At 59.6% G+C, this 41,537-nt stretch carries 43 protein-coding genes and 1 tRNA gene; 27 read left to right on the top strand and 17 right to left on the bottom strand.

All coding sequences use genetic code 11. The features are described from left to right. The coding region (locus tag AC2FLX_RS16255) for a diaminopimelate decarboxylase family protein (protein WP_496875474.1) at window positions 1-628 on the top strand (628 nt) is incomplete at its 5' end. Window positions 629-664: 36 nt separating this feature from the next. Continuing rightward, the gene (locus AC2FLX_RS16250) at window positions 665-3,199 is read left to right on the top strand and encodes a TIGR02302 family protein (protein WP_496809704.1); all 2,535 of its coding nucleotides are present in this window, start codon (window positions 665-667) and stop codon (window positions 3,197-3,199) included. Window positions 3,200-3,216: 17 nt separating this feature from the next. Here the strand turns inward: AC2FLX_RS16250 and AC2FLX_RS16245 are convergent, their stop codons facing one another. Beyond that, window positions 3,217-3,987: a zinc-ribbon domain-containing protein gene (locus AC2FLX_RS16245; RefSeq protein WP_496809705.1), complete on the bottom strand. Its 771-nt coding sequence runs from the start codon at window positions 3,985-3,987 to the stop codon at window positions 3,217-3,219. 183 nt (window positions 3,988-4,170) lie between these two features. Here AC2FLX_RS16245 and AC2FLX_RS16240 point away from each other — a divergent pair, with 183 nt between their 5' ends. From AC2FLX_RS16240 to AC2FLX_RS16220, 5 genes are all read left to right on the top strand, one after another. Further along, window positions 4,171-4,848: a cell division ATP-binding protein FtsE gene (locus AC2FLX_RS16240; RefSeq protein ID WP_480748717.1), complete on the top strand. Its 678-nt coding sequence runs from the start codon at window positions 4,171-4,173 to the stop codon at window positions 4,846-4,848. Then, on the top strand, window positions 4,845-5,744 hold the full coding sequence (locus AC2FLX_RS16235) for a cell division protein FtsX (protein ID WP_480748718.1): 900 nt from the start codon (window positions 4,845-4,847) through the stop codon (window positions 5,742-5,744). The genes AC2FLX_RS16240 and AC2FLX_RS16235 overlap by 4 nt, the downstream gene beginning before the upstream one ends. Continuing rightward, window positions 5,744-6,484, top strand: coding sequence for a lysophospholipid acyltransferase family protein (locus AC2FLX_RS16230; RefSeq protein WP_496744516.1), 741 nt, complete (start codon window positions 5,744-5,746; stop codon window positions 6,482-6,484). Before AC2FLX_RS16235 ends, AC2FLX_RS16230 begins: the two co-directional genes overlap by 1 nt. Continuing rightward, window positions 6,471-7,076 carry a pyridoxamine 5'-phosphate oxidase family protein gene (locus tag AC2FLX_RS16225; protein ID WP_480748720.1) on the top strand — a complete coding sequence of 202 codons (606 nt, stop codon included), beginning with the start codon at window positions 6,471-6,473 and terminating at the stop codon, window positions 7,074-7,076. The genes AC2FLX_RS16230 and AC2FLX_RS16225 overlap by 14 nt, the downstream gene beginning before the upstream one ends. 91 nt (window positions 7,077-7,167) lie before the next feature. After that, entirely contained in the window at window positions 7,168-8,208 is a 1,041-nt protein-coding gene (locus tag AC2FLX_RS16220; protein ID WP_480748721.1) for a sterol desaturase family protein, read from the top strand. Between the two features lie 56 nt (window positions 8,209-8,264). On the opposite strand, the gene lpdA is transcribed toward AC2FLX_RS16220, so the two are convergent. The 9 genes from lpdA to sucC all read right to left on the bottom strand — a co-directional run bounded on the left by lpdA (window position 8,265) and on the right by sucC (window position 18,332). After that, on the bottom strand, window positions 8,265-9,653 hold the full coding sequence (gene lpdA / locus AC2FLX_RS16215) for a dihydrolipoyl dehydrogenase (protein ID WP_496744513.1): 1,389 nt from the start codon (window positions 9,651-9,653) through the stop codon (window positions 8,265-8,267). A 72-nt stretch (window positions 9,654-9,725) separates the two neighbouring features. Further along, window positions 9,726-9,995: a hypothetical protein gene (locus AC2FLX_RS16210; protein WP_480748723.1), complete on the bottom strand. Its 270-nt coding sequence runs from the start codon at window positions 9,993-9,995 to the stop codon at window positions 9,726-9,728. 2 nt (window positions 9,996-9,997) lie between these two features. Further along, a complete protein-coding gene (odhB, locus tag AC2FLX_RS16205; RefSeq protein ID WP_496744511.1) occupies window positions 9,998-11,515 on the bottom strand; it encodes a 2-oxoglutarate dehydrogenase complex dihydrolipoyllysine-residue succinyltransferase in 1,518 nt (505 codons plus the stop codon). Window positions 11,516-11,518: 3 nt separating this feature from the next. After that, window positions 11,519-14,476, bottom strand: coding sequence for a 2-oxoglutarate dehydrogenase E1 component (locus AC2FLX_RS16200; protein ID WP_496809706.1), 2,958 nt, complete (start codon window positions 14,474-14,476; stop codon window positions 11,519-11,521). Continuing rightward, entirely contained in the window at window positions 14,473-15,012 is a 540-nt protein-coding gene (locus tag AC2FLX_RS16195; RefSeq protein WP_496744510.1) for a DUF805 domain-containing protein, read from the bottom strand. Before AC2FLX_RS16195 ends, AC2FLX_RS16200 begins: the two co-directional genes overlap by 4 nt. Then, a complete protein-coding gene (locus tag AC2FLX_RS16190; protein ID WP_496744508.1) occupies window positions 15,009-15,605 on the bottom strand; it encodes a DUF805 domain-containing protein in 597 nt (198 codons plus the stop codon). Before AC2FLX_RS16190 ends, AC2FLX_RS16195 begins: the two co-directional genes overlap by 4 nt. 103 nt (window positions 15,606-15,708) lie before the next feature. After that, entirely contained in the window at window positions 15,709-16,590 is an 882-nt protein-coding gene (gene sucD / locus AC2FLX_RS16185) for a succinate--CoA ligase subunit alpha (protein WP_496744506.1), read from the bottom strand. Between the two features lie 36 nt (window positions 16,591-16,626). Continuing rightward, the gene (locus tag AC2FLX_RS16180; RefSeq protein WP_496809707.1) at window positions 16,627-17,136 is read right to left on the bottom strand and encodes a hypothetical protein; all 510 of its coding nucleotides are present in this window, start codon (window positions 17,134-17,136) and stop codon (window positions 16,627-16,629) included. A gap of 2 nt (window positions 17,137-17,138) precedes the next feature. After that, entirely contained in the window at window positions 17,139-18,332 is a 1,194-nt protein-coding gene (gene sucC / locus AC2FLX_RS16175) for an ADP-forming succinate--CoA ligase subunit beta (protein WP_480748729.1), read from the bottom strand. 102 nt (window positions 18,333-18,434) lie between these two features. Here sucC and AC2FLX_RS16170 point away from each other — a divergent pair, with 102 nt between their 5' ends. Continuing rightward, a complete protein-coding gene (locus AC2FLX_RS16170) occupies window positions 18,435-19,235 on the top strand; it encodes a sulfotransferase family 2 domain-containing protein (protein WP_496875475.1) in 801 nt (266 codons plus the stop codon). Window positions 19,236-19,345: 110 nt separating this feature from the next. On the opposite strand, the gene mdh is transcribed toward AC2FLX_RS16170, so the two are convergent. Beyond that, window positions 19,346-20,308 carry a malate dehydrogenase gene (gene mdh / locus AC2FLX_RS16165; protein WP_496809708.1) on the bottom strand — a complete coding sequence of 321 codons (963 nt, stop codon included), beginning with the start codon at window positions 20,306-20,308 and terminating at the stop codon, window positions 19,346-19,348. A 160-nt stretch (window positions 20,309-20,468) separates the two neighbouring features. Between mdh and AC2FLX_RS16160 the strand changes: the two genes are divergently transcribed. Next, window positions 20,469-21,224, top strand: coding sequence for a sulfite exporter TauE/SafE family protein (locus tag AC2FLX_RS16160; protein WP_496809709.1), 756 nt, complete (start codon window positions 20,469-20,471; stop codon window positions 21,222-21,224). Here the strand turns inward: AC2FLX_RS16160 and AC2FLX_RS16155 are convergent. Continuing rightward, window positions 21,221-21,529: a hypothetical protein gene (locus tag AC2FLX_RS16155; RefSeq protein WP_496809710.1), complete on the bottom strand. Its 309-nt coding sequence runs from the start codon at window positions 21,527-21,529 to the stop codon at window positions 21,221-21,223. The genes AC2FLX_RS16160 and AC2FLX_RS16155 overlap by 4 nt on opposite strands. Before the next feature lie 177 nt (window positions 21,530-21,706). Between AC2FLX_RS16155 and AC2FLX_RS16150 the strand changes: the two genes are divergently transcribed. The 13 genes from AC2FLX_RS16150 to AC2FLX_RS16090 all read left to right on the top strand — a co-directional run bounded on the left by AC2FLX_RS16150 (window position 21,707) and on the right by AC2FLX_RS16090 (window position 32,298). Further along, window positions 21,707-22,564: an HpcH/HpaI aldolase/citrate lyase family protein gene (locus AC2FLX_RS16150; protein ID WP_480748733.1), complete on the top strand. Its 858-nt coding sequence runs from the start codon at window positions 21,707-21,709 to the stop codon at window positions 22,562-22,564. 7 nt (window positions 22,565-22,571) lie between these two features. Beyond that, window positions 22,572-23,126 carry an NnrU family protein gene (locus AC2FLX_RS16145; protein ID WP_496809711.1) on the top strand — a complete coding sequence of 185 codons (555 nt, stop codon included), beginning with the start codon at window positions 22,572-22,574 and terminating at the stop codon, window positions 23,124-23,126. A 9-nt stretch (window positions 23,127-23,135) separates the two neighbouring features. Beyond that, window positions 23,136-23,342: a DUF1737 domain-containing protein gene (locus AC2FLX_RS16140; protein ID WP_480748735.1), complete on the top strand. Its 207-nt coding sequence runs from the start codon at window positions 23,136-23,138 to the stop codon at window positions 23,340-23,342. After that, window positions 23,342-24,370 (top strand): MaoC family dehydratase, encoded by a 1,029-nt coding sequence (locus tag AC2FLX_RS16135; protein WP_496809712.1) that lies wholly within the window; start codon window positions 23,342-23,344, stop codon window positions 24,368-24,370. The genes AC2FLX_RS16140 and AC2FLX_RS16135 overlap by 1 nt, the downstream gene beginning before the upstream one ends. Window positions 24,371-24,429: 59 nt before the next feature. Next, window positions 24,430-25,089: a DUF1194 domain-containing protein gene (locus AC2FLX_RS16130; protein ID WP_496809713.1), complete on the top strand. Its 660-nt coding sequence runs from the start codon at window positions 24,430-24,432 to the stop codon at window positions 25,087-25,089. Between the two features lie 214 nt (window positions 25,090-25,303). Next, window positions 25,304-25,690 carry a succinate dehydrogenase, cytochrome b556 subunit gene (gene sdhC / locus AC2FLX_RS16125; protein ID WP_480748738.1) on the top strand — a complete coding sequence of 129 codons (387 nt, stop codon included), beginning with the start codon at window positions 25,304-25,306 and terminating at the stop codon, window positions 25,688-25,690. 12 nt (window positions 25,691-25,702) lie between these two features. Beyond that, a complete protein-coding gene (gene sdhD / locus AC2FLX_RS16120) occupies window positions 25,703-26,074 on the top strand; it encodes a succinate dehydrogenase, hydrophobic membrane anchor protein (RefSeq protein WP_480748739.1) in 372 nt (123 codons plus the stop codon). A 19-nt stretch (window positions 26,075-26,093) separates the two neighbouring features. Continuing rightward, the gene (gene sdhA, locus AC2FLX_RS16115) at window positions 26,094-27,899 is read left to right on the top strand and encodes a succinate dehydrogenase flavoprotein subunit (RefSeq protein ID WP_480748740.1); all 1,806 of its coding nucleotides are present in this window, start codon (window positions 26,094-26,096) and stop codon (window positions 27,897-27,899) included. An 11-nt stretch (window positions 27,900-27,910) separates the two neighbouring features. Next, the gene (locus AC2FLX_RS16110) at window positions 27,911-28,690 is read left to right on the top strand and encodes a succinate dehydrogenase iron-sulfur subunit (protein ID WP_496809714.1); all 780 of its coding nucleotides are present in this window, start codon (window positions 27,911-27,913) and stop codon (window positions 28,688-28,690) included. A gap of 19 nt (window positions 28,691-28,709) precedes the next feature. Next, window positions 28,710-29,423: a ZIP family metal transporter gene (locus AC2FLX_RS16105; protein WP_480748742.1), complete on the top strand. Its 714-nt coding sequence runs from the start codon at window positions 28,710-28,712 to the stop codon at window positions 29,421-29,423. Between the two features lie 116 nt (window positions 29,424-29,539). After that, window positions 29,540-29,686 carry a hypothetical protein gene (locus AC2FLX_RS16100; protein WP_480748743.1) on the top strand — a complete coding sequence of 49 codons (147 nt, stop codon included), beginning with the start codon at window positions 29,540-29,542 and terminating at the stop codon, window positions 29,684-29,686. A gap of 512 nt (window positions 29,687-30,198) precedes the next feature. After that, a complete protein-coding gene (locus tag AC2FLX_RS16095) occupies window positions 30,199-31,368 on the top strand; it encodes a type III PLP-dependent enzyme (protein ID WP_496809715.1) in 1,170 nt (389 codons plus the stop codon). Window positions 31,369-31,452: 84 nt separating this feature from the next. After that, window positions 31,453-32,298, top strand: a complete 846-nt coding sequence (locus tag AC2FLX_RS16090) for an urea carboxylase-associated family protein (RefSeq protein ID WP_480748745.1) — start codon at window positions 31,453-31,455, stop codon at window positions 32,296-32,298. Between the two features lie 6 nt (window positions 32,299-32,304). Here AC2FLX_RS16090 and rnpA read toward each other — a convergent pair whose 3' ends face one another. Continuing rightward, entirely contained in the window at window positions 32,305-32,733 is a 429-nt protein-coding gene (rnpA, locus tag AC2FLX_RS16085) for a ribonuclease P protein component (RefSeq protein ID WP_480748746.1), read from the bottom strand. A gap of 28 nt (window positions 32,734-32,761) precedes the next feature. Further along, window positions 32,762-32,896: a 50S ribosomal protein L34 gene (gene rpmH, locus AC2FLX_RS16080; RefSeq protein ID WP_005980833.1), complete on the bottom strand. Its 135-nt coding sequence runs from the start codon at window positions 32,894-32,896 to the stop codon at window positions 32,762-32,764. A gap of 293 nt (window positions 32,897-33,189) precedes the next feature. On the opposite strand from rpmH, the gene AC2FLX_RS16075 reads away from it, so the two are divergent. From AC2FLX_RS16075 to AC2FLX_RS16055, 5 genes are all read left to right on the top strand, one after another. Beyond that, the gene (locus tag AC2FLX_RS16075; protein ID WP_496809716.1) at window positions 33,190-33,921 is read left to right on the top strand and encodes a TVP38/TMEM64 family protein; all 732 of its coding nucleotides are present in this window, start codon (window positions 33,190-33,192) and stop codon (window positions 33,919-33,921) included. 3 nt (window positions 33,922-33,924) lie between these two features. Next, a complete protein-coding gene (locus AC2FLX_RS16070; protein ID WP_496744487.1) occupies window positions 33,925-35,343 on the top strand; it encodes a dihydrolipoyl dehydrogenase family protein in 1,419 nt (472 codons plus the stop codon). 15 nt (window positions 35,344-35,358) lie between these two features. Further along, window positions 35,359-36,744 (top strand): sensor histidine kinase, encoded by a 1,386-nt coding sequence (locus AC2FLX_RS16065; RefSeq protein ID WP_480748749.1) that lies wholly within the window; start codon window positions 35,359-35,361, stop codon window positions 36,742-36,744. 63 nt (window positions 36,745-36,807) lie between these two features. Beyond that, window positions 36,808-36,884, top strand: a tRNA-Arg gene (locus AC2FLX_RS16060). A 367-nt stretch (window positions 36,885-37,251) separates the two neighbouring features. Beyond that, the gene (locus AC2FLX_RS16055; protein WP_496809717.1) at window positions 37,252-38,274 is read left to right on the top strand and encodes an IS110 family RNA-guided transposase; all 1,023 of its coding nucleotides are present in this window, start codon (window positions 37,252-37,254) and stop codon (window positions 38,272-38,274) included. A gap of 523 nt (window positions 38,275-38,797) precedes the next feature. On the opposite strand, the gene AC2FLX_RS16050 is transcribed toward AC2FLX_RS16055, so the two are convergent. From AC2FLX_RS16050 to AC2FLX_RS16040, 3 genes are all read right to left on the bottom strand, one after another. Next, window positions 38,798-40,231: an autotransporter outer membrane beta-barrel domain-containing protein gene (locus AC2FLX_RS16050; RefSeq protein WP_496809718.1), complete on the bottom strand. Its 1,434-nt coding sequence runs from the start codon at window positions 40,229-40,231 to the stop codon at window positions 38,798-38,800. A 24-nt stretch (window positions 40,232-40,255) separates the two neighbouring features. Beyond that, window positions 40,256-41,101, bottom strand: a complete 846-nt coding sequence (ypfJ, locus tag AC2FLX_RS16045; RefSeq protein WP_496744474.1) for a KPN_02809 family neutral zinc metallopeptidase — start codon at window positions 41,099-41,101, stop codon at window positions 40,256-40,258. A gap of 188 nt (window positions 41,102-41,289) precedes the next feature. After that, the coding region (locus AC2FLX_RS16040; RefSeq protein WP_496875473.1) for a hypothetical protein at window positions 41,290-41,537 on the bottom strand (248 nt) is incomplete at its 5' end.

Genomic DNA, 41,537 nt, shown 5'->3' with positions numbered 1-41,537 from the left:
CTATCAGAAAGTGGCAGAGCTGACCGAGCGCCTGCGCGGCGAGGGGCATGATATCCGGCGGCTGGACCTGGGCGGCGGGCTTGGCATTCCCTATACCCGTTCGAACGCGGCACCGCCGCTGCCGTTGGAATACGGCGCGCTGATCAAGGAAAAACTGGGCCATCTGGGTTGTGAGATCGAGATCGAGCCCGGTCGCCTGATCGCGGGCAATGCCGGGTTGATGGTCAGCAAGGTCATCTATGTGAAGTCCGGAGAGGGGCGCGATTTCCTGATCATCGACGGCGCAATGAACGATTTGATCCGCCCCGCGATGTACGAGGCGCATCACGATATCGATCCGGTGTCGGAGCCTGAGCCGGGTTTGGAAAAACAGCGATATGACATCGTCGGGCCAGTCTGCGAAACCGGCGATACATTTGCCAAGCAACGCGATCTTCCGCCGCTGTCTCCGGGCGACCTGATCGCGTTTCGCAGCGCCGGGGCTTATGGGGCGGTGATGGCGAGCGAGTACAACACGCGCCCATTGATCCCGGAGGTTATGGTCAATGGGGATCAATTCGCGGTTATTCGTGCGCGTCCGACCTTTGACGAAATCATAAACCGCGATACCATACCCGAGTGGCTTTGACGCGATGACCGCGCGGGCCCTGGCAGGAGGCCCGTCGTGAACGCCAGAACTCCATTACCGGTTCCCAGACTGACCCTGTGGCTGACGCGCGGGGGCATGGTGGCCGAACAGGTGTTGCGGTCGTTCTGGCCGGCGATTTCCATCGTGATGGCCGCGCTTGCGTTTCTGATGCTGGGTATTCATGACCTCGTATCGACCGAGACGGTGTGGGTCGCGGCTGCGATTGCCGGTCTGGGCTTGTTGGTTGCGCTGGTACTGGGGATCAGGCGGTTTTGCTGGCCGCGATACGTCGATGTCCTAAGCCGGTTGGACGAAACGCTTCCGGGCCGCCCGATTCAGGCGCTTTTGGATGATCAGGCGATCGGGACGCTTGATCGGGCTTCGGTCGTGTTGTGGCGTGCCCATCAGGAGAGGATGGCAGCACGCGCGTCGCGGGCGGCGCCGGTCAGGCCTGATCTGAATCTGGCCGCGCGCGACCCCTATGCCCTAAGATACTCGGCGCTGGTGGCTCTGGTGGTTGCGGTGCTGTTCGGGTCGCTTTGGCGTGCCGGCTCGATCGCCGAAATGACGCCGGGCGCGGCGACGGCGGCGCAAGGGCCGACCTGGGAAGGCTGGATCGAGCCGCCGCGCTATACCGGGCGGCCGACGCTCTATCTGGCTGATCTGCCGAAGGAAGCAGTCGAAGTGCCCGAAGGAAGCCGCGTGACATTGCGGTTTTACGGGCAGGTCGGAGTGCTGTCTTTGACCGAGACGGTGTCGGAGACGGGGACGCAGGATGCAAGCGAACCCGAACAGGAGTTTCTTTCGAACCGATCCGGTGTTTTGAAGGTTGAGGGGCCGGGTGGCCGGGAATGGGTCATCGACGTGGTGCCGGACCGGGCCCCCTGGATCAAGGTGTCGGGCGCTGCCGAGTCGGAAGCCGGCGGGCAGATGATCCTGCCTTTTGCCGCCAAGGATGATTTTGGCGTCACTGGCGGTGAGGCCGTGATCGAGCTTGATCTGGCCGCGGTCGACCGCCGATACGGATTGAGCGCCGATCCCGAACCACGGGACAGGATAACGGTGCAGTTGCCCTTGCCGATAGCCGGGGATCGCAGCGATTTCGAAGAAGACCTGATCGAAGACTTCTCGCAACATCCTTGGGCCCATCTGCCGGTGAAGATCACACTTTCGGCGCAGGATGCATCAGAACAGCAAACCACTGCCGTGCCATATTCGACCGATCTGCCCGCCCGCCGCTTTTTCGATCCGTTGGCGGCAGCGGTGATCGAACAACGGCGGGATTTGTTGTGGGCAAAGTCCAATGCCACGCGGGTGGCGCAATTATTGCGTGCGATCTCACACCGGCCCGAGGATATTTTCCGTTCCGAGACTGCCTATCTGCGTTTGCGGGTGGTTCTGCGGCGGCTCGAAACCTTTACCAAGTTCGGCTTGCAGCCCGAGCAGCAGGCCGAGATTGCACAGGCATTGTGGGATCTGGCGATCCTCATCGAGGAAGGTACGCTGAGCGATGCGCTGGAGCGGATGCGCCGCGCACAGGAGCGTTTGTCGGAAGCGATGAAAAACGGCGCGTCTGATCAGGAAATTGCGGAATTGATGCAAGAACTGCGCGAGGCCACGGATGACTATCTGCGTCAGTTGCAGCGGCAGGCGCAACAGGATGGCACTCAACCTCCACAAGGTCAAAATGGCGAAACCATGCAGATGACGCAGGATGACCTGCAACGCATGATGGATCGCATTCAGGAGTTGATGGAACAGGGCCGCATGGCCGAGGCGCAGCAGGCGTTGCAGGAATTCCAGCAGATGATGGAAAACATGCGCGTCACGCAAAGTCAGGGCCAAAACGGACAATCCGAGGGGCAGCAGGCGATGGAGGGGCTGGCAGAGACCCTGCGCAACCAACAGGGGCTGAGCGATCAGGCGTTCCGTGATTTGCAGGAGCAGTTCAACCCCGGCGCCCAGTCCGGCGAAAGCCAGAACAATCAGGGCCGGTCAGGCGGGCAGGGGCGTGGTCAAAGCCACGAAGGCCAAGGTGGTCAGGGGCAGGGTGACCAGGCCGGAGAAGGTCAGCCGGGTCAGGGTTCGCTGGCAGACCGGCAGCAGGCCTTGCGCGATGAATTGCGTCGGCAAGAGCAGAATCTGCCAGGCCTTGGGACCCCCGAAGGTGACGAGGCGCGGGATGCGCTGGGGCGCGCCGGGCGCGCGATGGAAGGGGCCGAAGAGGCGCTGCGAAACGATGAGTTGGCCGATGCGATCGACAACCAGTCCGAGGCAATCGACGCATTGCGCGAGGGCATGCGAGCCTTGGGTGAGGCATTGGCGCAGGAACAGCAGGGCCAGCCGGGCCAAGGCACCGAAGCTGGCGAGATGCAGGCCCGCAGACGGGATCCACTGGGGCGCAATCAGGGCGCGGGTGGATCGATTTCGACCGAAGACAACCTGCTGCACGGTGATGACGTCTATCGCCGCGCCCGTGAGCTGCTGGATGAGATCCGCAGACGCAGCGGGGAAACCGATCGTCCGAAAATCGAACTGGACTATCTCAAGCGGTTGCTGGAACGATTCTGAGCTCGGATTGAGGGGGCTCAGGGCTGAATGGCTGCGGCCTTGCCCTCAAGCCAGATGCGTGCCTGATCGACCATGGTCACATAAGCCTGCAACATTGGGTCGGCTTGGGGAATGGATTGTGATATCTGTCTGGCGTTGCCATAGACCATCATCATCCCCACACCCAGAATGACAATCAGGGCAAAGCCGCGTAAGAAACCCGTTGACCCACGGTTGCTGGTGCCTGTCCCAGAGGTTGTTCCGCTGGTTCTGTCGCTTTCACTGCTGCGGAGCGATGAATTGATTTCCTCGACATCAGGCAACGCGCTGCTGCGTGGCATCGGGGGTGCAGGTTTTTTCGATTCGGTTTTTGGCGGTCGGCTGCTGAAAGTTGTTTCAAGCCCAAGTTCTGTCTGAGTTTCCAGCGCCTCGGCCTCTTTGGCGCGAAGCTCTGATTCCCGAGCCGCCTCTTGCCGGAGGATGTCGGCGACGGCAGGGTCCAGGCTGCGCTCACGCTTTGGCTCGGGTTCAGTAGTGGCCGTAGCACTTCGTTCGGCTTGCGGCGCCTGGGGCTTTTCGGGAACTGGTTCTTTGGTCTCTCGCAAGGCGGTTTCTACCGGCGATGGGGCCGAGGGTTCCTGTCTCGCCGGTTCCGGTGAGCCACCGGGGATTTCAACCCTAGGATGATCCGGATGATTCTGAAACCAGATCTCGTCGCAATTCGAGCATTGCACGTCACGACCGTTGGTCGGGATAACCTCGTCCGGCACCTCATATTTGGCACTGCATTTCGGACATGTAAGACGCATACTGCCTCCAGGCCTTGCTCGTGGCGTGTGTGTGGTTTTTTGCTGAATGATAGTCATTTACAACCTGTAGGCAAAGGGCGTTTTCAGATTCATTCCGCAACTGAACCAAATCCTAACCGGTACGGGCATTGAAACCAACACCTGCCTGAGGCAAGAAGGCCAAAATATTAACGGGAGCGGGTCTTGATCGAGCTTGAAGATGTAAGCTACGGCTACGGTGGCCGCGAATTACTGCGCGAAGTTTCCGTGCAGCTATCGCCGGGCTCGTTTCATTTTCTGACCGGCCCTTCCGGTTCGGGGAAAACGACATTTCTGAAACTTTGCTATGGGGCGCTAATTCCGACCGCCGGGTCATTGAGCGTTTTCGGACAGAACATCCGCAATCTGGACCGCGATCAGATGGCGGTCTTGCGCAGGCGGGTCGGCGTGGTGCATCAGGACTGCCGGTTTCTGGATCATTTGTCGGTAAGCGAGAATGTCTCGCTTCCGTTGCTGGTGTCCGGTCGGGATCCTAAGGCAGACGAAACCAACTTGCGCGAATTGCTGCATTGGGTCGGGTTGGGGGAACACGCGGATGCCCATCCTCCGGAGCTGTCGGGAGGTGAGCGGCAGCGGGTGGCCCTGGCGCGGGCGGTAATCATGTCTCCCGACGTGGTGCTGGCTGATGAGCCAACCGGCAACGTCGATTGGGACATGTCCCAACGATTGCTGCACCTGTTGGTCGAGCTGAACCGGATGGGCAAGACCGTGGTCATCGCGACCCACGATCTGAGCCTGATCCGCGCGGCAAAGAAACAGATTCAGGCGCGCGTATTGCGGATTTCCAAACGACGACTGCAACTTGCGGGGGCGGATCTGTGAGCAAGGGAACGATCCGAAACATGCTGCGCGGCGACAAGCGCGCTGACCGCGTTGTACCGCCGACCGGCATTACCGCGAGGCTGACGGTGTTTGTCTCTGCCGCAATGGCCTTTCTGGCGGTGTTCGCGCTGGCGTTGTCGCTGGCGGCCGGGCGGCTGGCCGACCGCTGGGCTTCGGAACTGGCGAGTGCAGCCACTCTGCGCATCAACGCTCCGTCAGAGCAACGAGCAGCGCAGACCGAAATGGCGCTGAAAGTGCTGCGGCAGACGCCCGGCGTCGGCTCGGCGCGGGCATTGTCGGCCGAGGAACAAACCGCGCTGTTGTCACCCTGGTTCGGGCCTGACCTGCCGCTGGATAGCCTGCCGGTTCCACAACTGATAGAGATACTGAAGGACGAAAACGGCTATGATGCGGCCGGATTGCGCCTGAGGCTCAGCGCTGAAGTGCCCGGCGCCGTGCTGGACGATCACACACGCTGGCGGGAACCCCTGGTGGATGCGGCAAATGCGCTGCGTCGGCTTGCGCTGATTTCCGTTTTGCTGATCGGCGGGGCGACCGCAGCGATGATCACGCTGGCGGCAAATGCGGCGCTTTCGGCCAATGCTCAGGTGATCGAGGTCCTGCGTCTGATCGGGGCCCGCGACCGGTTCATCGCGGGTGCTTTCGTGCGCCGCTTCGCTGTTCGCGCCTTGATCGGATCGACTGCCGGTGTTCTTCTGGGCATTAGTGGTGTGCTGCTTTTGCCCGATGCCTCCGATGCCGGTGGGTTTCTTACGGGTCTGGGCTTTCGTGGGGTTGACTGGTTATTGCCCTTGCTGATCCCGCTTATGGGGGCGATTGTCGCCTTTGTCGCCACCTGGGCCGCGGCGCATCGCAGGTTGAAGGAGCTTTCGTAGTGGCATTTGCGTTCCAATGGCTTCGCTCTTTGATCTTTGTGATCGTGATCTATGCCTGGATGGGGATTCTGGGCATTCTCTTTTCGCCTTATGCCCTGTTCTCAAAAAGAGGGGCGTTGAGGGCCTGCAAGCTCTATGCGCGTTCGACAATCTGGATGTCGCGCTGGATGGTGGGTTTGCGCGGCGAAGTGCGTGGCATGGTGCCGACCGGTGAGGTGATGATCGCCGCCAAGCACCAGTCCTTTTTCGACATCCTGCTGATCTTCGACGCGGTTCCACATGCAAAATTCATCATGAAACGCGAGTTGCTGTGGACGCCAGTGATCGGCCTTTATGCAAAAAGGCTGGGTTGCATTCCGGTAAACCGGGGAAAGAAGGGTGCCGCAATTGCCAGGATGGTCAAGGATGTCGCCAAAGAGTTCGAAGAGCCCGGGCAGCTGATCATCTATCCGCAGGGCACCCGCGTGGCACCTGGCGTGCACAAGCCCTACAAGGTGGGTACGGCGGTGCTGTATGAGGGACTGAACAATCCTTGCGTGCCTGCGGCGACCAATGTGGGTGTGTTCTGGCCGCGCACGGGCATCCTGCGCAAACCTGGCCATGCGATCGTGGAGTTTCTCACTCCGATCCAACCCGGTGTCGAACGTGGTGATTTCATGGCTCAGCTGGAAGAGGCCATCGAAAGCCGGTCGAACGCATTGATGCGCGAAGTGGGGTTTGATCCAGATGGAGTTCATTGAGGATATTGCGGCGCTCGAGGCGCTTTACGGCACTCCCGCCGCTCCGTCGCTGCGAAAGGTGGCGCGCCAGATGACGCCGCTTTATCGCAAGTGGATCATGGCTTCGCGCCTGTGTGTGCTCAGTACGGTGGGCCTGGATGGAACCGATGGCAGTCCGCGTGGGGATGACGGCCCGGTGGCAATGGAATTGGACCCCGGTACGCTGGCGATGCCCGATTGGCGCGGCAACAACCGTTTGGATTCGTTGCGCAACATCGTAACGGACCCGCGCGTGTCGCTGATGTTTCTGGTTCCCGGTTCGAACAACGTGGTGCGCGTGAACGGCCATGCTCGCGTGACCTCGGATGAGGCGCTGCGGGCGCGGTTCGAAAAGAAGGGAATCCTGCCTGCGACAGTCATCGTTATCGAAATTAGTGAAATATATACCCAGTGCGCCCGCGCCCTGATGCGCGCGAGAACCTGGACTGGCGGCGACGAAAGCGGCGCGTTGCCGACCATGGGTGACATCCTGGCCGAAATGACAAACGGCGAGGAGGGGGGCACACCCTACGATTCCGCATGGAAAACGCGGGCAGAGCGAACACTTTGGTAGCTGCGCGTGTCGCCTTGAATTGGTCACTTGAATTTCACGCTGGTGGACAATTTGAAGATCATGGATAGACTAACAAAAACCAGAGGCGTCGATGCAGCAGTTGAAATCCTTTCTGGGGTCATTTCTGGACCATGCAGGTAACGTCGCCCTGTTTCCTTTGGATCCAGGCAACCGCATCTATTTCGTCTATCTGGCGAGTTCCGCCCTGATTGCGTTTCTGGTCTATACTTTGAAGCGGCGGACCACTTTGGAAGTCGAGGGCGAACGTAGCTTTCTAAGGTTTCTTTTTCCAAAAAAGGTCTGGAATCACCCTTCGGCCTGGCTGGATGTCCGGTACTTTTTCTTTCACCAGTTGATCGGGCATTTCCTGATGCTTGGGCTGTTCGCCGGAGCGGCGGCCATGGCGTATCACTGGACAATCGGTGATGTGAACGCACTGGACCCGACCGCCGTCCAGCCGCTTGAGGGATGGAAAGGCGTTGCGGCAACCATCGTCTATATGACGGTGTTTTTTCTGGTTGTGGATTTCATCGGCTTCTACATTCATTACCTTCAGCACAAGATTCCGGTCTTGTGGCAGTTCCACAAGGTGCATCACAGTGCCGAGGTCATGCACCCGCTGTCCAATTTTCGCGAACATCCGGTTGACAACTTTTTCTACAAGATCGCGATTGGTTTGGGCAGTGGTGCTGTTACCGGGTTCTGTTTCAACTTTTTGGGCTATACACCGAGCCTGCCAACATTGCTGGGTGTGCCGCTTTTGATGTTCCTTTTCAATATCGTGGGGTACAATCTGCGCCATTCTCATATCTGGCTGCGGTGGCCCGGAGTGTGGTCGAAAGTGTTCCCGTCACCGGCGCACCATCACGTGCACCACAGTTGTCATCCCGATCATCTCGACAAGAACTTCGCTTTCATGTTTCCGGTCTGGGATGTTCTGTTCGGCACCTATGTGATGCCCGAAGACAACAGAGATGTGAAATTCGGGGTCACCGACAAGGATCGCGGGCACGAGTTGGACACGTGTATGAAGCTTTATTTCGTGCCGTTCAAAGATGCCTGGCGTGTCATGAACCGCAAGAAACGACAAACTGCCGGTTCGGATCAGGCAGATCGGCACCCTGCCGAATAGTTGTTGTCTGGCCGGTGCAGGCGACCCGGTGCAACACGGGTCGCCAAAGGTCAGGTTCAGCTATGTATAGGCCCGTCGCCGCAGGCAAGGGCGGCCTCGCGCACGGCTTCTGAATAGGTCGGGTGCGCGTGGCAGGTCAGCGCCAGATCCTCGGCGGATGCGCCGAATTCCATCGCGACGCAGACCTCGTGGATCAATTCACCGGCCGCCGGTCCCATGATATGGGCGCCGAGGATTCGGTCGGTTTCCTTGTCGGCAAGGATTTTTACGAACCCGTCGCTGGCAAAGTTCGCCTTGGCGCGGCCATTGCCCATGAACATGAACTTGCCGACCTTATAGGCGCGACCCTGTTCCTTGAGCGTTTCTTCGGTTTCGCCGACGCTGGCGACCTCGGGGGTGGTATAGATCACGCCCGGAATGACGCCATAGTTGACGTGCCCATGCTTGCCCGCAACCTGCTCGGCGGCGGCCATGCCTTCATCCTCGGCCTTGTGCGCCAGCATCGGGCCTTCGATGGCGTCGCCAATGGCGTAGATGCCCTTGATGTTGGTCTGCCAGTCCTTGCCCACCTTGATCTGGCCGCGCGGCGTCATTTCGATGCCCAGTGTGTCGAGCCCCAGTCCCTCGGTAAAGGGTTTGCGCCCGGTCGCGACCAGCACGGTGTCGGCCTCGATGACATGCTCGCTGTCATCCTTTCGCAGCTTGTAGGTAACCTTGGCCTTGGTCTTGGTGGCTTCGGTCTTTTGTACCGCGGCGCCCATGACGAATTTCAGCCCCTGTTTCTTGAGCGTGCGCTGGAAGGTTTTCTGGATCTCGCCATCCATGCCCGGGGTGACCACGTTGAGGAATTCGATCACCGTGACCTCGGCCCCCAGACGCTGATAGACCGAGCCGAGTTCCAGCCCAATTACACCTGCGCCTATCACCACCATCTTTTTCGGGATCTTGCCCAGTTCCAGCGCGCCGGTCGAGGTCACGACGACCTTTTCATCCACCTCGACACCTGGCAGCGAAGACGGCTCGGACCCGGATGCGATGATGATGTTCCTGGCTTCGTGAACGTCGTCGCCAACCTTGACCTTGCCGGCCTCGGGAATGCTGCCCCAGCCTTTCAGCCAGTCGATCTTGTTCTTCTTGAACAGGAACTCGATGCCTTTTGTATTGCCGTCGATGACCTCTTGCTTGTAGGCCAGCATCTGTTTCCAGTCGACGGACGGGCTTTTGCCCTTCAGCCCCATCTTGGCGAAGTTGTGCTGCGCCTCGTGCAGGCTGTGACTGGCGTGCAAGAGCGCCTTGGAGGGGATGCAGCCAACGTTCAGGCACGTGCCGCCGAGGGTTTCACGTCCTTCGACCACGGCGGTTTTCAGCCCCAGCTGCGCGCAGCGGATTGCGCAGACATATCCGCCGGGTCCGGCGCCGATTACGATGACGTCATAGTTTGCCATTACATTCTCCTAATTCGACCGGGTGCTCCCGGTGTTCGCGCGGCACGCCAAGGCGGGCCGCTGCGTGAAAATTCAAACCGGTTCCAACAGCTTGACCGTGATATGCGCGATGCCGCCCCGTTCGTGGTGCATGGCCAGTTCCTCGGACTCGAAGAAAGCCCTGGCCTTGTCCAGATTGGTGACCTCGAACAAAGCGACCGCATGATCCTTTTGTTCGGGGTCGCGCCAGACATGCAGGTCACGGATGCCCGCCGATTTGCGCATCGCCTTGTCCTCGCGGAACACCTTGAGCCAGGCGTCGAAATTGGCGACATCCGCCTGCCAGAGTACGTGCGTTGCCATGATTACAGATCCATCAGCAAGCGGCGCGGGTCCTCCAGCGCCTCCTTCACCCGCACAAGGAAGGTCACCGCGCCCTTGCCGTCGACGATCCGGTGGTCATAGGACAGGGCCAGATACATCATCGGGCGGATCTTGATCTCACCATTGATCACCATTGGGCGGTCCTGGATCTTGTGCATGCCCAGAATGCCCGATTGTGGGGGATTCAGAATGGGCGAGGACATCAGCGAGCCATAGACGCCACCGTTCGAGATGGTAAAGGTGCCGCCCTGCATCTCGGCCATGCTCAGCTTGCCGTCGCGGGCGCGCTTGCCCTTTTCGGCAATTGCCTTTTCGATGGCGGCGAAGGACATGGTATCAGCGTCCCGGATCACCGGCACCACCAGACCCTGCGGCGTGCCTGCAGCCACGCCCATATGAACATAGTTCTTGTAGACGATGTCGTTGCCGTCGATTTCGGCGTTCACTTCCGGCACTTCTTTCAGGGCATGGCAACACGCCTTGGTGAAAAAGGACATGAAGCCCAAGCGTGCGCCGTGTTTCTTTTCGAACTCGTCTTTATACTGGTTCCGCAGGGCCATCACTTCGGTCATGTCCACCTCATTATAGGTGGTCAGGATCGCGGCGGTGTTCTGGGCGTCCTTCAGGCGCTTGGCGATGGTCTGGCGCAGACGGGTCATGCGCACGCGTTCTTCGCGCACCGCATCCTCGGCGGCCACAGGCGCGCGTGGGGCTGGTGCCGCCGGAGCAGGTGCGTCCGCCGCAGGCGCCGGGGCGGCGGCCGCTGCCACCGCACGGGCCACATCCTCTTTCATTATGCGTCCGTCACGGCCGGTTCCCTGAACCTGACCGGCGGTCAATCCGGCCTCGGACATGGCTTTTTCGGCCGAAGGCGCGTTGGCCACGTCCTTTGATCCGCTTGTCGCAACCGCCGGGGTGACTGCTGCTGCCGGGGCGGCGGGTGCGCGCGATGTGCCCGAGGCCGCGCTGGAGATTACCGCCAGCTTGGCCGAGGCTTCGACGGTGGAGCCTTCGGGAGCAACAATCTCTGCAAGCACACCCGAGGTAGGGGCAGGAACCTCGACCGACACCTTGTCGGTTTCCAGTTCGCACAGCATTTCATCCTGTGCGACGGTATCGCCGACCTTCTTGAACCAGGTGGAAACCGTCGCCTCGGTCACGGATTCACCCAGCGTCGGCACCATCACATCAACGCCGCCACCCGAAGCTGCAGGGGCCTCTGCGGGTTCTGCCGCCGCGGCAGGCGCCGGGGCCGCCCCTTCGCCGGACGCAAGGGTCGCCAGCAGGGCGTTCACGCCAACGGTTTCGCCTTCGGCGGCCACGATCTCTCCCAACACGCCGGCCGAGGGCGACGGTACTTCGACGGTCACCTTGTCGGTTTCCAGTTCGCACAGCATCTCGTCCACTGCCACGGCATCGCCAGGTTTCTTGAACCAGGTGGCAACGGTGGCTTCGGTCACGGATTCGCCAAGCGTGGGTACTCGAACTTCAATCGTCATCGCTTACTTTCCTTCGATGCTCAGCGCTTCGTTCACGAGCGCCTCTTGTTGGGCTTTGTGTTGGCTGGCCAGACCGGTCGCGGGCGAGGCCGAGGTTGCGCGGCCCACATAGGCCGGTCGGGGGTGTTTCGCGCCAATGCGGGTCAGGACCCATTCGATATTGGGTTCAATAAAGGTCCATGCGCCCTGGTTCTTGGGTTCTTCCTGGCACCAGACCATTTCGGCCTGCTTGAACCGCTCCAGTTCGTTGATCAGCGAATGGGCGGGGAAGGGATAGAACTGTTCGATCCGCATCAGATAAACGTCGTCGATGCCGCGCGCGTCGCGCTCTTCCAGCAGGTCGAAATAGACCTTGCCCGAACACATGACAACCCGCTTGATCTTGTCGTCGGCGACCAGTTTGGTGTCCGAGTTGCCTTTTTGCGCGTCATCCCACAGCACCCGGTGAAAGCTGGAACCGGTGGTGAAATCCTCGGCTTCGCTGATCGCCAGCTTGTGGCGCAACAGGGATTTCGGCGTCACCAGGATCAGCGGTTTGCGGAAGGTGCGGTGCAACTGGCGGCGCAGGATGTGGAAATAGTTCGCGGGCGTGGTGCAGTTGGCCACGATCCAGTTGTCCTGGCCGCACATCTGCAGATACCGCTCGAGCCGCGCGGACGAGTGTTCGGGGCCTTGACCCTCGAAGCCGTGTGGCAGCAGGCAGACCAGACCGGACATGCGCAGCCATTTGCTTTCGCCTGAGCTGATGAACTGGTCGAACATGATTTGCGCACCGTTTGCGAAATCGCCGAACTGGGCCTCCCACAGGACCAGCGCGTTGGGTTCGGCCAGCGAATAGCCATACTCGAAGCCCAGCACGGCGTATTCGCTGAGCATCGAGTCGATCACATCGTATTGCGCCTGTCCCGTCCGGATGTTGTTCAGCGGGTAATAACGTTCTTCGGTTTCCTGGTGGATGAAGCCCGAATGGCGCTGGCTGAAGGTGCCGCGCGTTGCATCCTGACCGGCCAGACGTACCGGGTAGCCCTCGGTCAGCAACGAGCCGAATGCCAGCGCCTCGCCGGTGGCCCAGTCGAACCCCTTGCCGGTCTCGAACATCTGCGCCTTGGCTTCCAGAAGACGCCCGACTGTCTTGTGTAGCGCGTAACCTTCGGGCGCACGGGTCAGCGCCGCGCCGACCTCGGCAAGAGTTTCTGGGGAAATGGCCGTTTCGCCACGGACATAGTCATCCTTGTTCTTGTCCAGATGCGACCAGCGCCCATCCAGCCAGTCGGCCTTGTTGGGTTTGTAATCTTTGCCCGATTCAAACTCGTCGTTCAGATGCGCCTGGAAGGCGGCCTTCATGTCCTCGATCTCGCCCTCGGGGATCAGGCCGTCCTTGACCAGCCGCTCTGTGTAAAGGCTGAGAGTGGTCTTATGCGTCTTGATCTTCTTGTACATGATCGGGTTGGTGAACATGGGCTCGTCGCCCTCGTTGTGACCGAACCGGCGATAGCAGAAGATGTCGATGACCACGTCCTTGTGGAATTTTTGCCGGAACTCGGTCGCCACCTTGGCCGCATGCACAACCGCCTCGGGGTCGTCGCCGTTGACGTGAAAGATCGGCGCCTCGACCATCAGCGCGATGTCGGTCGGATAGGGGCTGGAGCGCGAGAAGTGGGGCGCGGTGGTGAACCCGATCTGGTTGTTGACGATGATATGCATGGTGCCACCGGTTCGGTGCCCCTTGAGCCCGGAAAGGCCGAAGCCCTCGGCCACGACCCCCTGACCGGCAAAGGCGGCATCGCCGTGCAGCAATATGCCCATGACCTTGGTGCGATCGACATCGCCCAATTGATCCTGTTTGGCGCGGACCTTGCCCAGAACCACCGGGTTCACCGCCTCGAGGTGCGAGGGGTTGGCGGTCAGCGACAGGTGTACGGTGTTGCCGTCGAACTCGCGGTCGCTGGACGCGCCCAGATGGTATTTCACGTCGCCCGAGCCGTCGACGTCCTCGGGCTTGAAACTGCCGCCCTGGAATTCGTTGAAGATCGCGCGATAGGGCTTGCCCATCACGTTGGCCAGAATGTTCAGGCGGCCACGGTGCGGCATGCCGATGACGATGTCGCTGAGGCCAAGGGCACCACCACGCTTGATGATCTGCTCCATCGCCGGGATCAGGCTTTCGCCGCCGTCCAGACCGAACCGCTTGGTGCCCATGTATTTGACGTGCAGGAATTTTTCGAACCCTTCGGCTTCGACCATCTTGTTGAGGATGGCCTTGCGCCCTTCGCGGGTGAACGAGATTTCCTTGCCATACCCTTCGATCCGCTCTTTCAGCCATGCGGCCTGCGCCGGGTCGGATATATGCATGTACTGCATCGCGAAGGTGCCGCAATAGGTACGCTTTACGATTTCAACGATCTGCCGCATCGAGGCCATTTGCAGGCCCAGTACGTTGTCGATGAAAATCGGCCGGTCCATGTCGGCATCTGTGAACCCATAGGTCTTGGGATCAAGCTCGGGATGCGGGGTGTTGGCGCGCATGCCCAGCGGGTCCAGATCAGCCACCAGATGGCCCCGGATGCGATAGGCCCGGATCAGCATCAGCGCCCGGATCGAATCCAGCACCGCACGTTTGATCTGGTCTTCGCTGACCTCAACGCCGGTGGCGACGGCCTTGTCCTTGATCTTGTTGCCCGCCGCCTTGGCGTCGATCTCGGCCCATTCGCCCGTCAACGCGCCGGTCAGGTCGTCGGCAGGCATCGGCGGCCAGTCTGTGCGCGCCCAGGAGGGGCCTTGCGCCTCTTTCTTCACGTCCAGATCGGCGTCGCCCATCTGACGAAAGAACTCGCCCCAGGCCGCGTCCACGGCACCGGGGTCGTTGGCGTATTGGGCATAGAGCTGCTCCAGATATTCCGCATTGTGCCCCTGCATGAAACTGGAGGCGTGAAAGACGTCGTTGGGCGTATGTTCGGTCATGGGGCTACCTCATATGGGTTGGGACCGTATTGATTGGTGCCTGGCTGGCTGGGGCGGGTCAACCACCACAGGACCAGGAGTGGTGACACCACCAGAACCAGTAGTGTCGGAAGAACGATGAGCAGGGTTGCCCGCGTGAACAGGATATCCAGCGTGCCGCCGTGGAACTGGCTGGCTAGGCCGATACCAAAAACCAGAACGGCCAGCGCACCGAGGATCAGCAGGATTGGCAGCAAAGCATAAAGCCCACTGCGTCCGGTATCATGCATGCGTCGCCACACGACGGCCAGATGCGGGAAAAAGATGATCAAGCTGACCATGGTCTGCACCGGACCTGTTGAGATGGCCGTGACGGATTTGGAAGTCTCGGTTTCAGTCACTACAACCTGAGTGAAGAACTGCCAGTCGATGATCCCGGCGATCATGTTCCAGATCATGATGAACAGGAAAAAGAACCAGTATTCGGGCCGCGAGGCACGACCCGAGAAGGTGAAGAACTTGGAGAAACAGGTGCGGATGGCGTCGGAGAAGGTCATGTCACGACCTCTTCGTCGTCAATCGGGGGATCAAACCGGTTGCGATTTGGTTCCGATTGGCGCGCCAGCCAGACGATCACGCAAATCATGCTGGCAACGGCGATGAGCCAAGCAACTAGAAACAGTGCAGCACTTTGCGGCAAACGCACTGTCTCTCCTATTTCGAACTCTGCCGGAATCGAACTTTGATCAATTGCAACAGGCTGCGAAGTCAGGAAAAAAATTAAAATCGAAATAGCAAATGCGGGAATGGGAAATAGAACGTACCACCCTCCGCGACCCGTGTCGCGCATTCGGCGCCAAGCCACAGCAAGAAGCGGTATTGCAGTGACCAATTGGACCACAAGCCCTATCCATCCACCGTTGTAAGAGTGATGCGTCACGAGGCCTTGAGTCTGCTCACCACTAGAGTTCACTGAAACCTGAAAGCTCTGGGTGACTGTTGGTCCAAAAAGTACGGAGTTTGCAACTGTCGCCACAACATATAAAAGTAGCAAAAATAACACAAATTTCCAGAATTCAGGCCGAGAGGCTCTTCCCGAGAAGATAAAGTACTTTGAGAAACAAGTGCGCGTGGCTTCAACGATAGTCATTAGATTTCCTTGGACGCATCTTAACGTCAAGCAGGGCGGACGTTGACCGTCCACCCTGAAATCTGAGCGCTACTCTCAGAGTATATGCCCAGCTATTGGTCACTTACCCAATCGCTTCCAGCACAGCCTCACCCAGCTGCGCCGGGCTTTCGGCCACGACGATACCGGCCGAGCGCATGGCTTCGATCTTGTCCTCGGCACCGCCCTTGCCACCGGCGACAATCGCGCCCGCGTGGCCCATGCGGCGGCCCGGAGGGGCCGTGCGGCCTGCGATGAAACCGGCGACCGGCTTTTTGCGGCCCTTCCTGGCCTCATCTGCCAGGAACTGTGCGGCTTCCTCCTCGGCCGAGCCGCCGATTTCGCCGATCATGATGATCGAAGTGGTTTCGTCATCGGCCAGGAACCATTCCAGCACGTCGATATGTTCGGTGCCCTTGATCGGGTCGCCGCCAATGCCCACACAGGTGGATTGGCCCAGTCCTACGTCAGTTGTCTGTTTCACAGCTTCATAAGTAAGCGTACCCGAGCGGGAAACGACACCCACGCTCCCGCGTTTGTGAATGTGGCCGGGCATGATGCCGATCTTGCAGGCGTCAGGCGTGATGACACCGGGGCAGTTCGGCCCGATCAGGCGCGACTTGCTGCCTTCCAGCGCGCGCTTCACCTTCATCATGTCCAGAACCGGGATGCCTTCGGTGATGCAGACGATCACTTCCATCTCGGCATCAATCGCTTCGAGGATCGAGTCAGCCGCAAAGGGCGGCGGCACATAGATCACGCTGGCATTGGCTTCGGTCACATGCTTGGCTTCGTGGACCGAGTTGAACACGGGCAGGCCCAGATGCTCCATCCCGCCTTTGCCGGGAGTCACACCGCCGACCATCTTGGTGCCATAGGCGATGGCCTGTTCAGAGTGGAATGTGCCCTGCGAGCCGGTAAAGCCCTGACAGATCACTTTGGTATTTTCGTCGATGAGGACTGCCATTTGAGGAGTCTCCTTTATGTAATTTCCAGCTTAGCGTTATTGAGAGGACGCCAACCGTTGCGTTCTGGCCATCATCCCTTTGTTGAAAGAAACGATCGCGATTGTGCCGGTGTTCCCAAGAAACCATGACGTGTTCCCTGGAACTCTTTTTGCTCTGAACGATGGTTTGGAAATCTGCTGTGAAAGCAATGCAGCGGATGTTTGGAAGTTTCCACCGTTCGGAATTACCTGACATTGGCCCAATTCAGTTGTCTTGCCGACACCGGCTCTGAGTGAAACCTGTGCAGTCGCATAAGGGGATTGAAAGTCGTAGCCGCCGTTACGATTTTCTTTTTTACCAAAGCCAAGGGCCTCGAAAGCTTGGGGGGCAGAGTTCGGCGAAGCTGCTGTCTTTACGCAGGCTTCTATGAACGCATTTACTGCGTCTTCGTAAGAAACCACTTGCGTTTGGGAGCGTGTGCTCCCGCCACCAGAAGTGGAAAGGGAGGTGTCCGTGCAGCCCACGAGAAACGCGCTGGCTATGATTCCTAGTATAGCTCTTTGCATCGTTAACCCTTCACCGCCTTAACGATCTTCTCGGCACCGTCTTTCAGGTTGTCCGCCGCGATCACGTCCAGGCCAGAGGTGTTGATGATCTCTTTGCCTTTCTCGACATTCGTGCCTTCCAGACGCACGACCAGCGGAACCTGCAGGCCGACCTCTTTCACCGCGGCGACAACGCCCTCGGCGATGACGTCACAGCGCATGATGCCGCCGAAGATGTTGACCAGAATGCCTTTGACGTTCGGGTCCGAGGTGATGATCTTGAACGCCTCGGTCACTTTCTCTTTGGTCGCACCGCCGCCCACGTCGAGGAAGTTGGCAGGCTCGGCCCCGTACAGCTTGATGATGTCCATGGTGGCCATGGCCAGACCGGCACCATTAACCATGCAGCCGATCTCACCATCCAGCGCGATGTAGTTGAGGTCGTACTTGGAGGCTTCCAGTTCCTTGGGGTCTTCCTCGGTCGTGTCGCGCAGTTCGGCGATGTCGGGGTGGCGATAGACAGCGTTGCCGTCAAAGCCCATCTTTGCGTCGAGGCATTTCAGATCGCCCGCGTCGGTCACGATCAGCGGGTTGATTTCCAGCATCTCCATGTCTTTGTCGACGAACATCTTGTACAGCGTACCCATCAGCGCGACACACTGTTTCACCTGTTTGCCTTCGAGGCCCAGCATGAATGCGATGCGGCGTCCATGATAGGGTTGATAGCCGGTTGCCGGGTCGACCGAGAAGGACAGGATCTTTTCAGGTGTCTCGGCGGCGACCTCTTCGATGTCCATACCGCCCTCGGTCGAGCAGACAAAGGAAATGCGGCTGGTGCCACGGTCCACCAGCAGGGCCAGGTACATCTCTGTCTGAATGCCCGAGCCGTCCTCGATATAGATGCGGTTCACCTGCTTGCCGACCGGGCCGGTCTGATGCGTCACCAGAGTGCGGCCCAGCATCTTCTTGGCTTCCTCGGCAGCTTCCTCGACCGACTTGGTCAGGCGCACGCCCCCCTTTTCGCCGGCGTCGGATTCTTTGAAGTGCCCTTTGCCGCGCCCGCCTGCGTGAATCTGGGCTTTTACCACCCACATCGGGCCGTCGAGCGCACCGGCGGCGGTTTTCGCCTCTTCCGCGCGCAGAACGACACGCCCGTCGGAAACCGGCGCACCGTAACTGCGAAGAAGAGCCTTGGCTTGGTATTCGTGAATGTTCATCGAAACTGTCCCGTGTGACTGCGATTTCACCGATATAGGCGTGTTCGGCATCCGGATTTAAAGGGTTTTTTGCCGAAATGGGGGATTTTCACGAAGATTTTTATGTTTTGTGATCACAGGTTTTTTAGGTGTGATCACATACGGAAATGGTTGGCTTGGGAAACAGCGCTCTGTGCGACTCGGCTTGGCTGTCTTGCAAACGATGGTGTTGAGAGAGGTCCCGACCTGTGCAATGTCGGGGTGAGACAAACAAGGCCGGATTCCAAGGCCGGAGCTTCATACTGGTGGATCATGCCTCTTGCGCGGATATCTCAATCTATACTGTTTTTTGTGCACATTCCCAAAACGGGTGGGACCAGCATTGAGAGATATCTGGCGCTGAAAGGCCCGCTTGCCCTGCGGCATGGTCGTAGAATGGGATGGTCAGCCACGGTTGCTCAGCACATGGATTCGCATATTCACTCCAAATTGGTTCCGCGCGAGTTTTATGATCACTCCTTTGCCGTATTCCGCGACCCGGTGTCCCGGATAGTCAGCGAGTATAGATACCGTGCCGCAGGCAAGGCGAACCCGAAGCCCTTTGATGATTGGGTCAAGGCGGCTTTTGACCGGTATGGACGGGATGAATACACGTTCGACAACCATATCAAACCTCAGGCCGACTTCGTCGTGCCTGATACAAAGCTGTTCAGGTTCGAGGATGGTTTGGCGCAGGTATTTGATTGGGTTGACGAGGCAACCGGCACCGAACCGGCCGACCACGGTATCTGGGAAAACAGATCGGCGAAACTGAAGGTTGCGGTATCGGACGCGATCCGGGGGGACATCGAACGCTTCTATGCTGTTGACTACCGTATGATCGAAACGTGGGAACGCCAGCAAGAAGCTGAAAACCGACTCTAATATCACCCGGCCGGGTCGTGCGGCCTTGCAATGTCGCCGATTGCGGGTGGTGACATCAGCAAAGGATCGGCCCGATACGAGCCGATCCTGATTTTGCGGAATGCGACTCGTCAGGCCAGCGAGCCGTCGATGCCCTTGCACGCTTCGATCAAGCCCTTGACGGCGTTGACCGAATTGTCGAAGCCTTCCTGTTCGACAGCGTTGAGCTTGATGTTCACGATCTTCTCGATGCCGCCTGCGCCGATCACGGTCGGAACACCGACATACATGCCGCTCACGCCCAGTTCGCCATCGCAATAGGCGGCACAGGGCAGGACGCGTTTTTGGTCCTTGAGGTAAGCTTCGGCCATTTCGATGGCGCTGGTGGCGGGCGCATAGTAGGCCGAACCAGTCTTCAGCAGGCCGACGATCTCGGCGCCACCGTCGCGGGTGCGCTGCACGATGGCATCAAGGCGCTCTTGCGTGGTCCAGCCCATTTCAACCAGATCGGGCAGCGGAATGCCGGCGACAGTCGAATAGCGCACCGAAGGCACCATCGTGTCACCGTGGCCGCCCAGAACAAATGCGGTCACGTCTTTCATCGACACGTTGAACTCTTCCGCCAGGAAGTGGCGGAAGCGGGCCGAATCCAGCACCCCGGCCATGCCGCAGACCTTGTTGTGGGGCAGGCCCGAGAACTCGCGCAGCGCCCAGACCATAGCGTCGAGCGGGTTGGTGATGCAGATCACGAATGCCTCGGGCGCATTGGCGGCGATGCCTTCGCCAACCGATTTCATGACCTTGAGGTTGATGCCCAGCAGGTCGTCGCGGCTCATGCCCGGCTTGCGGGGCACACCGGCGGTGACGATGCAGACGTCCGCGCCTGCGATATCCTCGTAGGACTGGGTACCTTTGAGTTTGGCGTCGAATCCTTCGGCCGGGCCGGATTCAGCGATGTCCAATGCCTTGCCTTCGGGGATACCCTCGGCAATGTCAAAGAGAACGACGTCGCCGAGTTCTTTCAGTGCGACGAGGTGGGCGAGCGTGCCGCCGATCTGACCTGCGCCGATCAGCGCGATCTTGGGTCTGGCCATTTGGAATATCTCCGGTCGGGTTTGAAATCGCGGTTTTGCTAGTCGTTAAAACGGCATCGCGCAAGGGTTCTACAACGCGGCATGCGACCGCATACAGATTGCGCACGGCCTTCTGATTGCGCTAAAGGACTTGGGGAACAGGGGTTTCGGGGGCGCTGACGTGTTGGAAATCAACGTCTTGTTTTTCGTCGTTGCGATCCCGGCGGTGGTCTTTGCAGGCATTTCCAAGGGCGGTTTCGGTTCAGGCGTGGCCTTTGCATCAGCCTCGATTCTGGCGCTGATACTGGAACCGGGTCAAGCGCTTGCGCTGATGCTGCCGCTTTTGATGTTGATCGATCTGGCGACCTTGCGTCCCTATTGGAAGCGGTGGAGTCTGCCAGATGCCAGGTTGCTGATCCTCGGAGGCCTGCCCGGCGTCGCATTTGGGGCCTGCCTGTATCAGGTCACCGATGCAGATGTGCTGCGCCTGCTGATCGGCGGGATTTCGGTACTTTTCGTGATATGGCACCTTGGCCAGTCGCGGGGTTGGGCGCCATCACTTGCCAACCGGCTGCCTGCTTCGGTCGGGTTGCTGTCGGGCGTGGTTGCCGGGTTCACCAGCTTTGTCAGCCATGCCGGAGGCCCGCCTGCGGCCGTCTATCTGCTGTCACAACGGCTTTCGAAGACGCAGTTTCAGGCGACGACAGTTCTTGTTTTCTGGGCCATCAACATTGCCAAATTCGTCCCGTATGCTTTTCTTGGGATGTTCACACTCCAGACCGCAGTGGCGGATCTGCTGTTGGCCCCTTTCGCGTTGCTGGGCGCATGGCTTGGCGTCCGCGCGCATTGGATGGTGTCCGAGCGGGTGTTCTTCGGCATCGCCTATGTTTTGTTGATGGTCACGGGATGCAAATTGATCTGGGACGCCCTGACCTAGGCGTCCTGTCCGGATGCGGGCAGGTTGTCGGCCAGGGCTTCATAAGATTGACCCGATGCCACCAGACACGTCACACCGTTGGGCAACGTGACGGTGATTGTCCAGGAGCCGGTCTCGTCCGAGGCAAAAACCTCCATCACCACCCCCTGCTGGGCCAACCCGATCCCTCGACGGGTTTCACCAAAGGTTTCCGCAAGTCTTTCCAGAACCGCTTCACGCGGCGCACAGTCTTGCCCCTGTGCCTGCAACTGCTGAGCCGCCAGCGCCAGTATTCCAAAGCTCATCGCCAGTGCTATCTTGTTCATCGCATCACCCTTGCATGTTTGTAAGGAAAGGCTGCGTCAGAGAGACTGACAGAGTGATGAAATGCGCGCGCGTTGCGTTGCTACGCGGCGATAATGCTGCAATGCGGCGTTTTAGCTCTTGAACTTTCCGGAAAAAAGGGGGCAGTTTTGCGCAACTTTATTTCTTGAGGGAAAACCATGGATCAACGCCTGCGCCCCTATCGCTCAGTACTTTACATTCCGGGATCCCGGGAGCGGGCTCTGGAAAAGGCCAGAACCTTGCCTGTCGATGCCATCATCTTTGATCTCGAGGATGCGGTTGCCGCGAATGAAAAGGACAACGCCCGCGAGACTCTAAAGGCGGCTCTGGCGGCGGGCGGTTATGGCGATCGGGTGCGGATCGTGCGAATCAACGGCCTCGACACCCCTTGGGGGCGGGCCGATGCCGAAGCAGTGCGCGAGATGGCGGCGGATGTCGTTCTGTTGCCCAAGGTGAACAGCGCCGCGGATGTAGAGGCGCTCGCTGCGATCACCGGCGATCTGCCGATTTGGGCGATGATGGAAACACCGCGCGGCATGCTGAACGCGGCGGAAATCGCGGCGCATCCGCTGATGGCGGGCTTCGTCATGGGCACGAACGACCTTGCCAAGGAGCTTCAGACCCGTTTCCGCCCTGACCGCACGCCCCTGATGACCTCACTGGGCCTGTGTGTTCTGGCGGCCAAGGCCGAGGGCCTGATCATCATCGACGGCGTCTACAACGCCTTCAAGGATGTCGAGGGGCTGGCCTCCGAATGTGAACAGGGCCGGGATATGGGTTTTGATGGCAAGACCCTGATCCACCCGGCGCAGGTGGATATCGCCAACGCCGCCTTTGCTCCGTCGGATAGCGAAGTCGACCTGGCCCGTCGCCAGATTGCCGCTTTCGAAGAAGTCACAGCGCGGGGGCAGGGGGTTGCCGTGGTGGATGGCAAGATCGTCGAAAATCTTCACGTTGCAACGGCCCGCGAAATTCTGGCAAAAGCAGAGGCGATTTTGACTTTGCAAGCGGGGTAGGCCGGCAATGGGCTTCGTTCTTCTGATCTTGGGTGTGGCGCTTTGGTGGGCCGCCCATCTGTTCAAACGTATTATGCCCGAGCGACGCGCCGCGATGGGCGAGTCTGGCAAAGGGTCGGTTGCCGCAGCACTGCTGGTGTCCATCGTTTTGATTGTCATCGGCTATCGCATGACCGATTTCATCCATGTCTGGTCACCGCCGACCTTCATGGTGCATATCAACAACCTGCTGGTGTTGATCGCGATCTGGATGATGAGCCCTGCGGGCACCAAGGGCCTGATCCTGAACAAAATGCGCCATCCGATGCTGGCGGGTTTCCGGGCATGGGCCGTGGCGCATCTGCTGGTAAACGGCGATCTTGCGTCGATCATCCTGTTCGGTGGCCTGTTCCTGTGGGGTATGGTCGAGGTTGTCGCGATCAACCGGGCAGAGCCAAACTGGACCCCGTCGCAGCCGGGCACGCTGGGCAAGGACGGTATGTTCTTTGTGGCCTCGATCGTTCTGCTGGTCGTCATCGGCTATGTTCATGGGCTCGTCGGCCCGTCACCCTTCCCGACATAAGGAAATAGCATGTCGAAGCTCTATCGCCTCCTGACCGAGGAGGACACGTCAGCATTCTGTCACAAGGTTTCGGATGCATTGGCCAAGGGGTGGGAATTGCATGGGTCTCCGTCCTATGCCTTTGACCCTGCAAACAACGTCATGCGTTGCGCGCAGGCAGTAACCAAGGATGTCGAGGCCGACTATTCTCCGGCAATGAAACTGGGGCAGCAATGATGGCGAAGACCAACCCGGGCCGCTTTTTCGAGGATTATTCCGTCGGGCAAACCTTGATCCACGCGGTTCCACGCACGGTATCGGGGGGGGAGCGCGCATTGTACCACGCGCTTTACCCAGCACGCCACGCGCTTTACTCGTCGGACACATTTGCACAGTCCTGCGGTCTGCCGCAAAGCCCGATCGATGATCTGGCGGCGTTCCATGTGGTTTTTGGCAAGACAGTACCAGATGTGTCGCTGAACGCGGTCGCCAATCTGGGATATGCCGAGGGGCGTTGGCTGAAACCGGTCTGGCCAGGCGACACGCTGCGTTCTGTGTCCGAAGTGATCGGGCTCAAGCAGAACTCGAACGGCAAAACCGGGGTGGTTTGGGTGCGCACGCGCGGGCTGAACCAGCGCGACGAGGTGGTCATGGAATATGTCCGCTGGGTGATGGTGCGCAAATCGAACCTTGACGCCCCCGCACCGGATACCGTGGTACCGGAGCTTGACAAGGTCGTGCCTGCCGACCGGCTGGTGATCCCAGAAGGGCTGGATTTCTCGACCTACGATTTCGACCTGGCGGGCGAACCGCATCGCTGGGGCGACTATGAAGTCGGGGAAAAAATCGACCATGTTGATGGCGTGACCATCGAAGAAGCCGAACACATGATCGCCACCCGGTTGTGGCAGAACACCGCCAAGGTGCATTTTGACCTGACTTTCCGTCCCGAAGGCCGCCTGATTTATGGCGGTCACGTCATCTCGATGGCGCGCGCCTTGTCTTTCAACGGTCTGGCCAATGCCCAGATGATTGTGGGTCTGAACGGCGGCGCGCACGCCAATCCGTGTTTTGCCGGGGACACGGTAAAAGCCTGGACCGAAGTTCTGGACAAGGCGGACACTGGCGCGCCCGGCGTTGGTGCAATCCGTCTGCGGCTGGTGGCGACCAAGGGTGGCGAGGCGTTTGCGCTGAAAACCGTCGAGGGTAAATACCGCCCCGAGGTGCTGTTGGATCTGGACTATTGGGCGTTTATGCCAAAGTAACATCGGGAACCTGACAGTCATGTGATCCCAACGCGGATTTTCCGTGCTAGGCTGGGGGCATGAACGTTCTGCGCTGCATTGCTTTCACTGTTGTTCTGGCGCCGCCAGCGGCGGCCTGCGATCTGGCGTTGGCCTTGGCTGTGGATGTTTCTGGTTCCGTTGATTCTCGGGAATACCGCCTTCAGATGGACGGCTTGGCCGAAGGCTTGCGCGACCCGGTAGTGTCCGAGGCGCTGGTGCGGGCCGAGGCGCAACTGATGCTGATCCAGTGGACAGGCGCGTCCCGCCAGCAGGTCACGATCCCCTGGACCAGCGTTGACAGTTTCGAAGCCCTTGAGGCGTTTGCGCGGAATGTGGAAAACGATCCCCGCATCTGGCGAAATTTTTCGACCGCGATCGGTGAGGCGCTGGAAGCGACGATGGCGACCTTTGCCGAAGTTCGGGATTGCTCGCGGCTGTTGATTGATGTTTCGGGGGATGGGGTTTCCAACGAAGGGATTGAACCGACAAAAACGCATGAGGGTTTGCGCGAATTGGGCATTACGGTCAATGCAATTGCCATTGAGGAAAGCGAGCCAGACTTGACCGCTTACTTTTACGAAAACGTCATTATTGGCGAAGGTGCTTTTGTCGTCACAGCCGGGGGCTTTCGGGATTATCCCGAGCGCATCCGGAAGAAATTGCTGCGCGAAGTTACCCAACAAACCGCGTTTCGGTGACAAGACAAGATTCGTGATCACAATGGCGGTTGCTTGATATCGCTCACATTCCCGCTCCCGCGGGGGCAACGTGATCACACAGATTGTCCGCGTGATCACAAACATGCAATATCCGCAGAATTGATCGCTTTTTCTGATCTTTTTGCACCTGCAGCGCGTGACAGATTCGGAAAATCGGGTAAAAACTCTCTCAACCAACCTGAAAGGAGCCACAATGGCCGATGTCAATCGGGGCAACCGCCCGCTTTCACCGCACCTGAGCATTTACCGGCCGCAGCTGACGTCGGTGACGTCCATTCTGACGCGCATCACCGGAAACGCACTCATCGTTGCGGCGCTGCTGATCGTCTGGTGGTTCCTCGCCGCCGCGACCTCGCCCGAGTACTACGCATTCGCCAATGCCGTGATCACGTCTTTGCTGGGCGACATAGTCATGGCGCTGTCGCTTTGGGGGCTGTGGTATCACACTCTGGCCGGCGTCCGGCATCTGGTTTGGGACAATGCAATCGGCCTGGACATCCCGACCGCCTACAAGCTGGGATGGGCTGTGGTGATCGGCTCGTTCGTCCTGACCATCCTGACCCTTCTGGTCATCGCATAACGGAGGCCGATGATGCGTTATCTTACCGACCGCAAACGTGCCGTTGGCATGGGGGCCGCGAAAGCCGGAACTGCTCATTTCTGGGCCATGAAAGTCAGCTCGGTGGCTCTGCTGATCCTTGTGCCACTGTTCGTCTTTACCTTTGGCCCGATGTTGGGTCAGCCACATGATGCAGTGCTGGACTACTTCTCGCGCCCGTTCCCGGCCATCGTCGCGGCGTTGACGCTGCTCGTCGGCTTCAAGCACTTTGCTGACGGCGCGCAGGTGATGCTTGAAGATTACGTCCATGGCCTGACGCAGAAAATTCTGATCATCGGCGTGATCTGCTTGTCCTATGCCGCCGCCGCGACCGGCCTTTTTGCTATCGCGCGCATCGCCCTCTAACGACCGGAGCTGAAAGAACATGGCTGCTTACGAATACGAAACGCATGAATATGACGTGGTCGTTGTCGGCGCTGGCGGTGCCGGTCTGCGGGCGACGCTGGGCATGGCCGAACAGGGCCTGCGCACCGCCTGTGTGACCAAGGTTTTCCCGACCCGCTCGCACACGGTTGCCGCACAAGGTGGGATCGCCGCCTCGCTGTCGAACATGGGGCCGGACAACTGGCAATGGCACATGTACGACACCGTCAAAGGGTCGGACTGGTTGGGCGATACCGACGCGATGGAATACCTGGCCCGCCACGCGCCCAAGGCGGTTTATGAGCTGGAGCATTACGGCGTACCCTTCAGCCGCACCGAAGAGGGCAAGATCTATCAGCGCCCCTTTGGTGGTCACACGACCGAGTTCGGCGAGGGCCCCGCGGTGCAACGGACTTGTGCCGCCGCCGACCGGACCGGCCACGCCATCCTGCACACGCTCTATGGCCAGAGCCTCAAGAACAACGCCGAGTTCTACATCGAGTATTTCGCCATCGATCTGATCATGTCCGATGACGGGCAATGTCAGGGGGTTGTCTGCTGGAAGCTGGACGACGGCACCATGCATGTCTTCAATGCCAAGATGGTGGTGCTGGCGACCGGCGGTTATGGGCGCGCCTACTTCTCGGCTACTTCGGCGCATACCTGCACCGGTGACGGCGGCGGCATGGTGGCACGTGCTGGACTGGCCCTGCAGGATATGGAGTTCGTACAATTCCATCCGACCGGCATTTACGGTTCGGGCTGCCTGATCACCGAAGGTGCTCGGGGCGAAGGTGGATACCTGACCAACTCCGAAGGCGAGCGGTTCATGGAGCGTTACGCGCCTCAGTACAAGGACCTCGCGCCGCGTGACTATGTCAGCCGCTCGATGACCATGGAAATCCGCGAAGGCCGCGGCGTGGGCAAGGATGGCGATCACATCCACCTGAATCTTTCCCACCTGCCGCCCGAGGCTCTGGCAGAGCGTCTGCCAGGTATCTCGGAATCGGCCAAGATCTTTGCCGGAGTGGACGTGACCAAGGAACCGATCCCGGTTCTGCCGACCGTGCACTACAACATGGGCGGCATTCCGACCAACTATTGGGGCGAAGTGCTGAACCCGACCTCCGACAATCCGACCGCCGTCGTGCCTGGCCTGATGGCCGTGGGCGAGGCGGGTTGCGCTTCGGTACATGGCGCCAATCGCCTGGGTTCGAACTCGCTGATCGACCTGGTGGTCTTTGGCCGTGCCGCCGCGATTCGCGCTGGCACGGTCGTCGATGCCGAGGCGCCGAACCCGGTGTTGAACCAGACGTCGGTCGACAAGGCGTTTGATCGGTTCGACGGGCTGCGAAATGCCAGCGGAGGCGTCGCAACCGCCGATCTGCGGCTTGAGATGCAAAAGACCATGCAGGCGGACGCGGCAGTGTTCCGCACCTCGAAAACCATGGCCGAAGGCGTCGAGAAGATGACCGCCATCGCAGCCAAGTTGGACGACCTGAAAGTCACCGACCGGTCGTTGGTCTGGAACAGCGACCTGATGGAAACGCTGGAACTCACCAACCTGATGCCCAACGCGCTGGCCACCATCGTCGGTGCCGAGGCGCGCAAGGAAAGCCGCGGCGCGCATGCGCACGAGGATTTCACCACGCGCGACGACGAGAACTGGCGAGTGCATACAGTCAGCCGGGTTGAAGGCAACCAGGTCGAACTCAGCTATCGTCCCGTCATCGTTGATCCGCTGACCACCGAAGAAGAAGGCGGCATCAGCCTCAAGAAAATCGCGCCCAAGGCGCGGACGTTCTAAGGAGACAGATCATGGTTCAATTCAGCCTCCCCAAGAACTCCAGGATCACCACGGGCAAGACGTGGCCCAAGCCTCACGGCGCGACCAATGTGCGGAAATTCCAGATCTATCGCTGGAACCCGGATGACGGTCAAAACCCGCGCGTGGATACCTATTTCGTCGATATGGACGAATGCGGCCCGATGGTTCTGGACGCATTGATCAAGATCAAGAATGAGATCGATCCGACGCTGACTTTCCGCCGCTCCTGCCGCGAAGGCATTTGTGGCTCATGCGCGATGAATATCGACGGGATAAACACTTTGGCCTGCATCTACGGCATGGATGAGATCAAGGGCGACGTGAAGATCTATCCGCTGCCGCATATGCCGGTGGTCAAGGACCTGATCCCGGATCTGACGCATTTCTATGCCCAGCACGCTTCGATCATGCCGTGGCTGGAAACCAAGACCAACCGTCCGGCCAAGGAGTGGAAGCAGTCGATAGAGGACCGCAAGAAACTGGACGGGCTGTATGAATGCGTGATGTGCGCCAGCTGCTCGACCTCGTGCCCCAGCTATTGGTGGAACGGTGATCGTTATCTTGGCCCCGCCGCGCTTTTGCACGCCTATCGTTGGATCATCGACAGCCGGGATGAGGCAACGGGGGAGCGTCTGGATGAGTTGGAAGATCCATTCAAGCTTTACCGCTGCCATACGATCATGAACTGCGCAAAGACTTGTCCCAAGGGTCTGAACCCGGCCAAGGCGATTGCGGAGATCAAGAAAATGATGGTGGAACGCACCGTTTGAGATGCCTAGTGTCAGCGGTATGACGCCGCTGACATACGCATTGTTGCTTTCCCTTTTTGCTGGCCTCGCGATGCCTTTGGGCGGAGCTTTGGCGCGCTATGAACATATCAGCGATCTGCAGCTGAAAGACCGGGTTCTGCATGGCATCACGGCCTTTGGAGGTGGTGCTTTGCTATCGGCGGTTGCGCTTGTACTGGTGCCGAAAGGGTCGCAAGCTTTGCCCGTCTTTTTTGCCGTTCCGCTTCTGTTGGGCGGTGGGCTGACCTTCTATGCAGTTGACAAGCACCTTGAGCGGCAGGGGGGGACCGGTGCCTTGTTGCTGGCGATGCTGCTCGACTTCCTGCCCGAAGCGATGGCGCTGGGCGCTTTGCTGACCGTCGAGGCGGCAACGGCCAAGCTGCTGGCGGCGATGATCTTCCTTCAAAACCTGCCCGAGGGGTTTTCGGCATTTCGCGACATCTGGAAAAACAGTCATGTGTCGAGCGTGCAGATTATCGTTATTTTTCTGGGCCTTGCGGCATTGGGGCCGGTATGTGCGGCAGTTGGTTTCCACTTTCTGTCCAACGATCCGGAAACTCTGGGCGCGATCATGATCTTTGCCGCTGGCGGTATTCTGTACCTGCTGTTTCAGGACATCGCACCTGAGGCGAGAAGTAAGGGAAGCTGGTCGCCGGCCCTTGGTGGCGTGATGGGTTTCGCGCTGGGTCTTGCGGGCGATATGCTGATCCATTGAGGTCAGCCTTGCGGTCTGTGCATGTCCAGAATGCAAAGAGATGAGGTGATTTGCGCAGTTCGCGGGCCTAATGTCGAAGCGGGGAGGGATGGTTGACCTTGAGAAGGACGACACCCATGAAAGCCGTTGAAGAAAAAAGAAAATTCCCGGCAGACGAGGCCCTGAAACTGTTGGAGCAGGCATGGGCATATTACACTCCGGAAAAGGAAATCCCGCCCGTTTCGCGTGAGCCCGATCTGTTCGAATACGCAAACGCCGCGTAACCTAAGGCTTGCGTTCCGGCGAGGCCCCGGGCAGATGTCTGGGGTATGCCGGTTCTGCTATTGCTTCTTGCCCTTGGGGTATTTGCCTATTTCGTCTGGCGGGCGCGTACAACTTCGCTGACGCGTGATTGCCGATGGCGGCAGCACCGGGCCGAAGGGTGCTGGACCTGCGCGTTTTGCGGGGCGCGCGTGGCGGGTCAGGATGCGCCCAAGGCATGTTTGCGGACGCGTGACTAGGCCTCGAACTGTCCGAATTGTACCGGTTTCAAAGGGGTCATGTTCCGTTTTGTACAAATGCGTTGCCGGGGCGACAAAGAATTTGCGGGCGCGGCAAAAATTTATTTTGGACCCGATCTTTTTTCTTGCAATGAGTTCGCAAGACTCCGATATGGCGATTAAAGACGCCAACGCACGCGCCTCTGTCGTAAGGGCTGCTCCCTATGGTTACGTAGCGACGGTAACGTCTCCACCTTAGCTTCGCGGTCACCGCGCCGCGCCTGTTGGAGATGACCATGAACGCTCTCGTAACCGGGCTTTTTGCCCGTGGCGATGCGACTCTGTCGCGCGCTGAATCCTTCATTCTGACCAACCGATTTGACCGCCCGACGCTGGTGATCGACACCGATGCGGTTGCCCGTCAGTTCGCGGCGCTGGCGCAGGGTTTGGGCAGGGCCTGGATCCACTATGCCGTCAAGGCCAATCCGCATCCAGCGATCCTGGAAACGCTTGCCCGCGCAGGAAGCAATTTTGACGCGGCTTCGCGTGCCGAGATCGAAATGTGCTTTGCTGCCGGTGCAGGGCCTGAACGGATTTCGTTCGGCAATACCGTCAAGAAGACGGCCGACATCGCGTGGGCGCATGACGCGGGTATCACCCTGTTTGCTGCCGACGCCGAAGACGAACTGGACAAGATCGCCGAGCATGCGCCCGGCGCGCGGGTCTATATCCGCATGATCGTCGAGGCGACGCAGGCCGATTGGCCGCTAAGCCGCAAGTTCGGCTGTGCACCCGACAAGGCGATTGCGGTGCTGGACCATGCGCGCGCGCTTGGTCTGGATACGATTGGTTTGTCGTTCCATGTCGGGTCGCAAACCCGCCGGGCCGAAATGTGGGTGCCGGTTCTGGATCAGGTCGCCGCCGTCTGGCACGCCGCCCGCGCGGCGGGACACGACCTGAGCCTGCTCAACATCGGCGGCGGCTTTCCGGCCTATTACGGCACCGAGGTGGATGCGCCCGAGCTGTACGCCGCCGAGGTCATCAAGCTGGTGACCGAGCGTTTTGGCGAGGTTCCGCACATCATGGCGGAGCCGGGCCGGGGCATGGTGGCCGAGGCAGGTGCGATTGCCGCCGAGGTGCTGCTGGTTGCGCGCAAGTCGGACAACGATCTGCACCGATGGGTCTATCTGGATATCGGCAAGTTTTCGGGTCTGGCCGAGACCATGGACGAGGCGATCTGTTATCAGTTCCTGACCGAGCGGGATCACGAGCCCACCGGGCCTTGTGTTCTGGCCGGGCCGTCCTGCGACAGCGCCGACGTGATGTATGAAAAGAAACTGGTGCATCTGCCGCTGGGCCTGCGTGGCGGTGACCGGATCACGATCCGCAATTGCGGCGCCTATACCTCGACCTATGCGTCGGTCGGGTTCAACGGGTTTCCGCCGCTGGATGTGATTGCGATCTGAATTTTCGGACCTGGGGCCGGGGGCCGTCTTGCCTCTGGGGTCTGACTGGGGCTTTATGTGCGGAAAACCCGTGACAGGTGCCCCATGACGAATGCCCCTTCTGATGCTGTTGCCCGCCGCGCCGTGGCGCCGGTGATCTGCTATCCGCCTGAAACATTGCCCGCGCCCGATCTGGATCTTTACCGGGCGGCGCGGGCGACGGCGACCAAGACGGCCGAGGTGGTGGTGCCGCCGCGCGATGCCGCCTGTTTCGAAGTGCCTGCCGGGCATTTCTTTCGCATCACCTCGATCGAGGGGCCGCAGGTGGGGGATTTCAACCTGTGGAATCTGCACGATCTGTCCGAGCGGTTTTTTTCGGGCAAGACCCGCGCGTTGCACGGCACCCATGTCACCACCGGAGAGCGGTTGTGGTCGAGCCTGCCCCATATGCGTCCGATGGCCACCATCATCGAGGACACGCTGGATTGGTACGGAATCGACGCATTCGGCGGTTCGGTGCATGACGTGATCGGCACGCGCTGCGATCCCTATACCGGCAATCTGCTGGCCGGGACGCAGTATCACCATTGCTGTCATTCCAACCTGACTCGGGCGCTGGCCGATCATCTGGGCATACCGCTGGCCGAGGCCGAACTGCATGTTCACGACGTGCTGAACGTGTTCATGTGCACCGGGTTCACCCGCGATACCGGGCAGTATTTCATGAAGGCCTCGCCGGTGCGGCCCGGCGATTACCTGGAGTTTTTTGCCGAGATCGATGTGCTGGGCAATCTGAGCGCTTGTCCGGGTGGCGATTGTTCGTCAGAGCATTCCTCGGACACTGCCGCCTGCTATCCGATGCTGGTCGAGGTATTCGCGCCTGCAGATGGCGCGCTGGCGGGATGGCAGAGCCCCGGCCTGAACGGGTATGACCGCAGCCACGGCAGATAGGCGGGATTATCTGGGCGGGCTGTGCAGTTTACGCAGCGCGCGCCGGAGATCGCCGAGGAGTGTTTCGAAGGGCTGGGTGCCGGTCTCGTTGGCGCGGCCGATGAGGACGTAGTCCCAGCCCGGACGCCCGGTTTCGGGCAGCACCGCGCGCGCCGCTTCGCGCAGGCGTCGCTTGGCGCGGTTGCGGGCCACGGCGTTGCCCACCTTCTTGGAGCAGGTGAAGCCCACGCGAATGCCCTCGCCGCCTTCGTCGGGGCTGCGTTTGCGGGCCTGCACCATCATGGTCGAGGTGCCCTGCCTGCGGGCGCCGGCGGCTTTGAGGAAATCGGATCTGTTGCGCAGCACGGTCAGGGTGACGGGCGCGCAAACGGACGCCGCCGGGGGCGTTTCCCCGGGGTGGTCGATGCCATCCTCAGGGGCCTCCGGCGGCGTCATGTGCGTCAGAACGTCGGTCGTTGAGGGCTTATGCGCTCAGCGACTTGCGGCCACGCGCGCGGCGTGCGTTCAGAATCTTGCGGCCTGCCTTGGTGGCCATGCGTGCGCGGAAACCGTGGCGGCGTTTGCGAACCAGGTTCGAAGGCTGATAGGTGCGTTTCATCGCTCCGTCTCCAATCTTTGGCGGTCGGGGTGCGGCGCGGATTCGCCTGCCCGGGTGTTCGAAGCCTGTCCTCTACTGGCAAGTCGGGGGCAAGTCAAACCCCTTGGGCGGTGTTTTCGACCTCTTTTGCAACAAAATCAGCGGCGACCGGTGCGGGAGGTTTCAAAAACAGCGAACAAGGCCCGAAACACTCACATTTGCCGCCATAAAGTTCAAGGCGGCGTGAGGCCCCTGTTGCTTTTCACTTTCGCAGCGCATGTTGGGGGCGAATGAAAAAAGGCAAAAACAATCAGATGAGTGATGCAACCCAGATGCCCCGGCGCGGGCTGGTGCGGCATGTGCCGCTATTGGTGATTCTCGCCGTGGCCGTCATCGGCTTTTTCGCGCTGGGCGATTTCCTGACCTTCGAGACGTTGCGCGACAACCGCGAGGCGCTGCTGGCGTGGCGCGATGCGAATTACTGGGCCTTGGTGGCGTCGTTCATGGCGGCCTATGTCCTGATCGTGGCATTTTCGCTGCCGGGGGCGGCGGTGGCGTCGATGACCGGCGGGTTCCTGTTCGGGCTGTTTGCCGGGACGGTTTACAATGTCGTTGCGGCGACGACTGGCGCCTCGGCCATCTTTCTGGCGGCCCGGTGGGGGCTGGGGCAGGCGCTGACCGCGCGGCTGGAGGCATCCGAAGGCACCGTCAGAAAGCTCAAGGACGGGTTGCGGGAAAACGAGATCCCGGTGCTGTTCCTGTTGCGGCTGGTTCCGGTGGTGCCGTTTTTCGTGGCCAACCTGGTGCCGGCGCTGGTGGGCGTGAAGTTCCGCAATTTCCTGTTGACCACGGCGCTGGGCATCATCCCCGGCGGGATCGTCTATACCTGGATCGGCGTCGGGCTGGGGGGTGTCTTTGACCGGGGCGGCACGCCGGATATCTCGCTGTTGTGGGAGCCGTTCGTGATCGGGCCGATTCTGGGACTGTGCGCGCTGGCGGCGCTGCCCATCGTGTTCAGGGCCGTCCGTGGCCGCAAAGAGGTCTGAGGCATGAACAGGATCAAGACCGACTTGCTGGTCATTGGCGCAGGGTCGGGCGGGTTGTCGGTGGCGGCAGGCGCGGCGCAGATGGGGGCCGATGTGGTGCTGCTGGAAGGGCACCGGATGGGCGGCGATTGCCTGAATTTCGGCTGCGTGCCCTCGAAGGCGCTGATTGCCAGCGGCAAGGCCGCCCATGCGCAGTCGCATGCCTTGACCTTTGGGGTCGCGGATGTGGCGCCACAGGTGGACTATGCCGCAGCCAAGGATCACGTCCGCGACGTCATTGCGCAAATCGAACCGATGGACAGCCAGGAGCGGTTCGAGGGATTCGGTGTTCGGGTGATCCGGGAATACGGGAAGTTCATCTCTCGGACCGAGGTGCAGGCGGGCAGCCATGTGATCGCGGCCCGGCGGGTGGTGATCGCGACGGGGTCGTCGCCGCTGGTGCCGCCGATACCGGGACTGGACGCTGTTCCTTACGATACCAACGAGACCATATTCGAGTTGCGCGAGAAACCCGACCATCTGTTGATCATCGGCGGCGGTCCCATCGGCATGGAAATGGCGCAGGCGCATGTCCGGCTGGGTTGCAAGGTGACGGTGATCGAGGGGCTGAGGGCGCTGGGCAAGGATGATCCCGAGGCCGCCGCCGTGGTGCTGGAGGCGCTGCGGGGCGAGGGGGTCGAAATTGTCGAACAGGCCATCGTCGCACAGGTCCGGGGCGCGGCGGGCGCGGTCGAGGTCGTCACGCAGGAGGGGGAGATCCATCGCGGCACCCACCTGTTGCTGGCGGTGGGGCGCAAGGCGAATATCGCGCAGCTGAATCTGGAGGCCGCCGGGATCGAAACAGAGGGGGCGGGGATCAAAGTGGACGCCGGGTTGCGCACGACGAACCGCCGGGTCTATGCCATTGGCGATGTGGCGGGCGGGCTGCAATTCACTCATGTGGCCGGTTATCATGCGGGGGTGATCATCCGCTCGGCCCTGTTCGGCCTGCCGTCCAAGGCGAAGACGGCCCATATTCCCTGGGTGACGTATACTGAGCCGGAATTGGCGCAGATCGGGCCGACAGAGACGCAAGGCAAGGATATTCATGGCGAAAAGCTTGAGGTTGTCCGCTTTGATTATCGCCACAATGACCGGGCGGTGGCGGAGCGAAAAACGACGGGTTTCATCAAGGTGATGGTTGTCGGCGGTCGTCCTGTAGGGGCTACAATCGTCGGACACCAGGCCGGTGAATTGATTAACTTGTGGTCACTGGCGCTGGCTAATAACCTGAAAATGAGCCAGGTTGCCGCGATGGTTTCGCCCTATCCGACAATCGGAGAGCTTAACAAACGGGTGGCGGGGGCTTATTTCTCGCCAAGGCTGTTTGAGAATCAAACGGTTAAACGGTTGGTCGGGCTGGTCCAGCGCTGGGTGCCCTGACCGGAAAAGGAGCGTATGCTGAACTCGCTGTCCGGCCGGTTTCTGATCCTGACCACGGTCTTCGTCATGTTGGCCGAAGTTCTGATCTTTGTCCCGTCGATTGCGCGCTTCCGCGAGGATTTCCTGCTTACCCGGCTGGAGCGCGCGCAAATCGCCTCGCTGGCGCTGCTGGCCGATGACATGCTGGCCGAAGAGCTTGAGGCGGAACTGCTGGTCAATGCCGGCGTTTTCAACGTGGTTCTTCGGCGCGACGAGGTGCGGCAACTGATGCTGTCATCGCCGATCCCGAGTGAGGTCACGGATACCTATGATTTGCGGGCGGCTTCGGCCTGGGTTTTGATCCGCGACGCCATGGCCCGCCTGATCCAGCCGGAAAACGAGATCATCCGTGTCATCGGCGAACCAGTGCGCGGCGCGGGATTGCTGATCGAAGTCACCATGGAGACCAAGCCGCTGCGCATGGCGATGATCGATTACGGCGTGCGCATTTTCTGGTTGTCACTGGTCATTTCGATCATCACCGCGTTTTTCCTGTTCCTGGCTGTGCGCGCCTTTATCGTGCGCCCGATCAAGGGGGTTGTCGGATACATGCAGCGCTATGCCCGCGCGCCAGAGGACGTGCGTGGCATCATCCAGCCCCACGCGGGCGTGACCGAACTGCGCGAAGCCGAAGAAGCGCTGCAGATGCTGCAGACCCAGATCACGCAGGCCCTGAAGCAGCGTGAGCGGCTGGCGCAGTTGGGCGGGGCTGTCGCCAAGGTCAGTCATGACCTGCGCAATATCCTGACCTCGGCGCAGTTGTTCACCGACCGGATCGAGGCCAGCGAAGACCCGTTGGTGCGGCGCATGGCGCCCAAGCTGGTGAACTCGATCACCCGGGCGGTGTCCCTGTGCGAGGGCACGCTGGCCTTTGGCCGGGCGGAAGAACCGGCGCCCGCCCTGACCATGGTGCGCATTCACGACGTGGCCGAGGATGTCACCGCCAGCGAGCGGCTGGCGGTCGAGGAGGGCTGTATCGAGATCGTCAACGAGATGCCCGCCGATCTGGTGATCCGCGCCGATCCCGAGCAGATGTTCCGCGTGATCATGAACCTTGTGCGCAACGCGCGTCAGGCACTGGAGGCGGCGAAAAAACCGGGCATCATCACCATCGCCGCCTGCGAGCATGAAACGGACTGGTGCATCGAGGTGCGCGACACCGGCCCCGGTCTGCCGCCCAAGGCGCGGGAAAATCTGTTCACGCCGTTTCAGGGCGGCGTGCGCAAGGGCGGCACCGGGCTGGGCCTTGCGATTTCTTCCGAAATCGTGCGGGGCCATGGCGGCGAGCTGGTGCTGAAAGAGACCGGAACGGAGGGAACGACCTTTGAAATAAGGCTTCCCAGAGGCGATCGGGTTTTTTGAAAGTTTTTTGCAGAATCGGCTTGCGCCCCCCCGATGCTGCGTCTAAACAGCCCCTCACCAAGTGGACCGATAGCTCAGCTGGATAGAGTACTTGACTACGAATCAAGGGGTCGGGGGTTCGAATCCTCCTCGGTCCGCCACTTGCACATTGTTGGACGTCACACGAACCTGACCCAACCGTCATGGTTGGACCAGAAACGGGGTGAACGTTCAACATTGGAAGGCCTCCAAGTCAAAAGTGTAATTTAAAAACGAAGGCAGACGCAGCACTGCAGATCGGTTTTTGGTCTTCGAATTAGACGCCGCTTTTTAGGCTGTCAGCTGGTACGGTACCTGAGTGCTGCGGCGCGTTTCGTCAGTGAAACATTTGCAGCGTCTGCGCAATCACGCGACATACCAATACACTCACGGCCACCAAGCTGATGGGGTGGATGGCTCCTGCTTCAACCGGCGTCGCAATGCGCCATAGTGCAGATGTCAAAATCTGCTTATGAGAGGAGCCACCCCATGCAAGTTACCACAATCGGCGTAGACTTGGCCAAGAACGTTTTCCAATTCCACGGGATCACCGCCGACGAAGAAGTCGTGTTCAATAAGCCCCTGCGGCGGGCGCAGTTTCTGTCTTTCTTTGCGAAGCTGGAGCCTTGCCTGATCGGCATGGAATCCTGCAGCAGTGCGCATCATTGGGCCCGTGAATTGACTGCTCTTGGTCACGAGATTCGGCTGATCCCACCGATGTATGTGAAGCCATACGTTAAACGTGGAAAGTCGGATGCCATTGATGCCGAGGCCATCTGCGAGGCTGTGACCCGTCCGACCATGCGCTTTGTTGCAATCAAGACAGTCGAGCAGCAATCCCTTTTGTCGCTGCATCGGGCGCGTGATCTTCTGGTGCGCCAGAGAACGCAACTCATCAACAATCTACGTGGTCTGGTTGCCGAGTTTGGCATCTTTATCCCGAGAGGTCTGGCGCGTGTCATTGGCTTTGCCGAAGACATCACGCTGGGTGAAGTTCTTGATCTAACTGACATTGCCAATGAAGTGATCCACAATCTGTGCGAGCAGCTCATGGCTCTGCATGAACGGGTCCGCTGGTACGAAGATCGTGTCAAACAAGTCGCTCGAGAGGACGCCCGTGTACGCCTTTTGCGCACGATATCTGGTGTTGGCGCTGTGACAGCCTCTGCAATCATCGCCAGTATTGGAGACGGGCATCAGTTCCGAAACGGCAGGGAATTTGCTGCCTGGCTGGGTCTGACCCCTGCAAACAAATCAAGTGGCGGTAAAGAGAAGTTGGGGCGGATCACCAAGATGGGTGACCAGTATCTGCGATCACTGCTTGTCGTCGGCATGACATCATTGGTTCGGCAAACCCGGTCACACCCGGAACGCGCCAGTAAGTGGTTGGCATCATTGCTCGAACGAAAGCCTGCGCGCGTTGCAACCGTCGCCATGGCTAACAAGACCGCTCGGATCGTCTGGGCCGTACTGGCTCACAACGAACCCTACAGCCCACGTGCTGTTGTCTGAGACGAAAGGAACAACGAGTTAGCAAGACCCGCGAAGTGATGGTGCATAAGTCAGCCGCCAAAACCAGGACACCCCGCCGAATGGCCCGGGCATCATAGCCCGCGAAGCTGTTAGGGACCTGGTTTGCGGAACCCATCAGGGCCAGCGGTCAAAGCCGCGCAAACAGGCCGGACACATGACTGCTTCTGACAAATGCACAAATCAGATCAAAAAGGACTTGCTATGCAGGAGCCATCCACACAGGCCGTTCGCTGCGGTTGCAGCTCAGAGTGTCATTGATGACTGAACCACTATGAAAAGCGGACATTATGTTGGGACACGAACGTTGGAAAATTAACGTTGTCCTCAAGTGAGTTCTCCGACGCCAGCAACTATCGTAGCACACAGAAATCCAGCTTTCTCGCTTGCTGTGAACTTGATCGCTAAGTGGCGGTCTTTTTTGATTGTTAAATGGCGCAGTTGACTGCCGATACCGCGCCAAGTCGGGTGATATCCGCATTAGCCAAGCTTGGCATCGTGCCAGTCAGTTCAGCGAATCCTTGAATGGTTTTGGATGCGCAAAGAACGGCGCGGGGTTGCCGTGCATGTCTACAACCTCAATGCCATAGAGTGTCTGCTTGCGAGGTTCAGGAATGTGAGTGGGCTTCTTGACCCACTCGAATTTCTTGAACCCGTAGTCACTGGGGCAGAAGGCATTGACCGTGAGTTCGACCTCAGGTGTCAGAGTGCTGTATTGCGCGCTGTCCAGTTCAACAATGATATCGCGCCGAATGCCAAGATATGTCCCGGAAAGGTCAAAATCTTTGCCTTCGTAGCGATAGTAGTCAAAGGCAAGGGAAGGCCGGATCAGGAAATTTCCGGCCTCATATTCGCCGGTAACCTGTAGATTGGCCCGCCAGCGCGTCCGATCAAAATCACCGGTCAGCCCCAGAAGTGAGACATCCGAAGACAATTGCCCAACGGTTGCCAGGCCGTTCAGGGTCCAGTTCTCGGCCATCCTCCAGGCAAAATAGGGTCCTAGTGCCCAGCCATTTGTGTCTTGTTCGAACAAGCCGCCATAGGCGCTGGAATCCGTATTGTCGAACTCTGCCTGAACGCCCAGAACAAGAGTAGGCGTCACAAGGCGATCGATGCTCACCGCGAAATAGCGATCGTTCACATCTAAGTTCCGAACGCCGCGGGTGTCTTCGACTTGCGTAAAAGTGAAATTTGTCCAGACGTTCCACGGGGTGGGCGGTGCAAAATCGCGCCCTTCGGTCAGGGGCGGCGTCACAAGCGGATCACATAGGGCCGGGTCCAGTTTGCCATTGGGATCTGTCGTGCACGGTCTTTGTTCCCTGGCTTCAGCAGAGCGTTCAAAACGTGTGCTGCCCGCCGTAGGCAAGACACCCACAAATCCACCTCCTGGTACACTGCCGCCGGGCCTTCCGCCAGTTCCACCACCGCCGGGATTGCCACCCCCTCCTCCGGGGTTACCGCCTCCACCGCCAGTTCCACCTGGGCTTCCGCCACCACCTGGTCCGCCACCGGGGCCACCAGGATTTCCCCCACCGCCGCCGGGCGGCCGGCCCGGAAGCGACCAGTTCCTTCTTTGGTTTCGCGTATCAACCAGGCAATCACGTCCGTTTGGAGCGGCACCGACTTCAAACAGCCGATGCACGCCGCCTGACCCGTTTGAGACAAACGGTGAAAAGGACAGATGAGGCCCGCTGCGGCTTTGGCTCCAGGTGTCGACGGTCGTGTTTCCGTGCGCCTCTTCCAGACGAAAATCGCCCCGTGCGGTTGTGGACAACCACACCGAGGATGCCTCGCCACGCGTCCGTCCGATATAGATCAGATCGCCGGACGAGCCGCATTGTTGGGCTGCGACCTCGGATCCCAGCGCGCCGGAAATGGAGAGCGCTGCAATTGATCCCAATGCAGGCGTCATGGTCGTACAGACAGCTGCTATCAGCATGGTTTCATTGGTTTTCCTTGAAATTCAGAGTTGTCTTGCGGCGAAGGTGTCGCAGCTGTTGGGGTTTCCGGATTTGTAGCCCCGGTTAAACCAGTTTTGTCTCTGTTCACTGGTGCCGTGGGTAAAGCTGTCTGGGACCACAACGCCTTGTTGAGCGCGTTGCAGTGCGTCATCCCCGATGGCAGCGGCCGTTTTGAGCGCTTCTTCGATGTCACCGGGTTCCAGCACCCCAAAGCGTTGATCCATAGCCCGCGCCCAAACTCCCGAGTAGCAGTCCGCCTGAAGTTCCACGCGAACCGAAAGGGCATTCGCGTCGGCCTGACTTGACCGTTGTTTGGCTCGGTTCACCTGGTCCAGAATCCCCAGGCTGTGTTGAACGTGATGGGCCACCTCATGGGCGATGACATAGGCTTTGGCAAAATCACCTCGCGCGCCCAGGCGTTGCTCCATCACCCTAAAGAAAGACGTATCGAGATAGACGCGCTGATCGACCGGGCAATAGAATGGACCGGTCGCGGACATCGCGCGCCCACACGCCGACTGAGTTCTGCCTGCAAACAGGACCAGTACCGGAGGCGTGTATTGAATACCCGAGTCTCTGAATATCTCGCCCCAGATCGCTTCGGTATCTGCAAGGACGACGGCCACAAACTCTTCGGTTTCATCGTCAATCTGCACCGGCGCGTTCGCTTGCGGAGGAGCAACCTGACCTCCGCCACTCAGAAACGGCGTGATATCAACACCAAAAAGCAGGCCGATCACGAGGACCACAATCAATCCGGCACCGCCCATTCCGGCACGAGACATACCACTGGACCCATGGCGCCGGTCGTCGATGTTTTTGCTTGTCCGTCGCCCTTTCCAGCGCATGTCGCCTCCGGCCCATCCGGGTGTTTCAAGACTAAAATCTGACGGTTCCCCGCTTTACGAGGTTCAAGCGGGGAACCGATCCGAACATCCAAAACCTGGCACAGTGACTACGGATTCTGTAGGACAATACCGGGCGTCACTTCTTCACCACTCACGATTCATCCAGTGCTTTGGAGCGCTCGAATTCCTTATCCGTCGACACCTGCGGTATCGCGTGCAGTCTCAGCCGGTGTGCATCGGTTGGTGCTGACGCCGATCGTCGCCTGCTGGACCTGACGCTTCGCGGCTTTTTCCGGCGTGCAATCCGGATCGACCATATCGCAGCCGGCAAGCGCGATAGTGACGACCAGCATAACCCTTCCAAGTATTTTCATCATTGTCCCTTCTCCTTCCTTCTTTTGTTCAAAATCCGGCCAGCCGTTCGGCCAGCCAAAAC

Source organism: Ruegeria sp. YKSF57 (genome assembly GCF_059612585.1).
This window is presented reverse-complemented; position numbering and strand designations above follow the sequence as displayed.

Excerpts from the sequence above, each read along its gene's own strand:
- AC2FLX_RS16210 (WP_480748723.1), bottom strand. The coding sequence starts at position 9,995 with ATGGCAACGCACGTACTCTGGCAGGCGGATGTCGCCAATTTCGACGCC.
- AC2FLX_RS16155 (WP_496809710.1), bottom strand. The coding sequence starts at position 21,529 with ATGAACAAGATAGCACTGGCGATGAGCTTTGGAATACTGGCGCTGGCG.
- mdh (WP_496809708.1), bottom strand. The coding sequence starts at position 20,308 with ATGGCCAGACCCAAGATCGCGCTGATCGGCGCAGGTCAGATCGGCGGC.
- AC2FLX_RS16050 (WP_496809718.1), bottom strand. The coding sequence starts at position 40,231 with ATGCTGATAGCAGCTGTCTGTACGACCATGACGCCTGCATTGGGATCA.
- AC2FLX_RS16245 (WP_496809705.1), bottom strand. The coding sequence starts at position 3,987 with ATGCGTCTTACATGTCCGAAATGCAGTGCCAAATATGAGGTGCCGGAC.
- AC2FLX_RS16145 (WP_496809711.1), top strand. The coding sequence starts at position 22,572 with ATGGGCTTCGTTCTTCTGATCTTGGGTGTGGCGCTTTGGTGGGCCGCC.
- sucD (WP_496744506.1), bottom strand. The coding sequence starts at position 16,590 with ATGGCAGTCCTCATCGACGAAAATACCAAAGTGATCTGTCAGGGCTTT.
- ypfJ (WP_496744474.1), bottom strand. The coding sequence starts at position 41,101 with ATGCGCTGGAAAGGGCGACGGACAAGCAAAAACATCGACGACCGGCGC.
- AC2FLX_RS16095 (WP_496809715.1), top strand. The coding sequence starts at position 30,199 with ATGAACGCTCTCGTAACCGGGCTTTTTGCCCGTGGCGATGCGACTCTG.
- AC2FLX_RS16130 (WP_496809713.1), top strand. The coding sequence starts at position 24,430 with ATGAACGTTCTGCGCTGCATTGCTTTCACTGTTGTTCTGGCGCCGCCA.
- AC2FLX_RS16135 (WP_496809712.1), top strand. The coding sequence starts at position 23,342 with ATGGCGAAGACCAACCCGGGCCGCTTTTTCGAGGATTATTCCGTCGGG.
- AC2FLX_RS16225 (WP_480748720.1), top strand. The coding sequence starts at position 6,471 with ATGGAGTTCATTGAGGATATTGCGGCGCTCGAGGCGCTTTACGGCACT.
- AC2FLX_RS16070 (WP_496744487.1), top strand. The coding sequence starts at position 33,925 with ATGAACAGGATCAAGACCGACTTGCTGGTCATTGGCGCAGGGTCGGGC.
- odhB (WP_496744511.1), bottom strand. The coding sequence starts at position 11,515 with ATGACGATTGAAGTTCGAGTACCCACGCTTGGCGAATCCGTGACCGAA.
- AC2FLX_RS16180 (WP_496809707.1), bottom strand. The coding sequence starts at position 17,136 with ATGCAAAGAGCTATACTAGGAATCATAGCCAGCGCGTTTCTCGTGGGC.
- sdhA (WP_480748740.1), top strand. The coding sequence starts at position 26,094 with ATGGCTGCTTACGAATACGAAACGCATGAATATGACGTGGTCGTTGTC.
- AC2FLX_RS16090 (WP_480748745.1), top strand. The coding sequence starts at position 31,453 with ATGACGAATGCCCCTTCTGATGCTGTTGCCCGCCGCGCCGTGGCGCCG.
- lpdA (WP_496744513.1), bottom strand. The coding sequence starts at position 9,653 with ATGGCAAACTATGACGTCATCGTAATCGGCGCCGGACCCGGCGGATAT.
- AC2FLX_RS16140 (WP_480748735.1), top strand. The coding sequence starts at position 23,136 with ATGTCGAAGCTCTATCGCCTCCTGACCGAGGAGGACACGTCAGCATTC.
- AC2FLX_RS16105 (WP_480748742.1), top strand. The coding sequence starts at position 28,710 with ATGACGCCGCTGACATACGCATTGTTGCTTTCCCTTTTTGCTGGCCTC.
- sucC (WP_480748729.1), bottom strand. The coding sequence starts at position 18,332 with ATGAACATTCACGAATACCAAGCCAAGGCTCTTCTTCGCAGTTACGGT.
- AC2FLX_RS16150 (WP_480748733.1), top strand. The coding sequence starts at position 21,707 with ATGGATCAACGCCTGCGCCCCTATCGCTCAGTACTTTACATTCCGGGA.
- AC2FLX_RS16170 (WP_496875475.1), top strand. The coding sequence starts at position 18,435 with ATGTTTTGTGATCACAGGTTTTTTAGGTGTGATCACATACGGAAATGG.
- AC2FLX_RS16055 (WP_496809717.1), top strand. The coding sequence starts at position 37,252 with ATGCAAGTTACCACAATCGGCGTAGACTTGGCCAAGAACGTTTTCCAA.
- sdhC (WP_480748738.1), top strand. The coding sequence starts at position 25,304 with ATGGCCGATGTCAATCGGGGCAACCGCCCGCTTTCACCGCACCTGAGC.
- AC2FLX_RS16100 (WP_480748743.1), top strand. The coding sequence starts at position 29,540 with ATGAAAGCCGTTGAAGAAAAAAGAAAATTCCCGGCAGACGAGGCCCTG.
- AC2FLX_RS16110 (WP_496809714.1), top strand. The coding sequence starts at position 27,911 with ATGGTTCAATTCAGCCTCCCCAAGAACTCCAGGATCACCACGGGCAAG.
- AC2FLX_RS16065 (WP_480748749.1), top strand. The coding sequence starts at position 35,359 with ATGCTGAACTCGCTGTCCGGCCGGTTTCTGATCCTGACCACGGTCTTC.
- AC2FLX_RS16075 (WP_496809716.1), top strand. The coding sequence starts at position 33,190 with ATGAGTGATGCAACCCAGATGCCCCGGCGCGGGCTGGTGCGGCATGTG.
- AC2FLX_RS16200 (WP_496809706.1), bottom strand. The coding sequence starts at position 14,476 with ATGACCGAACATACGCCCAACGACGTCTTTCACGCCTCCAGTTTCATG.
- AC2FLX_RS16220 (WP_480748721.1), top strand. The coding sequence starts at position 7,168 with ATGCAGCAGTTGAAATCCTTTCTGGGGTCATTTCTGGACCATGCAGGT.
- rnpA (WP_480748746.1), bottom strand. The coding sequence starts at position 32,733 with ATGACGCCGCCGGAGGCCCCTGAGGATGGCATCGACCACCCCGGGGAA.
- AC2FLX_RS16190 (WP_496744508.1), bottom strand. The coding sequence starts at position 15,605 with ATGACTATCGTTGAAGCCACGCGCACTTGTTTCTCAAAGTACTTTATC.
- sdhD (WP_480748739.1), top strand. The coding sequence starts at position 25,703 with ATGCGTTATCTTACCGACCGCAAACGTGCCGTTGGCATGGGGGCCGCG.
- AC2FLX_RS16195 (WP_496744510.1), bottom strand. The coding sequence starts at position 15,012 with ATGACCTTCTCCGACGCCATCCGCACCTGTTTCTCCAAGTTCTTCACC.
- rpmH (WP_005980833.1), bottom strand. The coding sequence starts at position 32,896 with ATGAAACGCACCTATCAGCCTTCGAACCTGGTTCGCAAACGCCGCCAC.